Below are 56,173 nucleotides of genomic sequence, written 5' to 3' on the forward strand. Positions count from 1 at the left end.
ATTTCCGCCTCGCCGGTGCCCATACAGTGGCCGGGTGCATACAGCGTAGCGGCAGGGTGATACAGCCCGGGAACCGTGCCGCTGTTACCCCCCGCCCACATCGTCAGATAGCGTTCGATGACCCCGGCAACAGGGCCGCTCACGTCGTCGCCTTCAGGCCCGCCCGCCCAGCGCGCATCAAGCACTTCCGCCGTAGGATCCTCCAGCTCCAGTTGCTGCCGCGCACGGCTCAGGCTGTGGGCAAATTCGCGCATGTCCAGCCCCAACTGGGCCACAATGGCGGCTCGGTCCTGCAATAACCACTCCTGACGCACCGCACCATCGGCGCAGATACGATCCGCCCAGGTGCGTACCCACACGTTCTTCCCGGTTGGCGGGCCGAAAAAGCCTTCGCCCTGATGGCGAATCGAGGCCATCGTGCGCTGCGAGGCATAATATTCGCCGCCGGGTGCGTCGGTGCAGAGAATATCTTCCGTCAGCACGCTGCGCTGGGGAAAGCTGTACATCGCTTCCAGGGTGTGGCGCATAAACTGTGACAGGTCGGTGAGTTGTTTCTCAGGGGTAATAAACACCACCGGCGAGCCGTAAAAATCAGCGAGCTGACCGATATCTTTTTGCTCCCAGACGACATGCGTCAGCGTCAGAATAAACTGCTGGATGGAGTCGAACTGGGGGCTAAAACCAGGCAATCTGCTCATTTGCTCTCCTGAGGCTGAAACAGGGATACACCCTCTTTTTCGATAATGCCGCTGCGCGGGCGGCGGGTGGAGTGGCGGACAACCAACATGCCCGGGACCATAATTTGCTCTGGCTCAATGGTGTCACTCTCAATTTGCTTCATTAACAATTCTACCGCCGCGTCGACCATCTCCTGCACAGGCTGCGAAACGGACGTCAGCGCGTAAGAAGGCCAGCCCGACGGGCCTGTATCGTCATAGCCAACGATGGAGAGATCCTGCGGAATTTGCAGGCCGAATTCGTAGCGGGCGACGTCCATTACCGTCAGCGCCATGTGGTCATTGGCAACAAAAATGGCGTCCGGTACGGGCGTCTGCGAAAACAGGCTGTAGGCGGCACGCACGGTCTGACGGGTATCGTAATCCCCGTTAACCACCTTAACATCGTCAATGCCGTGTTCCTGCAAGGCGGCCAGATAGCCACGCTGGCGAGCGATGTTGACCGATGAATCCGCCACGCCGCCGACGTAGGCATAGCACTGGTGTTCCCCGGCCACAAAAAATTCGGCGATTTGCCGCGCGGCGGCTTCGTTATTGCTGTTCACGCTGGACGCCATCCCGCTGTCTTCGCTGCGGTTAAACAGCACCACCGGGATGCCCGCCGCCAGACACTCTTCCGAAAGATCCAACGACAGCGTGACCGACGCCAGCACGATGCCGTCCACGCGATATTGCATAATCTGATCGAAAATCCTGTCCACATTGCCGTCTTTATCAGCGACAAACAGCAGCAGGTGGTAGTTCAGGGTGTCCAGTTTTCGCGCCAGCGATTCGAGAACCTGCGGATAAAACGGGTTCTCGAAATAGGACACCACCACGCCGATAATGCGCGACCGGGCGGTATTAAGAGAGCGGGCAATCGCGTTGGGACGATAGCCAAGCTCCCGGGCAGCCTTGAGCACTTTTTCACGCGTCGCCGGGGAAATGCTTGCCCCGGGCGTGAAGCTCCGTGAGACCGCCGACTGCGATACCCCTGCCAGTTGTGCCACCTGCTGCGAAGTGACCGCCGCAAAACTCTTCCGCTTCATTACCCCAGTTCCTTATTTTTGACTCTCTCCACCGCCGTTGACTTCAGCTGACGACCTCATCAGACACGCCGTGAAGAGAGGGTGTTTTTTATACTTACACCATCTTTGCATGCGTATGCAACACACAAAATTAATTTTCTCACAATGCTACTCAGGTCACTTTACAAAATTGAAACCTTTTCGTAACTTCAGTTCTTGAATACGTATTCATCGAAATATTCATGCCGTCAACGATACCGGGCAAACGGAGAGGGAACCAGAGGGACAGAGCCGGTAAATGCCGTACTTGACTGGTTAAAACCATTACCTTTCAGAGGTTCACAACCATGTTTCGAGCACTGTTACGCCGACCTGAAGCCCGGCTCTTTTTCGTCATCAGTATTCTATTTTTCATCTGCATCCACAGCATTGACGCCTTTCTTGCGCCGATGATGCTGGAGCAGGGCATCGAACCGCAGGTGATGGGGATGATCATGGGGGCCAGCGGCCTGGCGACCCTGCTGATTCGCTTCCCGCTGGGGATCGTGTCCGACGTGGTCAAAAGTCGAAAAATATTCATTCAGATTAGCCTGTTACTGCCGATATTTACCTGGCCTTTAGCCTGGCTGGATCCCAATCCGGTCACCTTGTATCTGGCTAAAGCGGCAGATGGTGTCACCGCCGCGACCTGGGTTTTATATAACATTTTATTTATGCGCTACTTTGACCGCAGTGAAGCCCCGGCTGCCGTCGCATTACTGGCCCTGGCAGGTCCGGTAGGGGTGTTTATTGGCAACTGCATCGGCGGATTGTTAATTCACTATTTCGACAACAACATCGCCTTTTTCCTCTCCTGTATGTCCGGTCTGCTGGCGCTGCTGCTGACCACGCGCATCACCGATGTACACGACGCCGTGCGGGCACCCACCTTACAGGCCTGCGTTGTGGCGGCACGTAAACAACTCAGCGATCGTTCAGTGTGGATGATAGGTATTCTGGCGACCATTGTGATTCTGGTGCCGTTCGCCACCCGGGATACGCTCACGCCCATCTATGCAGAACAGCTTGGGGCGCGGGCAGGGATTTTGTCGTTGCTGAGTAATATTCATCTGGTCTTTTATGCGATAGCCGTCGCGCTGTGTAGTTCGGTGTTTTATAAACGCCTTGGGGTGGTGAAAACGGCGGTCCTCGGGATTATTTTGCAGGTGCTTTCGACCATCGGCATTCCGTTCACCAGCAATATGTATGTCATCTACGGCTTGCAGGCGATGGCCGGGTTCTCATTCGGTATGGCGTTTGCTGCCTTTATGTCGTTAAGCGTGGTGAATACCACCTCCGATGAACAGTCCACCCGAATGGGGTTGTTCCAGACGATTTACTCGCTGGGTATGTTTATTGGCCCGGTAATTATGGGCGTTATGCTGCAACATATTAATATGGCCTCTGGTTATATCGTTATCGCCGCACTGTCGGTGGTGGCGGTGATGATGACCCCGCTCTCTGCGCGCTGGGTTTATTCCCGACAAATAAAAAAAGCAGATGAGCCAGCCGCGAAAGGGCAATTAGCTGCCGCCCGCGATAGATAATTTTTTATAGGTAAATAACCCATCCTGGTTTATCGGGAGGGGATCTTTCATTCCAATTTTTCAAGGAGTACATCATGGCCTATGCCTTAAAAACCAGTAAGCCTGTTCAGGAACGTCAGGAAGCCCAGCGTCAAATAAGAGAAACGGTGGAACTTATCCTGGCGGATATCGAAAATCGCGGGAATAAAGCGATCCGCGAATTATCCATTAAATTCGATAACTATGATCGGCAGGATTATCGCCTCAGTGAAGCCGAAATTAATCAGTGCATACGACAATTGAGTCGTCAGGATATTGCAGATATCGAATTTGCGCAGGAGCAGGTGGTTAACTTCGCTCGCCAGCAGAAAGCCTGTTTACTGGATTTGGAAGTTGAAACCCGTCCAGGGGTGATCCTCGGTCATAAAAACATTCCGATTAACGCCGTCGGCTGCTATGTGCCGGGGGGGAAATATCCGCTGCTGGCCTCGGCGCACATGTCGATTATCACCGCCAACGTCGCAGGCTGTTCGCGGATTATCAGCTGCGCGCCACCGTTTAAGGGTGCCCCGGCCCCGGCGATTGTGGCGGCCCAAAAGATGGCGGGCGCGACGGAGATTTATGCGTTGGGCGGCATTCAGGCTATCGGGGCGATGGCGCTGGGCACTGACACGCTGGCCCCGGTGGATATGCTGGTGGGGCCAGGCAACGCCTTCGTGGCCGAAGCCAAACGCCAGTTGTTTGGCCGCGTCGGGATCGACCTGTTTGCAGGCCCGACCGAAACGTTGGTGATTGCCGATGAAAGTGTGGATGCGGAAATCTGCGCCACCGATCTGCTGGGCCAGGCAGAACACGGTGTTACCACGCCCGCTATCCTGCTGACCAACTCGGAAAAACTCGCCAGAGAGACGATGGCGGAAATTGATCGACTGCTGATGAAATTGCCTACCGCCGATATCGCCCGTCGCGCCTGGGAAGACTATGGGGAAGTCATCGTCTGCGAGAGTTACGACGAGATGCTGAAAGAGGCCGACCGCATCGCCTCCGAACATGTGCAGGTGATGACCGAACGTGACGACTGGTTCCTCGCCAACATGACCAACTACGGGGCGCTGTTCCTTGGCCCACGCACCAACGTGGCCTATGGCGATAAGGTGATTGGCACCAACCATACGCTGCCGACGCAGAAAGCCGCTCGCTACACCGGCGGTCTGTGGGTCGGCAAATTCATGAAGACCTGCACCTGGCAAAAGGTGTTAACCGATGAAGCGACCACGGAAATCGGCAGCTACTGCTCGCGTCTCTCCCTGTTGGAAGGTTTTGCCGGACACGCCGAGCAGGCCAATATCCGCGTGCGCCGCTACGGGCAGACGGACGTGCCTTACGCGACTCCGGCCCCGGTGAGAGCGAAGGTGTGAGCATGACGCTACCGCAAACGCCTTCATTCTCCCTGCATGGCAGACGGGCACTGGTCACCGGTGGCTCGAAAGGGCTCGGTTTTGCCAGCGCGGTAGCGTTGGCGCATGCCGGGGCAGAGGTGTGGATTGCCGCCCGAAATCGTGATGACCTGGCTGAAGCGGTCGAGTTGGCCGCAGGCGGCGGGTTGACGCTGCACCCGCTGGCGCTGGATATCACGGCATCAAAACAGGTGGCAGAAACCCTGAGCACCTTGCCGACGATGAATATCCTGGTCAACAGCGCCGGATTAGCGCGTCATCAGCCGTTCCTTGAGGTCAGCCAAGCGAATTTTGACGCGGTGATGGACCTCAACCTGCGGGCGACCTTTTTTATCAGCCAGCAGGTGGCCCGGCGCATGCGCGAGGCAAAGATGGCAGGCGCAATCATTCATATCTCATCGCAAATGGGCCACGTTGGGGGTCCGCAGCGCAGCGTCTACTGCGCGTCGAAATTCGCGCTCGAAGGGCTGACGCGCACCATGGCGCTGGAGTTGGGAGAGGCAGGGATCCGGGTTAACACTCTGTGCCCGACCTTTATCGAAACCGAACTGTCGCGAGCATCACTGGAAGATCCGGATTTTCGTCGCTATGTGATGAGCAACATTAAGCTGCCGCGGCTGGGCAACGTGGAGGATGTCATGGGGCCGGTGGTTTTTCTCGCCTCTGACGCGGCGGCGATGATCACCGGCAGTGCGCTGATGGTGGACGGAGGCTGGACGGCAACATGACCCGACTCCCATTGATAGATAACAGTCACACCCCGTTGGTGCTGATCGGCGGCACGTTGTGTACCGCCCGACTGTGGGGACCGTTGATTGAGCGCCTGAATGTTTCCGCAGTTATCTGCCTGACGTTAGCCAGCGCCGATTCGGCACAGGAATCATCCCGACAGCTATTACCTGTGTTGCCGCCACGTTTTTTGCTGGCCGGCTTTTCGTTAGGCGCAATCGTCGCGCTACAAATGGCCGCCGATGCGCCTGAGCGGCTGGCGGGCCTGACGCTTACCTCGGTTAACCCGTTGGCAGACCGCCCGGAAAATGCGGTGCCCCGGCGGGCGGCGGTACAGGCGGCGCGTGAGCAGGGGCATGGAGAGTGGCTCTCTGGCTCACTTTGGAACCACTACGTGGCCCCGACAAACCGTCACAACCGCGCGTTGCACGACACCCTGTGCCTGATGGCCGAAGAGACGGACAGTGAAACCTTTTCTCGCCAGACGGAAATCGCCATCAGCCGCCGCGATAACCGTGCCGCGTTACGCGGTCTACGTTGTCCGGTGCTGATCCTGAATGGTGAACACGATCCTATTTGTACCCCGGAACATCACCGATTGGCCGCCGAATGTGCGCCGAAGACAACCTGGGTCACCCTCAATTTAGCGGGGCATTTTTGTGTCCTTGAATCGCCGGATAACGCCGCGGCCCCGCTTCGACAGTGGATTATGGAGTCCTTGATATGCGAGTAAATAATGTCAAAAAGGCGCTCGCGGAAAAGCGCCCGGTCGTTAACGGCTGGCTGGCTATTCCGTCCAGCTACAGCGCCGAAATTATGGGGCATCAGGGCTACGATGCCGTCACCGTGGATTTGCAACACGGCATGATTGATTTCGCCAGTGCGCTAACCATGCTGCAGGCGCTGTCCGCTACGCCTGCGGTGCCGCTGGTGCGCGTCGCCGACAATACGCCGGCGCAGATCATGCGAGTGCTGGATGCCGGGGCCTATGGGGTTATCTGCCCGATGATCTCCACCCCGGAACAGGCCCGCCAATTTGTCTCTGCCTGTCGCTATTCCCCGGAGGGCATACGCTCGTTCGGCCCGGCGCGCGGCCTGCTGTATGGCGGGGCTGACTATCCGCAGCATGCCAATCGCGAAATCCTTACCCTGGCAATGATTGAAACCCGCGAAGGGCTGGCCAACATTGATGCCATTCTGGACACCGACGGGCTGGACGGGGTTTTTATTGGGCCGAACGATCTCTCTCTGACGTTGACGGGGGCCGCCAGCGCCGAATCTACCCATCCGGAGATGTTGGCGGCGATTGAGTGGGTGGTTAGCCGCTGTCGGGAGAAGAACAAGATCGCGGGTATTTTCTGCACCTCGGGTGCCGCCGCCGCCCAGCGTATCGCCGAAGGCTTTAACGTTGTGACGCCGGCTAACGACGTTATGCAATTGGGCCGTGCCTCGCGCGAAGCCATCGCGCTGGCCCGTGGCAATGCTATCCCCACTCCCGGCGCGTCCGGTTATTAACAGGAGCTGATATGAAATCCATTACCTTAACCTCTGCTCAGGCCCGGAGTCGCCTGGTCGCCCCGCAAGACATGGTTTCCTGCAATCTGGCGTTTATCGACTGTAAGCTGCCTGGCTCTCACCTCAAGCAGAACTATTCGTTTATTGGTCCAGGCGTGACGCAATCTTCCGCTCAGGTGGTGAATATTCCTGAACCCCACGGGTTTAACATCGGTGCGGCGGCGATGCCGAAGGGCGTGACCAATAATTTACACCTGCATTTTACCGCCGAGGTCTTTTTAATTCATGAGGGAAGCTGGCGTTTTCGCTGGGGGGCGAACGGCGAGCATGAAGCGGAATTCAGCGCCCCGGCTATTCTCAGCATCCCGACCTGGATTTTCCGCGGCTTTACCAACGTCAGCAAGGAAGATACCTGTGGCATGGTTTACACCGTGCTGGGCGGCAATAATACCGGGGGTATCATCTGGCACCCGTCCATTCTTGAAGCCGCCAGCGAGCATGGGCTTTATCTGAGCAAAGATAACATGCTGATCGACGTCAATGCGGGAGATGTTCTGCCTGAGCCCTCCGCGCTGCTGCCCCCGTTGGCCGCCGAGGAAATTGCCGCGTTGCGGGACTATTCCGTTGAAGAGATGCGCCAGCGGGCGGTGACGGGCGAAGCGCGCCAATGGTCGTCAGACGGGCTGCTGGATGCGGTTCTACCGGGGCATGGGGGGGAAATCGCCCCAGTGATTGGCTATGGTATCTCGCAGGATAAACACAGTGCGCCGCCGCTCACCCAGCCGCACGGTTTTTCCGTCGAGTGGCTGCGTTTGCAGGCTGAGCATCAGGTTGGGCGTCATCTTTGCCCTGACGTTCAGGTGATTATGGTGTTCAAAGGCACGCTGGAAGTCACCTGGAATCAGGCAGGGGAAGAGGTCAGCATTATTGCTCCGGAACGGTCGATAGTCTCTCTCCCAGCCAACAGCTGGCGGCGTTATCGCGCGATCGACGGCGGGACGGAATGTATACTCACCACCCAGGGCGATCAGCGCAAACGTCTGTACTGGGATGAGGAGATTCTCCAGCAGGTCAGGGCATGCAATCGCGGCCTTGATCCCGACGGGTATGTCAGCAAACTGGATATCCTGCCCGCGACCGCCCGCCGCGCGGGGGCAAAAATAGAAAGCCTGGTTGAAGAGGAGTAACCCGCAGGATGGAAACAGGCCGGAGCAATGGCTCCGGCAACCTGACCTGCAAACTGGCGCAGCCCAGTACAATACAGGTATAATCCCGGGAAATATTCAACCGGTTTATACACGACAATGACAAAACTCACCTTACAAGAGCAGATGCTCAAAGCGGGATTAGTCTCCAGCAAAAAAATGGCCAAAGTTCAACGAACGGCCAAAAAATCACGCGTTCAGGCGCGTGAGGCAAGAGAGGCGGTCGAAGAGAATAAAAAGGCCCAGCTTGAGCGCGACAAACTGCTCAGCGAGCAACAAAAACAAGCCGCGTTATCGAAAGAATATAAAGCCCAGGTAAAGCAGCTGATTGAAATGAATAAAATCACCATTGCCCGAGGCAATATTGATTTTAACTTCACCGATAATAATCTGATTAAAAAAGTAGTGGTCGATAAGCTGACCCAGGCGCAGCTGATCAGCGGTCGTCTCGCGATTGCGCGTCTGGTGGCCGAAGGCAGTGCCGATCCTGTTTATGCCATTATTCCGGCAAGCGTAGCCGATAAAATTGCCCAGCGCGATGCCAGCAGTATTGTGTTAAACAGCGCGCTGAGTCAGGAAGAGCAGGACGAAGACGATCCGTACGCAGACTTTAAAGTGCCTGATGATTTGATGTGGTAATGACGCGTTCAAAATGGACTGTCCTGGCGGGCTTCAATCAGCTCGCCGCTGACAGGGTGAACGAAATGCAGTTCGCTGGCGTGCAGCATCAGGCGTGAGGCCTGTTCACTGCCGGGCAGCCGTTTACCGCCGTACAGATCACAACCCAAAATAGGGTGGCCCAACAGCTGGCAGTGAATGCGTAGCTGATGCGTCCGCCCGGTCTCCGGGGTCAGTTCCACCCGCGTTAATGCCAGTTCCGTTCCGCTTTCTTGCGTTTGATAAAGACGCTCCACGACCCGATAGCGGGAGCGGGCGGGCTTACCGTGGATGGCGCAAATCGACATCAGTGGAAACAGGGCCGGATCTTTGGCAATCGCCGCCTCTATCACCCCTTCGTCGTCGGCCAGATGGCCACAAAGCAAGGCCTGGTAAATTTTGGTCACGCTGCGCTGGCTGAATTGCTGACAGAGGGCGGCGTTAATCGCTTTATTGCGTGCAATCACCATCAGCCCGGATGTACCAAAATCAAGGCGGTGAACCAGGGTGCAGCCGGGAAAAAGGTGTACCAGCCGGTGGTGTACCGAGTCGAGATTTTGCGGATTTTTCCCCGAAAGGCTGAGCAACCCGCTGGGTTTATTGATAATCAGCAGGTGTTCGTCCTGGCGGAGGATCTCAATCTCGTCGTGGCACGGCGGGGCAATAAAGGTATCGATAATCGTAGACATCAGGCTGCCCTGCTGGAAAGTGGCTGCGGATAATAACTAATTTTCAGCCAAGTGGCGACGATAAAGCGCCCGTGTTAAGACTATGCGGTAATGTCCCCTTTGACCAAATCTGAAATGTCACCCATCGTATTTTGGGGGGGATATTTCATGGCAAAAGAATAATTAGCATGAGTCACAAAGAGCTCGATCGGCTCCAGATTATTCGGGAGTCGGTCAGCCGCCACATCACTCAGGACCAGGCTGCGGAGCGAATAGGTATTTCAGTCCGGCAGGTCAAACATGGCTTGTTCCCCATTGATTACACAACGTGTTGTTAAAAATGTCCGCTTCTGGCTGTGAGTTGCCCCAGAGGAAATTAGGGCTGACGTGCGGTTAAATGGCAGTAGGTAACCGGAGAAAAAGTGCTTTTTCCTGTGTCATTGAGGGCTGGAATCCATGATGCAGGTAAAACTGTTTTGCCGCATCAGACAGGGCATGCACCATAATGGCCCGGACGCCAATATTCTCCGCAACCCGGCAAATACGTAGTACCGCATCATGCAGTAAATCCGCACCAAGGCCCTGGCCATGGTAACTCGAATCAACGGCCAGCCGGGCCAGAATTATGATGGGAAGGGGATCAAGCATATTTCGTCTGAGTCCACCGGGTGCAATAGCATGAGTAACACTGCCGGTGGCCAGAGAGTAAAAACCAATCACTTGTGAAGAATCGTCCCGGCATAGCACAAACGTTCTGGCGGCGCCGGTCGACTGGTTTTTTAACCCCTTGAGCCTGATCCATTCATCCAGTGCAGCTTCCCCGGAGTGAAACTCTGAAAGAATGTGAGTCGACTTTAGCGGTGCGGGAGCGGTTACTTTTCCCACTGCGGTTTTCTCGCCAGGAGCGTATCCAGTGCCGGATTCGCTGTAACGGGTGCATCCAGCATATCGATAAACTCGGCGTACTGTTCATCATTGAGATTAAACATCCGGCGATCAAGGATAACGTTTTCAGCAGCCTGGCAGGCTATGTCTAGTATAAAGTCGGTGCGTGATTTATGGAGAATACCGGCGGCGGTATCGATCAACGCGCGCTGGGCTTCTTTAACCCGAATGTTAAGCTGAACATCAGATTTCATGATGAGCCTCTGTATAGCAAATGATATACACAGCTTACACCGGCCGTATAGAGAATGCTATACACATTGGGAGCGACATTTTTGTGCCCGGACAGCATTGAAACAATAAACCTATGCCTTAGTCAGAAGTAAGGACATTTGTGTCTTGCAACAAAAAGGCCTTTTCTGCTTTGCGTTGACACGATAAAGCGCCCGGTGGCGCTGATGCTTGCCAGGTCTACGAACCGTAGGCCCGATTATCGCAGCGCCATCGGACATATAAGCGTTAATTTGCCAGTTATTTACTCAAATCACTCAACAACACCGCAATGCTTTGTCCGCCCTCGGTGTGCTCAAGGCCAATTTTGACGATGATGGTCAGCGGCACCGACAGCAACATGCCGACCGGGCCGAGTAGCCAGCCCCAGAATATTAACGATAAAAATACCACCAGGGTGGAGAGCCCCAGGCCCCGGCCCATGATCCGCGGTTCGAGAATATTGCCAAACACCATGTTGATCGCCAGATATCCGGCCAGCACGACCAGGGCATCGTAGACCGTGCCGAACACCAGCACTTGCAAAATTGGCGGGACGGCGGCCAGCACCGAGCCAATATTGGGAATGTAGTTGAGCGCAAATGCCAGCAGACCCCAGATAAAAGCAAAGCGTACATCGAGCGCGGCGAGCATCGCCCAGGCCACCAGCCCAGTCACCAGGCTGATGGCGGTTTTCAGCACCAGATAATGACTTACGCTGTCGAGAGCTTTCTGGATAGCCGCCATGCCTTCCGTCGGGCGGACCATCATCTGCTGGAGCTTGGCCGGGAGCTGCGGCACTTCAAACAGCATAAACACCACCGTTAACAGCAGCAGGAATATTGACGACATGGCGTTGGTGAGCTGCGTCAGCAGGCCAGTGACCAGGGTCATGGCGGCGTTAGGGTCGATGTATTTGACCAGTTCATTGACCGACACCTCAATGCCGAAACGCTGAAGCAACGGTTCGAGGCGTTCCAGCGGCACAATCAGCGACGAACGGTATTGCGGCAGGGTACGGGCCAGTTCGTTCAGCGAAGTCCCTATCGAGGCCAGCAGTAATACCGCCACCATAATGATAAAGCCGATCAGCAGCGTGACCGCCAGCCCGCGAGGTATCCGCCAGCGTACCAGCAGCTGCACCACCGGGTTTAGCACCACGGCGATAAACAGCGCCAGAATAAAGGGCACCACAATATCGGCTGCAAAACGAATGCCCGCGAGGATAACCACCAGCATCCCCAGCATGATGACTATCTTTAATCCATTAAGAGTGATGCCTGACTTTGCCATAACGTTCCCTGATAAAATGTTTAACAACATTATAATGTCGGAAGCGTTGAGAACATACTTATTCCCATTTATCCGTCTGGGTAAAGAATTGAAAAGGTTTTGAGTTTATTGTTCCGCTATGCCAGAATTAGGGCGTGTATAACTACTGAGGACAATTTTCATCCGCAAAGACGAGAAGCAACACCGCGGATAATTGTAATTTTATGGACATGTTGTTCAGAACCCGCACTACCACGCAATCTTTTGTTTTTCCTTCCTTTTACTTGCTATCCGGTGAGCAGCACTGGCGCTCTGCGCTATAGTCATCTCCTTCGTTTGAGCTAAATTTTAATCACTTTTTTACGGTTTGCGTCTGACGCGAACTGCAACGGATTATATTCTCAGGCAGGAGAAGAACCATGTTTTACTGGATATTATTAGCCTTAGCGATCGTCGCTGAAATTACAGGTACGCTGTCTATGAAATGGGCAAGCGTCAGCGATGGTAATACCGGTTATATTTTAATGCTGGGCATGATTGCCCTTTCTTATATTTTCCTTTCCTTTGCGGTGAAAAAAATCGCCCTTGGGGTGGCCTATGCACTGTGGGAAGGCGTAGGTATTTTGTTGATTACGCTGTTTAGCGTACTGATATTTGATGAAAGTTTGACCGTGATGAAAGCGGCGGGCCTGGCCACACTGGTCATGGGGATTGTGTTGATCAAATCAGGCACCCGCAAAGCAAAAAGCCCGCGTGCCGAGGTGAACCATGCCGCAGTTTGAATGGGTTCACGGGGCATGGCTGGCCGCTGCGATTGTACTGGAAATTGCCGCCAATATATTCCTTAAATTCTCCGACGGTTTTCGTCGCAAGATATATGGCATTTTATCGCTGGTGGCGGTGCTGGCTGCGTTTAGTGCGTTATCGCAGGCGGTAAAAGGGATCGATCTCTCCGTCGCCTACGCAATTTGGGGTGGGTTTGGCGTGGTGGCGACGCTTGCGGCAGGCTGGATCCTGTTCGGTCAACGCCTTAATTACAAAGGCTGGATTGGGCTAGTCTTTCTGGTCGCCGGTATGGTGATGATTAAACTCGCATGATGTGACGCTGCCCGCGTTTGCGGGCAGCGAAGTTACGTCAGCAGCGACAGTGCTGATTACTGGTTGGCCAGCGCTTCGAGTTTGTCACGAAAACCGGTAACGGAGATCGCCCGGTTATCTGCCCGCCAGCGGTCTTTCGCCGCCGGGGCAGAGCTTTGCACGCCAATCAACTGCCAGCCATCGTCGGTTTTGATCATCAACGGCGAACCGCTGTCGCCCGGTAACGTATCGCACTGATGTGACAACACGGTGGTTTGCGCCCAGCCGGTCACCAGACAATTATTATGGGTGTACAGCGTATCCAGATGATCGAGCGGATAGCCGGATTGCGTCACCTGACGATCGGCGGTTTTCAGCGCGGCGGTCAGCGCATCTTTATCACCGGCAAACAGCGGCAGCGGAGTAATGCCTGACGGTGGATAACGTAAAACGATCAGGCCAAAATCCCACGGCGCGGCAGACGAGGGCACAATCCAGCCTTCACCGTCTGGTTTCAGACGTTTACCCAACGAGGGCTCAACCCGGCCTTCAATGCCATGAATTTCATAACGCCAGACACCTTTCTGCGAGACAAAGCGTAGCGCGACCGGCTTATCCAGCTTGCCGCGCGGCGGCGTCAGCAGACAATGTCCGGCGGTTAACGCCAGATGCGGCGAAATTAAGGTTGCGGTACACAAATTCCCGCTGGCGGTTTCCAGTTGGCCGATTGCATCCCACGGGGATTGCGTCGGATTGGTGACTTTGACGCGGTCATCATGGTTAAAAAATAGCGTCTTGAGATCTTTGGCACTGATGCCCGTCTCGTCGCTGTCTTCGTCAGCGTGGGTCAGGGGAGAAAAAAGGCAAACGGCTCCCAGTAAAACCACTGTGGATCTGCGCATAACACTCTCTGAAGGGGTAATTATGATTATAAAAAGGTAAACCCAATGAGATTACTATAGACGGGATGAATGAAAAGGGGGAGTAAAATCAGCGTGCTACACTCAGGATAAAAACAACCGGGTGGCTACCAGCGCACAGATTATCAGCAATAAAAGGATGAGCTCAAAACGATAGCGACGCAACATCATTGCTCTCCGTAAAAAAACGGCGCTGAAGTAGCGCCGATTTAGTATACAAAACCTTACTACCGACTGCGAACTTATGCAGCTGGCTGAGCGGCTGGTTTAGCAGCAGGTTGGGTGGTTGCTTTTTTGTGATGCTTTTTAGCGGCCTGCGCTTTCTGAGCTACGGCTGGTTTGGTTGCGGCTTTTTTGTGGTGCTTTTTAGCGGCCTGAGCTTTCTGCTCAACGGCTGGTTTGGTTGCGGCTTTTTTATGGTGCTTTTTGGCAGCCTGAGCTTTCTGTTCGGTTGCGGCTTTTTTGTGTTTCTTGTGATGAGTTGTTTTAGCCGGTGCAGCGTGAGTGGTTGCAGCAGGCGCAGCAGCCGGTGCGGTAGCAGCGGTATCAGCAGCGAAAGCGGCAGAAGACAGACCCATAGCAGCGGCAACAACCAGAGCTAATACTTTTTTCATTCTGAAATCCTCGAATTTGGTTTCTATGTTCAACCCCACTGCGGGGCCGTTGAAATGACTATATGCTTGTCTTATCGAGGTTTCCGTGGGTGATTGGTATCGGCGTGTAACCATATGTACAACCCGTATTATTGTCAGTAAAGCGAGCCCTGAGTCAGGGTCAGCAGATAGCTCATGTGGGTATCGTCGTTATGTAGCTTGGCCGCGGTTTGCAAAAGGTAAAGGGTGTTAATCAGGCTATCGGCTTGTGCCGCCGTGAATCTCGTCTTATAAAAATCATATCCCTTGTCGACATACATTTTCTCCATCCCGGAAAGGCGAATACTTTCGCTGGCACAATAGCGGCAGGAACTGTGCATGTTACTTGCTAATAAAGAGTAAACCGACATCGGGTTGTGCTCATCAAACAGTAGCCGGTAAATAGTGTAATATTGCCCAATACTGATAGGTTGATTAGTCATAATATTCCCCCATAGACGTTTTAGATAAATACGGTTACTGACTCAACAAGTTCCTTGACGATTTTCCCGGTGGCTTTAAATCCGTCGATTAAGTTTTGTCGCTGTTTCTGCTCGCAGGATTGATCACAATTGCCATTATAAATATTGATAATATCATCCTGAGATTTCCGTAGGTTTTCCAGGGCGCTGTTCTGCGGGAGTTGAGCATAGGCGGCGTAATCAATATCCTCGCCACATTTCACCTGAGTATATTTTTCTACCGGGAGTGTTCGACTCACAGTGGAAATACTGCTGAGTAGATTCTGATAATCCCGTTCAAAGTTGAGCGTGTCGCTATAACTCCGGCTGCGTCCAGCGGAAGAACTGATAACCATCGAATGTACCGCAGTCATATTTTTGCGCCAGTTGATGTATCGCCCGACCCGCAGATAGTTGCTTTTCTCCATCGCCACAATAGTGCACTGAATATTGTCCGCATTTTCTAAAATGACCGCCCGGGTCTGGGAGGCTTTGCGCTCCTCATCCTGAATGTTTTTGATGGCGGTATACAGTGACCGCGCACTCTGTTCCAGACCCTCATTCGCGGTCAGTTGTCCGGCCTCGCCCTGGGCAACCACTTGTTTTAAGTTCTGAACGGCTTTGTCAAAATAGCGTTGTTGCTGCCCCGGCGTGAGCGTTTTAGCCTCTACAAGGGCCGAAACGTAATGCAACAACGCCTCGAGAATTAAGGCTTCATCTTTTACCCATTGCGTATGGTCGAAAGCGGGGAGATCCAAGGGTGAGTCTGTTATTCGACCCTCGGTACAGAGTTTTCCCGCTGTATTGCTTGCATCAAGATAGATAACCGAGGTTTTTTCCAGTGATTGACTGAAACATTCCGGAGCAGAAGCATAAATAAACAGACGATAACTATTGGCGATGATCTGCTCGGAGCGTTGAAGTTGCCGAGTGGAGTCAATCGCTTTTTCTCCGGCAGCAATAAGGCTGTCAGAATATTGGTTTTCGGTTTGCGCGGCACACCCCGTCAGTAACCACACTGACAGTAATCCGGCAGTGAAACCTTTATACATAATGCCCCCAGGCGCAATATGGTCAGGGAAATAATCATTAGTGAATGGAATTGCTACAGGAATAGATCAATGCGTGGGGGATGTAATGTCTTATTTCATCACCAAACATAATAAGAATGTGGTGAGATAAATTGATGAGTTCCAAACGGCGCTATCACAGCGCCGTTTGGGTTGAGCAGAGGGTACGCTTATTCTGATAAATAGCGCGCGGTTAAATGCTCGCGGAAATAGCGGCTGGTGAGATCTTCGCCGGTGGCGTTGATGATAAGCTCCGAGGTGCTGTAGCGGCTGCCGTGCTGCCAGACGTTTTGTGACAGCCAGCCGAACAGCGGGCTAAAATTACCCTCGTTCAGATTACGGTCGAGATCCGGCAGCGCCTTGCGGGCGGCCTGGAACAGCTGCGCGGCGTACATCGCCCCGAGGGTGTAAGACGGGAAGTAGCCAAAGCCGCCGTCCGTCCAGTGAATATCCTGCATACAGCCGTTGCGGTAGTTGCCTTCGGTCGACAGCCCCAGATACTGCTGCATTTTCTCATTCCACAATCCCGGTATGTCATCTACTTCGATATCGCCATCAATCAACGCCCGTTCAATTTCATAGCGCAACATCACGTGCGCCGGATAGCTGACTTCGTCGGCATCGACGCGAATGAAACCGCGCTCAACGGTCTGGCTCCAGGCGACAAAGTTATCGAGGGTGAAGGCCGGTTGAGCGCCAAAACGCTGCTCGATATGCGGCAGGATCTGTTTCAGGAACGCGGCGCTGCGGCCAAGCTGCATCTCAAAGAACAGGCTTTGCGACTCATGCACACCCATCGAACGGGCGTGGGCGATCGGCTGGCCTGCCCACTGGCGGGGCAGGTTTTGCTCATAGCGGGCGTGACCGGTTTCGTGGATCACGCCGAACAGGGCGCTGAGCAGATCGTTTTCATCATAACGGGTGGTGATGCGCACATCCTCCGGCACGCCGCCGCAGAACGGATGGGTGCTGACGTCGAGGCGGCCACCGTCGAAATCAAAACCGAGCATCGTCATCGCCTGTAACCCTAGTTCGCGCTGTGATTCAGTCGGGAACGGGCCCTGCGGGTTAATCAGTGTGCGGTTGGCCTGTTTGTCGACCACGGTTTGCAGCAGATCCGGTAGCCAGCTTTTCAGGTCGGCGAACAGCACGTCAAGTCGTTGGCTGGTCATGCCTGGCTCGTAGATATCCAGCAGGGCATCGTAGCGCGAACCGCCGCTGGCTTCGGCGCGAATTTTCGCTTCCTCGCGGCTCAGGCGTACCACTTCTTTCAGATTCGGGGCAAATCCCTGCCAGTCATTATTTTTGCGCTGGGTACGCCAGGCGTGCTCGCAGCGGTTGCCTGCCAGCGATTTGGCTTCCACCAGGCTTTCCGGCAGCAGCGCCGCCTGATGATACGCGCGGGCCATTTCACGCAGGTTGGCGCGTTCGTCATCGCTCAGATTTTCCTGCTGAGCGGCTTCCAGCCATGATGCGATCTTTTTATCGGTCAGAATTTGATGTTGAAGTACGCCGAGCTCGGCCAGGGCTTCGCCACGGGCCTGACTTCCACCGGGTGGCATCATCGCCGCCATGTCCCAGCCCGCGATGGCGGAGAGGTGTGAAAAACGGGATAAACGCTGGAAGGTGCGGGTGAGTTGTTGATAGTTGTTATTAATCATTTTCCTGAATCCAGTTGGGTGACGACGAAATGTGAAAGAGAGCAAAAATAGCGGGTGGAATACCGATTATCCACCAAGCTATTCACTATCACAGGTCACAGCGTGCGGTAAATGATGAATCCGTTCATCTGGATGGGTGTATCAATGCAGGCGTTTATGCAGGCAACTGCCAGTGATAAGCGCCAGCACAAGCATTGACGCAATAAAGCCGCCAACACCGTTCCATCCCCAGTTATGCCAGAACACGCCGCCCAGGGTGCCGGCAAAACTTGAACCCAGATAGTAGCTGAATAAATACAGCGATGAGGCCTGACCGCGTGCGCGACGGGCGCGGGGGCCAATCCAACTGCTGGCCACGGAATGGGCGGCGAAGAACCCGGCGGAAAACAGCAGCATACCGATGAAAATCAACCACAGGGAAGAGAACAGCGTCAGCAGTAACCCCCCCAGCATCACCCCGGTAAAGCCGACCATTACCGGGCCACGACCGTAGCGTTGGGTCATCGCCCCGGCCTTCGGGGAGCTCCAGGTGCCAGTGAGATAGGCGACGGAAAGCAGACCGACCACCGCCTGGCTCAGCGACCAGGGTGACATCATTAGGCGATAGCCGATGTAGTTAAACAACGTCACGAACGCGCCCATCAGCAGAAAACCCTCGGCGAACAGTAGCGGCAGGCCTTTATCGCGCCAGTGCAGACGGAAGTTGATGAACAGCGATTTTGGGCGCAGCGAGGCAGGTTTAAAGTGGCGGGAGTCCGGCAGGATGCGCCAGAACATCAGCGCCGCGGCGAGGGCAAAGCAACCAATCATGGCAATGGCCACACGCCAGCCGAAGAAGTCGGTCATCACCCCGGTGATCAGCCGCCCGCTCATGCCGCCAATTGAGTTCCCGCTGATATATAACCCCATCGAAAAGGCGACAAAGCTCGGGTGAATTTCCTCGCTGAGATAGGTCATCCCGACCGCGGCCACGCCACTCAGCGACAGGCCGATCAGCGCGCGCATAATCAGAATGCCGTGCCAACTGGTCATCATCGTCGACAATAGCGTACAGCAGGACGCCAGCAGCAGAGCGGTGACCATCACCTGTTTACGACCAATAGCGTCGGACAGCGGCCCGGTAAACAGTAAACCGACCGCTAATAAGGCGGTTGAAACCGACAGGGAAATACTGGCGCTGGCAGGCGACACGCCAAACTCATGCGACAACACGGGGAGAATCGGTTGAACGCAATAGAGCAGGGCGAAGGTCGCCAGCCCGGCAGAGAACAGCGCCAGGGTGACGCGGATAAACTGCGGCGTACCGCGTTGGATAAACTGGCCCGGCGCGGGAAGACGGATCTCACTGACGTCACTGGCCGGGGGACTGTCAGCGGTGGTAGTACGGCTCACGGAAGGTTCCTTGTTAAAAAATCAGTTAACGGCTCCAGAGTAGGAAATTGTAAATATTCTGTCTAATATATTAATAATCTCAAATGAGTCGTTAAACATATGAATATTGAACTGCGACACCTGCGCTACTTCGTGGCGGTGGCCGAAGAGCTGCATTTCGGGCGCGCGGCGGCCAGGCTGAACATCTCCCAGCCACCGCTCAGCCAGCAAATTCAAATCCTCGAACAGCAGATTGGCGCTCGCCTGTTTGCCCGGACCAACCGCAGCGTTAGCCTGACCGCCGCCGGGAAGCAGTTTCTGGCCGATAGCCGTCAAATCCTGATTCAGGTTGACGATGCTGCCGCCCGTGCGGCTCGCCTGCATCAGGGAGAAACCGGTGAGCTGCGGATAGGCTTTACGTCGTCGGCCCCCTTTATTAAGGCGGTGTCCGATACGCTGTCGCGTTTTCGGCGGCAGTATCCAGATGTGCATATTCAGACCCGGGAGAGCAACACTCGCGAGCAGATCGCGCCGTTGAGCGAAGGCGCGCTGGATTTAGGACTGATGCGCAAAACGCAACTGCCGGATACCCTCGAATGGCAAGTTATCCTCCGCGAACCGCTGCTGGCAATGGTGCATCGCGATCATCCTCTGGCACAGCGGGAGTCGGTCACCCTGGCTGAGCTGGTGCTTGAGCCGCTGGTGTTCTTCGATCCGCACGTCGGCACCGGACTGTATGACGATATCCTTGGGCTGCTCAGACGCTTTGGTACTCCGGCCATCACCCAGGAAGTCGGCGAGGCGATGACCATTATCGGGTTGGTCTCCGCCGGGCTGGGCGTGTCGATCCTACCGGCCTCATTTAAGCGGGTGCAGCTCAATGAGATGCGCTGGTTGTCGATAAGTGATGAAGACGCGGTGTCGGAGATGTGGCTGGTATGGTCCCGGCATCATGAGCAAAGCCAGGCGGCGTTGCGTTTTCGCGAGCAGCTATTGGCGGCGGCAATGGTCGACTTTTTTGCCGAAAATACGCGAAAAAATGTGCGGTAAATCACAAGCCTAAGTAAAAATTTGACGCATTACGTAGAAGTGATTCACCATAGCAAAAGTTTATTTCGAAGCGCGAAAATAAGGGAGTCTTCGGTGGTAGCAGAAAGTCAGCCAGGGCATATCGATCAGATTAAGCAGACCAACGCAGGGGCGGTGTATCGCCTGATTGATCAGCTCGGCCCGGTGTCACGCATCGACCTTTCTCGCCTTGCGCAACTCGCGCCCGCCAGTATCACCAAAATCGTGCGTGAAATGCTGGAAGCCCATCTGGTACAGGAAACTGAAATTCAGGATCCGGGCAGTCGTGGACGTCCGGCGGTGGGGCTGATGGTCGAAACCGAAGCCTGGCACTATCTGTCGCTGCGCATCAGCCGGGGCGAAATTAATCTCGCCCTGCGCGATTTGAGCAGCAAATTGGTGGTTGAAGAAGAGCAGACCTTAGCCCTGGTGGATGATAAGCCGTTCCTCGACCGGGTCATCGAGCACATCGATCGTTTCTTTATCCGCCACCAGCAAAAGCTGGAGCGTTTAACCTCCATTGCCATCACCCTCCCGGGCATAATTGATACTGAAAACGGTATCATCCACCGTATGCCGTTTTACGATGACGTGAAAGACGTGGCGCTCGGCGAAGCGCTGGAATCGCGCACCGGGGTGCCGGTTTATCTGCAACACGATATCAGCGCCTGGACCATGGCTGAGGCCTTGTTTGGCGCGTCACGCGGCGCGCGGGATGTGATCCAGGTGGTTATCGATCATAACGTTGGCGCAGGAGTGATAACCGACGGGCGTTTACTGCACGCGGGCAGCAGCAGCCTGGTGGAAATCGGTCACACGCAGGTCGATCCTTACGGCAAGCGCTGCTATTGCGGGAATCACGGCTGTCTGGAAACGATCGCAAGCGTTGAGAGCGTGCTGGAACTGGCGCAGGTGCGCATGAAGCAGTCCATGAGTTCGATGCTGCACCAACAACCGCTCACGGTGGAATGGCTGTGCCAGGCGGCATTGCAGGGCGATTTATTAGCCAAAGATATCATTAGCGGGGTAGGGACTCACGTGGGTCGCATTTTGGCGATCATGGTCAATTTATTTAATCCGCAAAAAATTCTTATCGGTTCGCCCTTTAATCAGGCGGCGGATATCCTTTTTCCGGCCATCAGCGCCTGTATTCGTCAGCAGTCGCTGCCCGCCTACAGCAAGCATATCAGCGTAGAAGGCACGCAGTTCCTTAACCGTGGCACCATGACCGGCGCGGCGTTAGTCAAGGATGCCCTCTATAACGGGCAACTGTTAATCAAGCTGTTGCAAGGGTAACAAATACGGATTGTTAAGCCAAAAATTGCGCTAACTCAAGCCGCCTTTTCAGGCGTTCACGTAAACTCTCCACACTTTTGAATTATCACCCTGATTTATATATTCACCGTCAAAGCTGTGGAGTGAAACATGCTTAAGCGTTTCTTTATTACAGGTACGGATACCTCTGTTGGCAAGACGGTGGTATCACGCGCCCTGTTGCAGGCGCTCGCCGCCAGCGGCAAAAGTGTGGCAGGCTACAAGCCCGTCGCCAAAGGCAGCAAGGAAACGCCTGATGGACTGCGCAATAAAGACGCGCTGGTTCTGCAAAGTGTTACCACCCCTGAACTTCCTTATAGTGCCATCAACCCTATCGCCCTGAGCGAAGAGGAAAGTAGCGTGGCGCACAGTGGTCTGATTAACTATTCGTTATTGTCCAAAGGTCTGGCTGAACTCAGCGCCTGTGTCGATCATGTGGTTATCGAAGGGACTGGCGGCTGGCGCAGCCTGATGAACGATCTGCGTCCGCTCTCGGAGTGGGTGGTGCAGGAACAATTGCCGGTGGTGATGGTGGTCGGGATTCAGGAAGGCTGTATCAATCACGCCTTGCTGACCGCCCAGGCGATTGCCAACGACGGTCTGCCGTTGGTGGGATGGGTGGCTAACCGCATCAACCCGGGCCTGGCCCATTACGCCGAAATCATCGACGTGTTGAGCAAAAAGCTGCCCGCGCCGCTGGTGGGTGAGCTCCCGTATCTGCCCCGCGCCGAGCAGCGTGACCTCAGTCAGTATATCGATTTAACCATGTTCGGCGACGTGCTGGCGGTAGACCGAGTCCTGGCGTAAGGTCCGCGATAACACCGAAGCGACCACGCAGGAAATCAATAAGCCGGGCAGGAGCGTATACTGTCCGGTCATTTCGCAAATCATCAGGGTCGACATAATCGGCGCATGGGTCGTCGCCGCTAACAAGGTCGCCATCCCCGTCAGCCCCATCAGCACCGCCATCTCGTCGCCGTCCGGCAGCCATATTCCCCAAAATCGGGCGAACAGCATTCCCACCGCCAGGCCGACAAACAGCGTCGGTGTAAATACTCCGCCCGGCGCGCCCGATCCGCTGCTCGCCAGCACCGCCAGTAATTTACACATGAACACCCCACCAATCACCGCAAACAGCGGCGGCGTCAGCAGATAGTTTTGCACCACGCTGTAGCCATTGCCCCACACCGCGGGGGTCAGCAGCGACAGCAGGCCAACGATTAATCCACCCAGCGCCAGCTGCCAGGGCGGGGAGAGTTTGAGGCGCAGAAAAAGCGAATGCGTGGCACCCATCAGCCAGACAAACAGCGGCCCGCACAGCCCGGCCAGCAAACCCGTGGCCAGCATCAGACCGTAGCCGCTGGCGCTGTGCGGGGCCTCGACGTGGACGATATACAGTAACGCCGGGCCACCGCTCATTAAATTGGTCATCAGCAGGGCGACCACTGCCGCCACCACCACCGGCGCAAGCGAGGCCAGCATTAACGTCCCAAACAGGATTTCGGCGATAAACAAGCTACCCGCCAGCGGGGCGTGATAGGCGCTGGCCATTCCGGCGGCGGCTCCGCAGGCAATCCACAGTTTCCATTCCGCTTTGGGGGTGAAACGTTTGGCGAAGAACGACGCGGCGAGGGCGGCGAGCAGGATCATCGCCCCTTCGCGGCCAATGGCACTCCCGCTGACCACCACCAGCAACGACGCCAACGATTTGACCAGGCTCGAACCGTAGTCAAACTGACCGTCGCCCGTTTCCAGAGCCTCCATATAATCGGTCGGGGCCTGGGGCCGCTGGCGGGTATAACGCTGCCAGCCCCACAGCAGAAGACCCGCCGCCAGCCCGCCCAGTGCAGGCGTCAGCAGGCGTCGCCATCCGGGCAGTTGGCTCGCCGCATTGACCAGGCTGCCGCTGTCATTGCTCAGCAAAATGCTTTCGAGCAGGAACATGGCGTGACGAAACACCGCCACGGCCAGAGCGGCAAGAATACCGACAATCGTCGCAATCAGCAGGCGGCGAAACATCGCCTGAATGTCCGGATATGAATGGAGACGGTGCATGGTTTTTCACGGTTTTCAGAGTGATACCGTATTGTGCGAGGAAATCGGGGCGTTGGCAAAAAACAATCACAAAAATCCCCCTCGGGCGAGGGGGCGTGGTGATTAATCCGCCGGATGAATATTCAGTGCGCGGCGGGTACGGCCTGAACTCAGGTAGTCGGCGATATAGTCCTGGGAAATTTCACCGTTGTAACGGCCTTCCTCATCGACGATCGGCATCCAGCTGGTATTGCTCTCATACAGTTTCGACAGCACCACACGCAGGTTGTCTTCAGCCTTGCCTGTCACGCGGAATGGGTGCAGCAGGTCAGCACAGCTGCCGGAAGCATGGCGCGCTTCGCGACGCTTCACAAAGCCGAGCGGTTTCCCGTCGTTATCCACCACGGTAATGGCGCGGATATCGTGATCGTCCATGGTCGCGAAGGCCTCCGGCAGGGCGGTATCACGTTTGACGGTGATCGTCGGCTGCTGGTCGGTCACGTCCCCGGCAGAGACCAGCAGCAAGCGTTTCAGCGTGCGGTCCTGCCCGACAAACGAACCGACAAATTCATTCGCCGGTTTCGCCAGCAGTTCGTCCGGGCTGGCGCACTGCACAATGCGTCCCTGTCGGAACACGGCAATACGGTCCCCGAGCTTTAGTGCTTCATCGATATCGTGGCTCACCAGCATCACGGTTTTCTTCAGCTGGCGCTGCATTTCCAGGAATTGATTCTGGATAACCTCACGGTTAATCGGGTCGACCGCACCGAAGGGTTCATCCATCAGCAGTACCGGAGGATCCGCCGCCAGCGCGCGGATCACCCCGATGCGCTGCTGCTGACCGCCGGACATCTCTTTCGGATAACGATTAAGGAATTTTTTTGGATCCATCGCCACCATGTCCATCAGCTCTTCGGCGCGGGTTTTGTAACGGGCTTTATCCCAGCCGAGCATCCGTGGCACCACGGTAATGTTTTCCTCAATGGTCATATTGGGGAATAGGCCAATCTGCTGGATAACGTAGCCGATATTGCGACGCAGACTGACGGTGTCCATCTCGCTGGTGTCCTGGCCGTTAATCAGGATTTTCCCACTGCTGGACGGGATCAGGCGGTTAATCATTTTCAGGGTGGTGGTTTTCCCACAGCCTGATGGCCCCAGCAGGACGCACATTTCGCCTTCCGGCACGTTGAGATTCACGTTATCGACCGCCTTAAAGCTCTGGCCGTTCTTTTGTGTAAATTCTTTGGTCAGATTTTCTAACTTTATCATTATCGAATCCCCTTTGGTGTCAGGACAATCTGCAGTCGGTGCAGCAACCAGTCGAGCACAATAGCCAGCAGGCAAATCATCAGCGCCCCGGCAATTAACATACGAATATCACTCCCGCCGATACCGTTGAGCAGCAGCAGGCCCAGGCCGCCCGCGCCGATCACTGCGGCAATGGCCATCACGCCGATATTCATCACTACGGCGGTACGGATCCCACCAAAAATAACCGGCAGCGCCATCGGAATTTCCACCCAGCGCAGACGCTGCCAGAAGGTCATGCCAATTCCGCGTCCGGCTTCACGCAGCCCCGGCGGCAGGCTGTCGAGCGCGGTGTGGGTGTTGCGCACAATCGGCAGCAGGGAGTAGAGAAACACCGCGGTAATAGCGGGCAGGGCACCAATACCCTGACCGATCAGCGAAAACAGCGGGATCATCAGGCCGAACAGCGCGATGGAAGGGATGGTCAACAAAATGGTGGTCAGTCCGAGGACAGGCGTTGCCAGCCATTTGTGCCGCACAATCAAAATACCCATTGGCACGCCGATAATAATCGCTAGCCCGACGGCGAGCAGCACCAACCAAAGATGCTGCCAGGTCAGGGTTGCCAGATAACTCCAGTTATCCATCATGTAGTGAATCGTTTCCATGGCTCCCCCTTAAACCATGCCTTTGCTGCGCAGGAAGTCCTGCGCAACCTGCTGCGGCGACTGGTGATCGATATCTACGCGCTTATTCAGCTCGGTAATCACCTCGTTATTGAGCAACCCGGAAAGCGTATTCAGCGCCTCGTCCAGACCCGGATTGGCCTCCAGCGTGTCCTTACGCACCACCGGCGTGACGGCGTAGCTTGGGAAGAAGCCTTTATCATCTTTCAACACTTTCAGGTCGAAGCCTTTCACCCGACCATCGGTGGTGTAAATCAGCCCGGCATCAACAAAACCGTCACGCACGGCGTTGTACACCAGACCCGGGTCCATCTGGCGAATTTGCGGTCGGTCGAGTGGCATCTGATAGGTCTGCTGCAACGGCTTCATGCCGTCGCTGCGTCCGGAAAACTCCAGATCCAGCCCCAGCAGCCAGTTATTTTTCGGGTCGGTCTGACGGATGTGTTCGATTTTTTCCACCAGTTCGGACAGGGTATTGATGTTCTCTGCCTCGGCGCGTTTACGCTGCATCGCGAAGGCATAGGTGTTATTCATCTCCGCGGGTTTGAGCCACACCAGACCGTGCTTCGCGTCGAGACGTTTTACCGTTTCGTAAGATTCCTCGGGCGACATGCGCTTGTTGATATGGTTGAAGATGATGAGTGAGGTGCCGGTGTACTCCCAGGTCATATCAATTTGCTTATTGATCATCGCGTTTCGCGAAATCACCGTCGCAATATTGGTTTGGGGCTGCACCTGGAATCCTTTCTTGCGCAGATACTGCACGGTCATGGCGGACAAAATATGCTGCTCGGTAAAACTCTTGGTTGCCAGAATCAGCGGGGCGGCATGTGCCTGACCGGCAACCAGAGCCAGCGCCGCGGCGGCGACAAACAGACGGGTAAATCGTCTCATGTAATGCTCCTTGTTGTTGTTATTCGGCAGTATGCGGACTGAGTAAGCGTCCCAGCCCGGCGAGCAGCGTGTCGAGGATCAGGGCAAACAGGGCGGTGGCTACCGCGCCGAGGATCAGCGTCGGGAAGTCGTTAAGATAAATACCCGGGAAAATCAGCTCGCCGTAACTGCTGGCACCAATTAAAAAAGCCAGCGGGGCGGTACCGACGTTGATGGCTGTGGCGATGCGGATCCCTGACATCATCACCGGCCAGGCGTTAGGGAGCTCCACCTGAATCAAACGCTGCCATTTGGTCATGCCGATCCCTTTCGCCGCCTCCAGCAGTGAACCCGGCACCGAGCACAGTCCGGCGTAGGTGTTACGCACAATGGGCAGCAGGGAGGCGAGGAACAGCGCCACAATCGCCGGTTTATCACCGATGCCCACCACCACCATGGCCAGCGCCAACACGGCCAGCGGCGGGAGGGTGTTGCCGATGTTGAAAATTTGCATCACGTATTCGGCGACACCGCGGGCAGCCGGACGGCTGAGCAGAATGCCGCTGGGAATGCCGACCAGCAGGGCGAAGAACATTGAGGAAAACACCAGAATCAGGTGCTGTTGTCCGAGATAGACTAAATCGACCTGTCGAGCACGAAGCGTGTCCAGACCGATTTCCCACGTGAGTAATGCCAGGACCGCGATAATCGCGCCAATGAATAACAGCGCGCGGGTCAGTAAAGAGGTGTGCATTGCAGTGTATCTCCCTGTTTGCATGCTTATTGCTGTCGTGATTAGCTGTTGTTATGCCATGTTCCGGCAGGGTCTCAGACCTATAGCAAGGGGTTGGGAAGGATTCCAGAAACAGGGGCAAAAAAATGGGGGCGTCAGGAAATGTAAATAAGGTGTTACGCCTTATAACGTAACGGCTGGACAGGCAGGGGCAAGAATTGTCTTAAATTGATAAAGTTAAAGTGACGGTGTCACAAATATAAAGTTTGCAGGTGCCTGAAATCAGAGTTAATTCACCCGCCGGGCGACGGGTGATCAGGGATTAACGATAAAGTTTTTTCTCTGCTACCGGGAACACTAATTCGGTTTGCCAGAATGCCAGCGTCTGCTGCGCTAATTCACCCAGTGAGCGGTAGAACGGATGTTCAGCGTGAGCAATAAACTCCTCGAGGAAACGGCCCGACCACGGCAACAGATGCCAACCGAGCAGCTCCTGCCAGGCATTGTCGTGGTTGTTCTCTTTGAGCCACGCCGCGAGCATCAGCAGGGTGCCAAAGTGGTCTTCCGGCTCATTTTGCCCGGCATCAAAAGCGATGCCGTTTTCCCGCATCCACTCGCGCAGGGCCAGGGTAGAGTCACCGAACAGCACGTTTTCACGGTCTAGCCACACTGACCCCCACGGTGGAGCGGGCAGCGCGTACGGGCCAACGAACAGGCGCTGGTAGGCCTCACCGAGTGACTCTTGAGACTCGGCCTGGAAGCTTTCGACTAATTCTTCTTTGAACGGAATAGATTCAGGCCATTGCTGCGCCCAGCTGCCGTCCCGGAAGGCGGCAACCAGCGGGGCGATGTTGTCGCTCTGCGGGTCATAGTAGAACAGCCCGCCGAGAATGCGGCCAGTGATGGCGATGGCTTCAACGAATCGCGGTTGATTCATAATAGTTTCCTTGCTGCGGCGCGAATTAACACGCCCGTTATTTTCTATTTTCCGCCCGGTAGCGCGACGCTTACCGGGCCTACGGTGAATTTGTCGCTACACCTTCTCGATTTGAACCAGATTGGTGTGCTGTGGATTACCTTTCGCCAGCGGAGACGGGCGATGGCTGGTGAGGGTGTTAATGCACGACCCATGATCAATGCGGTCACCGCTCATACTGGCATCGTGCCACGCTCCCTGGCCCATCGCGCTGACGCCTGGCATGATGCGCGGCGTGACTTTCGCCTCAATGCGCAACTCGCCGCGATCGTTGTAGACCCTGACCATATCGCCATTTTTGATACCCCGCTTCGCGGCATCCATCGGGTTGAGCCACACTTCCTGACGACAGGCGGCTTTCAGCACATCGACGTTGCCGTAGCTGGAGTGGGTGCGCGCTTTATAGTGGAAACCGAACAGCTGGAGCGGGAACTCGCTGCGCTGTGGCGCATCCCAACCGTCAAAGGTCGAGGCATATATCGGCAGCGGGCTGATGGTGTCGTCTGGTTGCAGCTCCCAACTGCTGGCAATGTCTGCCAGCTTCGTCGAGTAAATCTCAATTTTACCCGACGGCGTTTTCAGCGGATGAGCCTGCGGATCGTTGCGGAAATCCTTATAGGCGACGAAATGGCCGTTCGGATCCTTGCGTTTGTATAATCCCATCGCTTTCACCGCCTCATACGACGGAAGCTGCGGGTCTTTGGCGACCATTTTAGCGTACAGGTACTGCAGCCATTCCGCCTGGGTGCGGCCTTCGGTAAATTTCTGCTGCACGTCAGCACCGAGGCGTTTTGCCACTTCGCTTAAAATCCAGTAAATCGGTTTGCGCTCGAACTTCGGACTCGTGGCGGGTTGAATGAAAATCAGATATCCCATATTCCCGGCGTAATCGTTCGGAATAATGTCTTCCTGTTCGACGGTCATCAGGTCCGGCAGCAGCAAATCAGCGTATTTCGCTGAGGCGGTCATAAAGTTTTCAATGACCACAATCATCTCGCACTTCGTATCATCCTGCAGGATGTCGTGGGTGCGGTTGATCTGCGAATGCTGGTTGATAATCGTGTTGCCCGCATAGTTCCAGATAAATTTGATCGGCACGTCGAGCTTGTCTTTCCCGCGCACGCCGTCGCGGGTGGCGGTCATTTCCGCGCCGCGCTCGATGGCATCGGTCCAGGTGAAACAGGAGATGGCGGTTTTTACCGGATTTTCCAGCACCGGCATACGTTCGATGGTGATGGTGTAGGTTGATTCACGCGCGCCGCTGTTACCACCGTTCACGCCGACGTTGCCGGTCAGGATCGGCAACATGGCAATCGCGCGGGCGGTGAGTTCGCCGTTCGCCTGGCGCTGTGGGCCCCAGCCCTGGCAAATATATGCCGGTTTCGCAGTTCCTATCTCACGCGCCAGCTTGATGATTTTATCTGCCGGGATGCCGGTGATGCGCGATGCCCACGCCGGGGTTTTTGCGGTGGCATCGTCTCCCTGGCCGAGAATATAGGCTTTGTAATGCCCGTTGGCCGGGGCACCTTCCGGCAGCGTTTTCTCGTCGTAACCGACACAGTATTTGTCGAGGAACGGCTGGTCGACAAGGTTTTCGTCAATCAGCACCCAAGCGATACCGGCGACCAGTGCGGCGTCCGTGCCTGGACGAATCGGCACCCATTCATCTTCGCGTCCGGCGGCGGTGTCGGTGTAACGCGGGTCAATGACGACCATCCGCGCGTTGGAGCGTTCGCGTGCCTGTTCCAGATAATACGTAATTCCGCCACCGCTCATGCGCGTTTCAGCCGGATTGTTGCCAAACATCACCACCAGTTTGCTGTTCTCGATATCCGAGGTACTGTTGCCGTCATTAGAGCCGTAGGTGTAGGGCATGGCGCAGGCAATTTGTGCGGTGCTGTAGGTACCGTATTGGTTGAGCGAGCCGCCATAACAGTTCATCAGACGTGCGACTAACGAGGCCGAAGGTGAGGAGCGGGTTATATTGCCGCCGACAATGCCGGAGGTATAGTTAATGTACACCGCTTCATTACCGTACTCTTTGACCACGTGTTTCAGGCTGTCGGTCAGTATGTCCAGCGCTTCGGGCCAACTGATGCGTTCGAACTTGCCTTCCCCGCGTTTACCCACCCGTTTCATCGGGTAGTTCAGGCGTTCCGGGTGGTTAATACGCCGACGGATAGAGCGGCCGCGCAAGCAGGCGCGAACCTGGTGATCGCCATAGATATCATCGCCAGTATTGTCGGTTTCAACCCAATACACTTCATTATCGCGCACGTGAAGACGCAGCGCGCAGCGGCTCCCGCAGTTAACGGAACATGCGCCCCAGACCACTTTATCGTCCGGTTTCGTCGCCTGCTGTACGGCAGCGGCTGCGCTTTTGAGGGTGAAAGGCAGAGACATACCGCTCGCGGCAAGGGCAAGGGAACCAATGGCAGAGGATTTGATTAGAGCCCGGCGGCTGATCCCACTCGGGTGGTCGTGCTGTTCATGTTCAGACATCGCTCACTCCATCTTTTTAGTTATGTAGCCGGACGCGGTGACCCTGGCTTTTGATGGAAGGATGTTACTTATTTCGACCCAGGGAGATATTATCTCCGGTCAAGCCAGAGATAATATCTTTCGTGTGAAGGCGTTTTACTGCTGATCGTTGCCGTTGCGGGTGTAGAGAATTTTAAAGGTGTCGTTGGCGCAGTGCCCGACGACCTGAGCATCCGGTCTGTCGGCCTGATCGTTCGGCACGATATCCAGCGTAAAACCGGATTCCGGCACGCCGTTGTTAACGATCTTCTGCTGGATGTCGTCCTTCACGCGCTCGCAGGACTCCGGAGTCGCCGCAAACGCAGGCATCGCGCCCGCCAGCATCAGTGCACATAGCCATTGCGTCTTTTTCATCTGCATCTCCTTATCGCTTTGGATTGCTATCGTGAGATAAAAGCATAGCACTCATAGTGTAAATCGCTGTATTTGCTAATATGATTGAGAAAATTCTACCGTGAAGGACAGTCTGTGAAGAAACTGCTGTTTGTGATGCCGCTGATAAGCGTGCTCACCGCTTGTGATAACGCCTCAGTGCCGGCTGCCTTTACGCCGGAAATGGCGAGCTTTTCCAACGAGTTCGATTTTGATCCGCTGCGCGGCCCGGTTAAAGATTTCAGCCAAACGCTGATGAATGAAAAGGGCGAAGTGACCAAACGCGTCAGCGCCCGACTCTCGCAGGAAGGCTGTTTTGATTTGCTGGAATTGCACGATGTGGAAAACAACTCCGGTGCGACGCTGGTGCTCGATGCCAATTATTACGTTGATGGCACCACTGAGCAAAAACGTATTCTGCTGCAGGGCAAGTGCCAGTTGGCGGGGATACCTGCCGCTGGAGTGACATGGGATACCGACGATAACGGATTTGTGATAGCGTCCCATGGTAAAGATTTCAGCGTCGATTATCGCTACGACAGCGAAGGCTATCCGTTGGGGAAAACCTCAACCAGTGGCAACGAAACGCTGAAAATTATCGCATCCCCACCAAAAGATCCGCGAAAAAAACTCGATTACACGGCGGTCAGCCTGCTGAATGACAAAAACATCGGCAATGTGGCACAACGCTGTGACTACGACCGACACGACAACCCGCTGAGCTGCACTTTACAGATCGTGGATGACAGTGCAAAGCCGCCTGTCACCCGGCATTACACCATCAAAAATACCATCGAATATTACTGAGCCGTAGGCTTCAGTAAGCTATGGCCTTTGCGTTCCGGCAGATATTGATGCTGGAACAGGCACATCCGAATGGTATTGCGGTATTCACCGTTGATGAAAAACTCATGGATGAGTTCGCCTTCCACCTGAAAACCGAGTTTGCGATAGATATGAATCGCTTTCTCGTTTTCCTTATCGACAATCAGATACAGCTTGTACAGGTTCAACACGTTAAACCCGTAGTCCATTGCCAGCATCGCGGCTTTGGTGGCCAGACCTTTGCCTTGATAATCCGGGGAGATGATGATTTGGAATTCGGCGCGGCGGTGAACATGGTTAATTTCCACTAATTCCACCAGGCCTGCTTTTTCGCCGTCGCACTCGATAACAAAGCGGCGCTCGCTCTGATCGTGAATATGCTTATCGTAAAGGTCAGAGAGTTCAACGAACGCTTCGTACGGCTCTTCGAACCAGTAACGCATCACGCTGGCGTTGTTATCCAGCTGATGAACAAAGCGTAGATCCTCGCGTTCCAGCGGGCGCAGCTTAACGGTATAAGCATTGGGCATGTGATTTCCTTATTGGTGTATGCAGGTGTTGCGGGGAAGCAGGGTGCCAGACGGCACCCGGGGGTTACGGAATGAGAGGCCGGCCAGTTTTTCTATCGAGACAGCGCAGGGTATTAGGTTCCCAGTACGCGTTCAGATTGGCACTTTGCTCACATTTGTCGCGGCTATCAAAGGCGACGTCGGTCTTATCCCACTCTTTTTCAGCGCGGGTATTCACTTTCTGACGAAGGGAACGGGTATCGTTCCACTGCTCCTTGTCCATCGCCGCATTTTGTCTGCTCTGCGCGCCGTCACCAGACTCAATGATGAGCTTGCTGGTGTCCGCAGAGGCAGTCGCGGTGTACACGATGGCACCCAGCGTCAGCATTGCCGTCAGGCACAGGCGTTTGCTCAGGGTCACTTTCATGGCTGTTTCCTTTAGGGTGAAAAAACGGTAAACCCACGCGCGCAGTTTACCACCAACTCCCCGGCAGGGAATAGCCATGCGTCAATACCGGTTCAACAGGCACCGCTGAGGGTGGTTTTATAAATGCGAACCGCCTCGTTCACATCATTGGTTTTAACGGAGTTGCTTTTCATTCCGTTGATATAGATGTCGTAGCCGTCGTCGCTCAAACGAAACACAATGGTGTTGCCGCGAAAGCGAATGACCTTATCTTTCACGCCAATACCCTGTCGGCGTAATACCATCTTCGCCATTCTGTCGATACTCATGATACTGCACCTCAATGGCCACGTAACTGTCACAAAGAAAGCGATTCTCACTGGATTAAGATTAATTTATCCTTAAGAACTTTGCTGACAACCGCCAGAAATAATCGTTCATGTTGAAAACCAGTTTGTTGTTTTTTGCCACTGCGCTTTGCGAAATCATCGGCTGCTACTTACCGTGGCTGTGGCTGAAACGTGGGGCAACGGTGTGGCTGTTGTTACCCGCCGGACTTTCTCTGGCTTTGTTCGTCTGGCTGTTAACGCTACATCCGGCCGCGAGCGGGCGAGTGTATGCCGCGTATGGCGGGGTGTACGTCGCTACCGCACTGCTGTGGCTACGCTATGTCGATGGCGTGCGACTCAGCGTCTATGACTGGGCGGGAGCCGCCGTAGCGCTGTGCGGGATGTTGATCATCGTGGCGGGCTGGGGGCGGGGCTGACCGTCATTTCATCTCCGAGATCCTCACACGGTCGTTGTGGGGGATTCTACTGAATGTTTCTAAAGTGTGATCCTAAAGCTTTTTCCTGTTAACACTTCTTGTATGGTAGTAGCCGAATTGACTCATTTGGAGTGTTTATGGCTATTGATGTGGTGGAAAAAGCAGCGCTAACAAAGCCTGCGAGAATAAAAACGATTCAGACGGTGACGCTGGCACTGCTGTTTATCGCCGGGATCGTCAACTTCTTAGACCGTTCGTCGCTGAGCGTTGCGGGCGAGGCGATTCGCGGTGAGCTGGGATTATCGGCTACCGAGTTTGGCGTGCTGCTGTCGGCGTTCTCGCTTTCCTATGGTTTTTCGCAACTGCCTGCGGGGATCCTGCTGGACCGTTTTGGACCACGGCTGGTACTGGGGGCAGGGCTGATATTTTGGTCCGCGATGCAAGCGCTAACCGGAATGGTGAACTCCTTCAGTCATTTTATCTGGTTGCGTATCGGGCTGGGTATCGGCGAAGCGCCGTTTATGCCTGCGGGCGTAAAGTCGATCAGCGACTGGTACGTGCAGAAGGAGCGCGGCACGGCGCTGGGGATTTTTAACTCTTCCACGGTGATTGGCCAGGCCATCGCGCCGCCTGCACTGGTGGTGATGCAACTGGCCTGGGGCTGGCGAACCATGTTTGTGGTGATTGGTCTGGCGGGGATTATCGTCGGTATTTGTTGGTATGCGTGGTATCGCAACCGCGCCCAGTTCAGCCTGAACGATACCGAGCGTGAATATCTTTCGGCACCGGTCACCGCGAAACCCAAACTGGCATTCAGCGAATGGTTAGCGCTGTTTAAACGCCGCACCACTTGGGGAATGATCCTCGGGTTCTCCGGGGTGAACTACACCGGCTGGCTGTATATCGCCTGGCTGCCGGGCTATTTGCAGGCCGAGCAGGGTTTCAGCCTGGCAAAAACCGGCTGGGTGGCGGCAATCCCATTCCTCGCGGCAGCGGTGGGCATGTGGACGAACGGACTGGTGGTCGATGCCCTGGCTCGGCGCGGCTTCGATCTGGCTAAAACGCGCAAAACGGCGATTGTGCTGGGCTTGATCCTCTCGGCGCTCGGCACGCTGCTGGTGGTGCAATCTTCCACCCCGACGCAGGCGGTAGCATTTATTTCGATGGCGCTGTTCTGCGTCCATTTCGCCGGAACCTCCGCGTGGGGGCTGGTGCAGGTGATGGTGGCTGAAACCAAAGTGGCCTCGGTAGCGGCTATTCAGAACTTCGGCAGCTTTGTGTTCGCCTCCTTTGCGCCGATTGTCACCGGTTGGGTCGTCGACACCACGCACTCGTTTAATCTGGCGCTGGTGATCGCCGCCTGCGTCACCTTTACCGGGGCACTGTGCTACTTCTTCATCGTCAAAGACCGCATCGAATAACGCTTTCATACCTCTCTTGACTGCCCGGTCAGCCTCGCGCTGCCGGGCAAACTCCCATGTTACCACTTTGATAAATTCTGTGATCGGCTGGGCTTTTTTCGATCAATATACTTGTATGGTAGTTAGGTGTGGGCGTAGATTTGCCCCATCAACGATGAGACGTAAGGACTGAAAATGAAGATTGTTGCCGCAGACGTATTTGTCACTTGCCCGGGGCGTAACTTTGTCACCCTGAAAATTACCACTGAAGATGGTCTAACCGGCCTTGGCGATGCCACGCTGAACGGGCGCGAGCTGTCGGTGGCATCGTATTTGAAAGATCATCTCTGCCCACAGCTGATTGGACGAGATGCGCACCGTATCGAAGACATCTGGCAGTTCTTCTATAAAGGCGCGTACTGGCGTCGCGGCCCGGTCACCATGTCGGCGATTTCAGCGATCGATATGGCGCTGTGGGATATCAAAGCCAAAGCCGCCAATATGCCGCTGTATCAGCTGCTCGGCGGCGCGTCCCGGGAAGGGGTGATGGTCTATTGCCACACCACCGGGCACACCATCGACGAAGTGCTGGACGACTACGCCCGCCACAAAGAGATGGGTTTTAAAGCCATTCGCGTCCAGTGCGGCGTACCGGGAATGAAAACCACCTACGGCATGGCGAAGGGCAAAGGTCAGGCCTATGAGCCTGCTACCAAAGGCCAGTGGCCGGAAGAACAGCTCTGGTCGACGGAAAAATACCTCGATTTCACCCCAACCCTGTTTGAAAAAGTACGTGACAAATTTGGCTTCAACGAACACCTCCTGCATGACATGCACCATCGTCTGACCCCAATAGAAGCCGCGCGTTTTGGCAAAAGCATTGAAGATTACCGCCTGTTCTGGATGGAAGATCCGACCCCGGCGGAAAACCAGGAGTGCTTCCGTCTGATTCGCCAACACACCGTTACCCCGATTGCGGTGGGTGAAGTGTTCAACAGCATCTGGGACTGTAAGCAGCTGATTGAAGAACAGCTCATCGACTACATCCGCACCACCATTACCCACGCGGGCGGGATCACCGGGATGCGGCGCATTGCTGATTTTGCCTCGCTGTATCAGGTGCGTACCGGTTCGCACGGGCCATCAGACTTGTCACCAGTGTGCATGGCAGCGGCGCTGCATTTCGATCTGTGGGTGCCGAATTTTGGCGTTCAGGAATACATGGGCTATTCGGAACAAATGCTGGACGTGTTCCCGCATAACTGGACCTTTGATAACGGCTATATGCATCCAGGTGACAAGCCAGGCCTCGGCATTGAGTTCGATGAAAAGCTGGCCGCCAAATATCCGTACGATCCGGCGTATCTCCCGGTGGCGCGCCTGGAAGATGGCACGCTGTGGAACTGGTAAGGAGTCTTTCGATGAAAAGCATAGTGATTCGCCAGCCTAATGAGCTGGTGATAGAAGACCGCGACATCCCGCAGCCCGCCGTGGGCGAAGTGCGGGTGAAGGTCAAACTGGCTGGGATCTGCGGTTCGGACAGCCATATTTATCGTGGGCACAACCCGTTCGCCAAATACCCGCGCGTTATCGGCCATGAGTTTTTCGGCGTGATTGACGCAGTTGGGGAAGGGGTGAGCGATGCCCGCCTCGGCGAGCGCGTCAGCGTCGACCCGGTGATCAGCTGCGGCGAGTGCTATCCGTGTTCTATCGGCAAACCGAACGTCTGCACCTCGCTGGTAGTACTGGGCGTACATCGCGATGGCGGATTCAGTGAATACGCGGTAGTGCCTGCGGGCAATGCCTGGACCATCCCGGACAGCATCGAAGACAAGCACGCGGTGATGGTTGAACCATTCACCATCGCGGCGAATGTCACCGGGCAGGCGCAACCGATCGAGCAGGACGTGGCGCTGATTTACGGTGCCGGGCCGATGGGCCTGGTGACCGTCCAGGCGCTGAAGGGCGTTTATAAGGTCAAACAGGTGATTGTCGTCGACCGCATTGCCGAACGACTGGCGATGGCCGAACGCTGCGGCGCTGACTGGACCTTTGATAACAGCAGCCAGTCATTGCAGACCGCACTGGAAGAAAAAGGCATCAGGCCGACGCTGATTGTCGATGCCGCCTGTCATCCGTCGATATTGCAGGAGGCCGTCAATCTGGCATCACCCGCCGGGCGCATCGTGCTAATGGGCTTCTCCAGCGATCCGTCGCAGGTGGCGCAGCAGGGGATCACCGGTAAAGAGCTGACTGTCTACTCCTCACGCCTGAACGCCAATAAATTCCCGGTGGTGATCGACTGGCTGAAAAAGGGGCTGATTGACCCGGATAAGCTCATCACCCACGTGATGGATTACCGGCACGTCAGCGATGCCATCGAACGTTTTGAGAAAGACCAAAAGCACTGCTGCAAGGTCCTGTTGACCTTCGCAGTTTAGAAAAATAAAAGCGCGAGTGAGTGGTCCGCACCTTACATTCAGAGATAACGACTATGACGCAACATCAACCTGTACGAAGCACCAAAGATCTGGTCCGCGCCGCCGTATCCGGCTGGTTAGGTACGGCGCTGGAGTTTATGGATTTCCAGCTCTATTCCCTTGGCGCGGCGCTGGTATTCCATGAGATTTTCTTCCCCGAGCAGTCGGCGGCGATGGCGCTGATCCTGGCGATGGGTACCTACGGCGCGGGCTATATCGCGCGTATCGTCGGGGCGTTTATCTTCGGCAAAATGGGTGACCGGATTGGCCGTAAAAAGGTGCTGTTTATCACCATCACCATGATGGGGATTTGCACCACTCTGATAGGTGTCCTGCCAACCTACGCCCAGATTGGGATCTTTGCGCCGGTGCTGCTGGTCACCCTGCGTATCGTGCAGGGGCTGGGCGCGGGGGCAGAAATCTCTGGGGCCGGAACGATGCTGGCAGAATATGCACCCAAAGGGAAACGCGGCATTATCTCCTCGCTGGTTGCCATGGGCACCAACTGCGGCACGCTTAGCGCCACGGCTATTTGGGCGGTAATGTTCTTCTTGCTCGACCGGGAATCACTCGTAGCCTGGGGCTGGCGCGTGCCGTTCCTGGCAAGCGTAGTGGTGATGATTTTCGCCATCTGGCTGCGTCTGAATCTTAAAGAGAGCCCGGTGTTTGAAAAGGTCAGCGAGAGCGGGGCGGTTGCCAGTGCGGCAGTCGCCGACGAGACATCGCTGGGGGCAATGTTCCGCAGTAAAACGTTCTGGCTGGCGACCGGGCTGCGCTTTGGTCAGGCCGGTAACTCAGGGCTGATTCAGACGTTCCTCGCTGGTTATCTGGTGCAGACGCTCCTGTTCGATAAGGCTATCCCGACCGATGCGTTGATGATCAGTTCCGTGATCGGTTTTATCACCATCCCGCTGCTGGGCTGGCTGTCAGACAAATTTGGTCGCCGTTTGCCGTACATTATCCTCAATATCTCGGCCATCATCCTCGCGTATCCGATGCTGGCGATCATTGTCGATAAAAGCTACAGCGCCAGTACCATCATGCTGAGCCTGATAGTCATCCATAACGTGGCAGTACTCGGGCTGTTTGCCCTGGAAAACATCACCATGGCGGAAATGTTCGGCTCGCGAAATCGCTTTACCCGCATGGCGATTGCCAAAGAAGCGGGCGGCCTGGTGGCGGTGGGCTTTGGTCCCTTGCTGGCAGGCATCTTCTGCAACGTAACCGGCAGCTGGTGGCCGATGGTGGCGATGGTTATCTGCTATTCGGTGATTGGCCTGGTGTCGGCGATATTAATGCCAGAAGTCTGCGACCGCGACCTGAGTTTGCCGCAGGATGCCGCCGAACGCGCAGCGGCTACCGCTGATTCACGGCTGGGGCAATATAGCTAAAGGCAACCGTGTGGCAGCCAGAGTCTGATAAGGCTGTCACACAACTTTCATTTCATGTCATACCACTTGCACAGAAATTAATGCAAATCAAAGTTCGGGGCGCTCACCGGGCTATTCTAGTATGGCAATGAGCGTCCTCAACAGTGAGTCATAAAATGCAAAACACGCTTTTAACCGCTAAGGCGACCGTACCCGCTTACGACCGCACCAAACTCGTTTCCCGCATTGTGCATCTTGGCTTTGGCGCGTTTCACCGCGCACACCAGGCTGTCTACACCGATATCCTGGCACAGGAGCACAACAGCGACTGGGGCTACACCGAAGTGAATCTGATTGGCGGTGAGCAGCAAATTGCTGATCTCAAACGCCAGGATAACCTGTATACCGTGGCGGAAATGTCTGCCGATGCCTGGACCGCACGCGTGGTCGGGGTGGTCAAAGACGCGCTGCACGCGCAGGTTGATGGCCTGGAGACCGTGCTGGCGAAAATGTGCGAGCCGCAGGTGGCGATTGTATCGCTGACCATTACCGAGAAAGGCTACTGCCACTCACCGGCCACCGGGGAACTCAACCTCGGAAACTCGCTGATCGCTGCCGACCTGCAAAACCCGCATCAGCCGACCTCCGCGCCTGGCGTGGTGGTGGAAGTCCTGGCGCGTCGTAAAGCGGCGGGCCTCCCGGCATTCAGCGTAATGTCCTGCGATAACATGCCGGAAAACGGCCACGTGCTGGGTAACGTGGTGCGGGCCTATGCCCGGGCGCTGGACAGCGACCTGGCTGAGTGGATTGAGCAGAACGTCACTTTCCCGTCCACCATGGTTGACCGTATCGTCCCCGCCGTCACCCCGGAAACGCTGGATAAAATCGAAGCCATCACCGGCGTGCGCGATCCAGCGGGCGTGGCTTGTGAACCGTTCCGTCAGTGGGTTATCGAAGATAACTTTGTCGCCGGTCGTCCGCAGTGGGATAAAGCCGGAGCCGAACTGGTGTCCGACGTTATTCCGTTTGAAGAAATGAAGTTGCGTATGCTCAACGGCAGCCACTCGTTCCTTGCCTATCTCGGCTATCTGGCGGGTTATCAGCACATCAATGAGTGTATGGCAGACGACAACTACCGTCGTGCTGCCCATGCGCTGATGCTGAAAGAGCAGGCCCCGACCCTGAAAGTACAGGGCGTAGATCTCGGACGCTACGCCGACCTGCTGATCGAGCGCTACAGCAACCCGGCGCTGCGTCACCGAACCTGGCAAATCGCGATGGACGGCAGCCAGAAGTTGCCTCAGCGTATGCTGGACTCCGTGCGCTGGCATCTGGCGAAAAACAGCGACTTCTCGCTGCTGGCGCTGGGCGTGGCAGGCTGGATGCGTTACGTTGATGGCATCGACGAGCAGGGCAATGCGATTGAAGTGTGCGATCCGCTGCTGAGCACTCTTCAGGCCGTGGTGCAGAACAGCGCCCAGGGCGAAGCGCGGGTTAACGCGCTGCTGGGGATCGAGGCGATTTTCGGCAACGAACTGCCGCAGGAAAGTCGGTTTGTGACCCAGGTAACGCATGCCTATTTGTCACTGCTGGAGAAAGGGACCAAAGCCACCGTGGCGGCCTTCGCAGCAAAACTGTAATAAAAAATGCCGCCTCATACGGGGCGGCATCTTCATCTCTCTTTTGCCTGTGGCGCGGTGCTTGCCAGTCCTGGGTTATCGACAAAACCAACTTAATTAGTCTTCGCTAAACCAGTCGCGGTTTTCCTGGCGAATGAGCAGCACCGATTCACTGATTTCCTGCAGATGAACGGTCATCGCTTTATCCACGGCGTCGACGTCACGTTTTTCCAGCGCGCTAAAAATATCCTGATGCTGACGCAACAGCATCTCCGGGGAGGAGATGTGATCGAGGCTCATGTAGCGCACCCGGTCAATGGCCGCTTTGATGTTTTCAATCGTTTCCCACGCCAGTTGGCAATCGGCGATTTGCGACAATAACTGGTGGAATTCATCGTCGAGTTGAAAGAAGTCGGCCAACTGCTGGCGGTCGATGGCAATGCGTTGCTGATGCAGATTCTGCTCCAGCTGGTAACACTGGGCATCGGTAATCATCGCAGCGGCCCGGCGCACCACCGCACATTCAATTGCCTGGCGCACGAAGCAGCCGTTACGCACCTGTGACAGGGAAATCTTATTCACATAGCTGCCGCGCTGCGGTCGGATCTGAATCAGTCCATTTTCAGCGAGCTTAATAAAGGCTTCCCGTACCGGCTGGCGCGACACGTCAAACCGAACCGAAACCTCTTTCTCGGACAGCGGCGTCCCCGGGGCTATCAGGCAATGCACGATATCCCGGCGCAAAATACGGTAAATTTGCTGGTTCACGGGCTGGGTCGGATTGAGTTGCGATTCTGCGGCCATGGCTCTTTCTTCATTGCGGGGTAAGTGCGTTATTTTACGCGGATTTTAGCGCTACGCCCAGCCCGGCCTGCTGACCGGGCGGGTTTATTATCACGAGCCCTGGCGGTGAACGCTCAGCCCGGCGTAGGTCTGGCTGACTGGCATCATCTCAAGGGTATTGATGTTGACGTGTTTTGGCAGCGTCGCCACCCACCAAACCGCTTCGGTCACGTCTTCCGCCGACAGCGCATTGGCATTTTCATAGGCTTTTTCAGCTTTCGCATCGTCGCCTTTGAAGCGCACGTTGGAAAACTCAGTCCCGCCCACCAGGCCTGGCTCGATATCGGTCACGCGAACGGCGGTGCCGTGCAAATCGGTACGCAGGTTGAGGCTGAACTGGCGCACGAAGGCTTTGGTTGCGCCGTAGACGTTGCCGCCCGCATAAGGCCACTTTCCGGCGGTTGAGCCGATGTTGATGATATGACCACGATTACGTTCCACCATGCCCGGCAGCACCGCACGGGTCATGTAGATCAGGCCTTTATTGTTGGTGTCGATCATCGTTTCCCAGTCATCGACGTTGGCTTGATGCGCCGGTTCCATTCCCAGCGCCAGCCCGGCGTTATTAACCAGAATATCAATATTGCGCCAGTCGGCAGGGAGGTGGGCGATCATCTCTTCAATGGCGGCGCGGTTACGCACGTCGAGCTGCGCGGTCAGCAGGTTGTCGCCGAGCTCTTCTTTCAGCTCCTGCAGGCGTTCGTGACGACGGCCAGTGGCGATAACTTTATGGCCATTGGCGATAAAACGGCGGGTGATGCTTTCCCCGAACCCGGCGGTCGCGCCGGTAACAAGTACGATCATTCTTGCTGTTCCTCAATGCTTTAACTGTCTTACTACCATAGCACGCACGGTTATTCTGCGGTAACGGAAGTTACTGCCCGTTATCACCGCATTTCGCCCGTTCGGCGTGCGCGGTAGCGGTGCAAATGCGCCATCGCTGTGCAATAAAAAATGACCGAATCTGCCTGCGCGACCTAATAAAGATGTTCATATATGCAATGCAACCGTTTGCCGAAATAAGCAATCGGTTGCGGGGTGAATATTATTCATTTTGTTGCGCAAGAGCATGAATAATATTTAACGCATTGAAATACAACGTTAATGTTAAATTTAAAAGCTGGCACTCTCTTTGCAATCTACTCTGACAATACACCTGCAAATAGTTGCCCGGCACGCAGCGGGGAAAGAGATTAAAAAGAGGTCAGAGATGGTGGAATATCACTGTGCGGTGCGCGGAAGCTTTTTTGATATCGCTGCTGTGGCAGAAAGCCCGCAAGACATTGCCCGACAGGCGCGCTTCCTTGAGGACGGTCTGTTGTTTATCGCCGACGGACGGGTGACGGCGTTAATGCGCTGGGAAGAAGGGCAGCCGCTGCTGACGCAACCCGACGGGTGGGTCGATTTACGCGGCAAGTTAATCGTGCCGGGCTTCGTCGATACCCATCTGCATTATCCGCAAACCGAAATGATCGGCGCGTTTGGCGAGCAACTGCTTGAATGGCTGACCACCTACACTTTCCCGGTGGAAAGTCAGTATGGCAACGCCGGGCACGCGGCGCAGATGTCGACGTTCTTCCTGAACCAGCTACTCTCAAACGGCACCACCACCGCGCTGGTGTTTGGCACCGTGCATCCGGAATCCGTTGACGCGCTGTTCGCCGCTGCCGCACAGCAAAATATGCGTCTGATTGCCGGGAAGGTGATGATGGATCGTAATGCGCCGGACTACCTGACCGAAACCGCCGAGCAGAGCTACCAGCAGACCCGGGAGCTGATCCTGCGCTGGCATAACCGTCAGCGGCTGGGCTATGCCATCACACCGCGCTTTGCGCCGACATCGTCTCCCGCCTTACTGGAAGCGGTGCAGCGCCTGCGAGAAGAATTTCCTGACACCTGGCTACACACCCATCTCAGCGAAAATACACAGGAAATCGAATGGGTCAAAAGCCTGTGGCCGGAGCACGAAAACTATCTCGATGTGTATCACCATTACGGTCTGACCGGGAAACGCAGCGTGTTCGCGCACGCCATTCATTTGCAGGAGGCCGAGTGGGATTGTCTGCATCACAGCGATTCGGCGGTGGCGTTTTGCCCGACCTCCAATCTGTTCCTTGGCAGTGGTCTGTTCCGGCTGCAAACCTGCTGGCAGAAGCAGGTCAAAATGGGCATCGGCACCGATGTTGGGGCAGGCACCACCTTCAGCATGTTACGCACCCTCGGCGAAGCCTACAAAATCGGCCAGTTGCAAAGTTACCGTCTGTGCGCCAGTGAAGCGTTCTATCACGCCACCCTGGGCGGCGCGCGGGCGCTGTGTCTGGATGAAAAAATTGGCAACTTCGCGGTCGGTAAAGAAGCCGATTTCGTGGTGCTCGACCCGGCGGTGACCCCGCTGCAACAGCTGCGCAGCGCCCGCTGCAACGATATCTACGAACGCCTGTTTATGCTGATGACCCTTGGTGACGACCGGAATATCGACCAGACGTGGATCAACGGCGCATGCGCCTGGCGACGCGATGCCCTGGAGGTGGCGGCATGACTCAGTTCTTACTCAATCAGCAGACAATGACGATCGACAACATTGATCCTAACCTGACGGTGCTGAACTGGTTGCGTACCGACCGAATGCGCTGTGGCACCAAAGAGGGTTGCGCCTCCGGTGACTGCGGGGCTTGTACCGTGGTGATCGGCAGCGTCGAGGAGGGCAAAATGCGCTACCAAAGCGCCAACGCCTGTTTACTGTTAGTCGGTCAGTTGGCCGGGAAACAGTTGCTGACGGTGGAAGATCTGGCTGACGGCGGTGAACTGCATCCGCTGCAACACACGCTGGCCTGTGGACACGCCTCGCAGTGCGGATTCTGTACGCCCGGCATCGTAATGTCGGCCTTCGCGATGCACAAAAGCGGCGTGGCAGCAGACACTACGTCCGTCACGCATCATCTCGGCGGCAATCTGTGCCGCTGCACCGGTTATCGACCGATTATCGAAACGGCAAAACAGATCCTCAACATGCCCTGTAGCGATAAATTCACGGCGTCAGAAGCCCAAACGATGAAACAGCTTCTGGCCCTGGGCGTGACGTCTGACGACGCTCTGCTAAGGCCGGACTCACTGGAGACACTGGCAGACACGTATTTACGCTACCCGCAGGCACGCCTGCTGGCGGGCGGCACCGATCTCAATCTGCTAGTCACCCAGGCCCATCATTCTCATAACCGGCTGATTTCACTGGCGCGGGTGACGGAGCTTCACGGGGTAACACGCGAGGGCAATCAGTTGATTATCGGGGCCATGACCAGCCTGGACACGCTCCAGCAGCAGCTGAAAATGGTGATCCCGGCCTTCAGCGAGATGCTTCATCGTTTTGCGTCCCAGCAAGTTCGTAACCAGGGCACGATCGGGGGCAATATCGCCCACGCCTCGCCAGTCGGTGACTGTGCCCCGGCGTTGCTGGCGCTGGATGCTCGCCTGCGATTGCGCTGTGGCAAGCAAACCCGGGAAGTGGCGCTGGCTGAATTCTTCACCGGCTATCGACAGACAGTGCTTAACCCAGGGGAGTTTATCTCGCATATTGTGCTTGATGACGTGACGTTGTCACATAATCTTCGTCTGTGGAAAGTCTCTAAACGGCGGGAGGACGATATTTCAGCGGTCTTTGCGGCGATTAATCTGCAAGTGATACACGGCGTGATTTCCTACGCGCGTATTGCCTTCGGCGGTATGGCGGCCACGCCTGCCAGAGCGTTCAGCCTCGAGGCGGGGCTACTGGGCAAACCTATCGATAACGCGACCCTGAAAGCCGCCTGTGCGGCGCTGGCGCAGGAATTCTTCCCGCTCAGCGACGTTCGTGCCAGTGCGGAATACCGTTTGCAGGTGGCGCAGAATCTCCTCAAACGCTATTTCCTGCACATGACATCTGACCACGCCGTGGAGGTCACAGACTATGTCCGCTAAACCGCCCCTGTTTTCCGAAGCGGCGCTGAAAGCGCAGTTCTTACAGCAGTTGCAGGGTCGGGCGGGTCACTCCCGGCCCCACGACAGCGCTGAGCGCCACGTCAGCGGCGCGGCGGAATATATCGACGATAAAACTCCGCTGGCCGGGATGCTACATCTGTGTCCGGTCCTGAGCGATTGCGCCCATGGACGCATTCTCCATATCGATACCGCTGCCTGCTTCAACGTACCCGGCGTGGTGCGCGTCCTGAGTTGGCATGACGTGCCCGGTGAGCTGGATATCGGCCCGTTGGCACCCGGCGATCCGCTATTTGCCAAAGAGATCGTCGAGTATCACGGGCAGGTGGTGCTGATGATTGCCGCCGAGTCTCCCGCCGCCGCGCGCGCCGGAGCCTTAGCCGCAAAAATTGAGATTGCGCCGCTGGAGGCGGTGCTCGATGTCGAGCGGGCGCTGGCCAAAGGCCATTTCGTTGAACAACCGCACGTCCAGCAGCGCGGCGACGCCGATGCGGCGCTTGCCTCCGCGCCTCAGCGTTTGCAGGGTCAGTTTCACATTGGCGGTCAGGAGCATTTTTATCTCGAAGGTCAGGTGGCGATGGCGCTGCCGGGGGAGGACGGCGCGATGCAGATTTGGTCTTCAACCCAGCATCCGACCGAAGTGCAAAAATTGGTGGCCTCGGTGCTGGGCGTGATGCAAAGCAAGGTCACCGTCGATGTACGTCGCATGGGCGGCGGCTTCGGCGGGAAAGAAACCCAGGCGGCGGGCATCGCCTGCCATGCCGCGCTGGTGGCTCGCCTCACCGGACGCCCGGCGAAGCTACGGCTTTCGCGCCGGGACGATATGCGGGTAACCGGTAAACGCCACCCGTTTTTTGTGCGCTACGACGTGGGTTTCACCGACGAAGGTGTTCTCCACGGCATCGTCATCGATTTGGCAGCGAACTGCGGCTATTCACTGGATTTATCCGGCTCTATCTGTGACCGGGCAATGTTCCACGCCGATAACGCCTATTACCTCGGCGATGCCCGGGTGACGGGTTATCGCTGCCGGACGAACCTGGCCTCAAACACCGCGTTTAGGGGGTTCGGTGGGCCGCAGGGCATGGTGGCGATTGAACAAATTATGGATGCTATCGCCCGCCATCTCGGACGCGATCCGCTCCGGGTGCGTCAGCTAAATTTCTATGGCGGCCCGGGGCGGGACGTGACCCATTATCACCAGCCGGTAAAACAGAATTTGGCACAGGAGGTGACCGGACAACTGGCCGAATCCGCATGCTATCGCCAGCGGCGGACGGATATCGCAGCCTTTAATGCGCGAAGCCCGGTGCTGAAACGTGGCCTGGCGCTGACACCAGTGAAGTTCGGCATCTCCTTCACGTCCAGTTTTCTCAATCAGGCCGGGGCGCTGATCCTGATTTACACCGATGGCACGGTGCAGCTTAATCACGGCGGCACAGAAATGGGCCAGGGGCTGAACACCAAAGTGGCGCAGATTGTCGCCGACGTGCTGCAGATCCCGCTCGATACCATTCAGGTGACGGCGACCAGCACCGGTAAAGTGCCGAATACCTCGCCCACGGCGGCCTCGTCCGGCGCTGATCTTAACGGCAAAGCGGCGGAGATTGCCGCCCAGACGCTGCGCCAGCGCCTGGTTGAGATGCTGTGTACGCTGCATGAGTGCGAGGCTGAGAAGGTGCGCTTCTCAAATGGCGTGGTGCAGGTTAAAGACAACTATTTCAGCTTTGCCCAGGTGGCAAATCTGGCGTGGCTGAATCAGGTTCCGCTGTCGGCAACCGGATTTTATAAAGTGCCGGGGATTCACTACGACCGCCAGAGCGGGCGGGGCGAACCGTTCTACTACTTCGCGTGGGGCGCGGCCTGTTCTGAAGTCATCGTCGATACGCTGACCGGTGAATACCGCCTGCTGCGTACTGATATTCTGCACGACGTTGGGCACTCACTGAACCCGGCACTGGATATCGGCCAGATTGAGGGCGGCTTCATGCAGGGCGTGGGATGGCTGACCACCGAAGAGTTGAAGTGGGACGACAACGGGCGACTGCTGACCGATGGCCCAATGAGTTACAAAATTCCGGCGATTACCGATATGCCGGAGGTGCTTAACGTCTCGTTGCTGGAGGCGCACGGCAATAGCGCGGAGACGGTCTATCGATCGAAAGCGGTCGGCGAACCACCGTTTATGCTCGGGATTTCAGTGTGGTGCGCGTTGCAGGACGCGGTCGCGGCGGTGGGGGATTATCGCCAGCATCCTCATTTGGACGCGCCAGCCACACCGGAGCGCGTACTGGCCGGGGTCAGCCAACGGGAGGCGTGGGATGCAAAAAGCGGATGAATGGCTCGATGTGCTGCTGCGCCTGCGTGACCGGCGGGTTCCGGCGATTATCCTGACGCTATTGCAGGATAAAGGCTCGGTGCCGCGCGGGGCGGGCACTAAAATGGTGGTGAGTCTGGATGAAAACTGGCTGACCATCGGCGGTGGCAATCTGGAATTTCAGTGCATGGCGATTGCCCGGGAGATGCTGATCGGCGGACAGGAAACGCCGCGCCATGAAACCTTCGCTCTTGGGGCGCGCACCGGGCAGTGCTGTGGCGGGATGACTCAGGTGCTGTTTGAACCCTGGGGCTTGCCGCAGCCGGAAATCTATCTGTTTGGTGCCGGGCATGTGGGTCAGGCGCTGGTAGCTATTCTCGCCACGTTGCCGTGCCGGGTGAACTGGGTGGATGAACGTGAGGCGCAATTTGGCGTCATCCCGGCGGGCGTGCGCTGCATTCATACTGACGACCCGTGCGACGTGGCCCGTCATGCCCCGGAGAACAGTTTGTTCGTGGTGATGACCCATCATCACCCGTTGGATCTGGCCCTGGCAGAAACGGTGTTAAAGCGCGGGGACTATCTCTATTTGGGGGTGATTGGTTCCCGGACTAAGCGCCAACGCTTTGATTATCTGCTGGAGGGCAAAGGAATCGACCGAGAAAAACGCGAGACGATGCGCTGCCCGATTGGCCTGCCAGACGTCAAAGGCAAGCTGCCCGCAGAAATCGCCGTGGCGGTGGCTGGGGAAATCATTGCGGTTTATCAAGGGGTTGCCTACTCTAAGGAGAGTCCCGCTTTCAGGAGTAAAAAATGAGCAATGAGAATCCATTTCTAACCGTCAGCCTGCTGCCGTATCAGGCCCCGCGTTTTGACCTGATTGAGGATCGCCATTACCGGCCTGCGTTTGACGAAGGTCTGCGCATTAAGCGGGAAGAAGTGGCCGCCATCGCCGGGAATACGCAGCCTGCGACCTTTGATAACGTCTTTGTGGCGCTGGAAAAAAGCGGCGAACTGCTGGAGCGCGTCACTTCGGTGTTTTACGCCATGACTAACGCGCATACCAACGACACGCTTCAGCAACTCGATGAACAGTTTTCCGCTGAGCTGGCCGGACTGGCGAACGATATCTACCTTAATGACGCGCTGTTCGCGCGCGTGGAGCAGGTCTGGCAGCAGCGAGGCTCGCTGAATCTCGATGCGGAATCGCTGCGCCTGGTGGAGGTGGTTTATCAGCGTTTTATTCTGTCGGGGGCGAAACTGGCTGCGGGGCAAAAAGAAAAACTTCGCGCCCTCAATACCGAAGTGGCTACGCTCAGCACGCAGTTCCATCAGCGTTTACTGGCCGCCGCGAAAAGCGGGGGACTGGTGCTAAATGAACGTCACCGACTCAACGGCCTGAGCGACGAAGAGATCTCCGCAGCAGCCAGCGCGGCCAGCGATAAGGGGCTAACCGACCGCTGGCTGCTGCCGCTGCTGAACTGCACCCAGCAGCCCGCGTTGGCTCAGCTTCGCGACAGGCAGACGCGTGAAAATCTGTTCAGCGCAGGCTGGCTGCGCAATGAGAAAGGTGACCAGAACGATACCCGGGAACTGATTTTACGCCTCGTCAGCGTGCGCGCCCGGCAGGCAAATCTGCTCGGCTACCGCGACTACGCCAGCTGGAGCATGGCCGATCAAATGGCGAAAACCCCGGAAGCAGCATTCAGTTTTATGCGTAAAATTGCGCCTGCTGCCCGGGCTCGCGCCGAACGTGAACGGGCGGATATTCAGCAGGTTATCGACCAACAGCAGGGCGGTTTCCAGGCCCAGGCCTGGGACTGGGCTTACTATGCCGAGCAGGTGCGGCTGGCACGCTATCGCCTTGACGAATCGCAGATAAAACCCTATCTGGAACTGAATAACGTCCTGACTGAAGGCGTGTTCTGGACTGCGTCGCAGCTGTTCGGTATTCGCTTCGTCGAACGTTTTGATATTCCTGTTTATCACCCTGACGTGCGCGTCTGGGAAATTTTCGACACCAACGGGGAAGGGCTGGCGTTATTCTACGGTGATTTCTTCGCCCGCGACTCGAAAGGCGGCGGGGCGTGGATGGATAATTTTGTGCAGCAGTCGACGCTGCTTGAACAGCGGCCGGTAATCTATAACGTCTGCAATTATCAGAAACCCACGGCGGGCAATCCGGCACTATTGACCTGGGATGATGTGGTTACCTTGTTCCACGAGTTTGGTCATACGCTGCACGGGTTGTTTGCCAGCCAGCGCTACCCCGGTCTGTCCGGCACCCGCACCCCGCGTGATTTTGTCGAGTTCCCGTCACAGATCAACGAACACTGGGCGCGTCATCCGCAGGTGTTTGCCCGTTTTGCCCGGCACTACCGCAGCGGCGACCCGATGCCCGAGGCGCTGCGTGACAGCATGATGCGTGCCGCGACCTTCAACAAAGGCTATGACATGACCGAACTGGTCTGCTCCGCGCTGCTGGATATGAACTGGCATAGCGTGACCACGGAGACGTTGCCCACGGATGTGAACGCCTTCGAAAACGAGGTTATCGGTACGGAAAAACTCAGTCTTGCCGCCGTGCCGCCACGCTATCGTAGCAGCTATTTCGCGCACATTTTCGGCGGCGGCTATGCCGCAGGGTATTACGCCTATATCTGGACGCAGATGCTGGCCGACGATGGCTATCAGTGGTTCGTTGAGCACGGCGGCCTCAGCCGGGAAAATGGTCAGCGGTTCCGCGACGCGATTTTATCCCGTGGCAACAGCAGCGATTTAGAGGCGCTGTACCGCGACTGGCGCGGCCACGACCCGCGACCGGAGCCGATGCTTAAAAATCGTGGGTTGAGTGAGTAATCCTTCATCAGCAAAAAGGTGGAAAGCAATGTGTACCAATCTGTTCGATAATGCCCGGCGCTATGCCGACGAAAAAAATTAATCATCAAAGACCCTTCGGGGTCTTTTTCACTTTCACATTTCATTCGAAATAGGTGGACACATTGATTGTTATAATTAAGGTTTTTCAATCTCCAAAAATAAATGATTTTTAAAATCAATATATTTGTCTGCGAAACAGATTTATCACACATTTACAACATCCCGCAGGCTGTCAATAAATAATATTTTCAAATCAATAGGATAAAACAGTGTTATTCACTGCGTGTTTCCACTGTTCATTGTGAAGTTAATTAAATAAGATGCACCCGGAATTATATTTTAATAAAAACCCGGACATAAAAAATGATGAAAAAGTTAATGATGATAGCCTCAGTTGTTGCCGCATGTGGTTTGTTTTCTGTACCTGCTTCCGCCATTAGTGAAGCCTATCGAGCACAGTTGGAGAAATCAGGTTGCACACAGATTAGTGAAGCTGACGGAACGTGTGATCCAACACATGTAAAAAAACATGCCCACAACACCCACGATGACAAAGCAACGCCGCAGAATGCCTCTCGTGACCTCCATGACCATCTTGTCGGTAAGACCCTGAGTCAGGCCATCGGACACATGCACAACAGTCACTGGAACCCACTGAATGAAGAGGAAACCCGCTGGGGAAAATCTGGCATGATCGCTGAACTTGATCTGACTCCGGCTGGAAAAATACGGGATGTATGGGTGCATTAACAGAGGGCAGTTAACCCTTATCCACCGCTTCGTTTAAGCTTCATTGAAGTCAGGCATGATAATCTCTTTATATGTTACATCCGGGTATGGAATCGCCTGAGTTGCTGACTAATCAAAACACAGATCTATCCATGCAAGCATTTACCGCCACACCGTTGGCGGTTTTTTTTATCTTTTTTTCCGCTCGCATCGCAATGGCACCAACAAAAAGCCCCTTGCGCTAAAAGCAGCAAGGGGCCGTTACGGGTCGGGTGTGTCAGTGTTCATCAGTCATCCCATTTATGGCTGAAATACGCAGCAAGAAAACCGCTGAAGACGATAGTTCCTAAGACTGCGATAAAGACATGCATATTTCCCAGCATGATTAACCTCCGTTGATATTAAAGACGTGCGATAAAAGCCTCACTTACCTTTTTATTTAGCCGCGATGAAGACAGCATACCGGATGAAATCTAAACGAATCGTTAATTATGTGAACTATTTAGTCGGTTGCGTAAATTTTTTACGATAAGTTTGCGGGCTCACGGCGAAACGCTGTTGAAAATGGTGACGCAACGCTCCGGTAGTACCGAACCCATTGTTTTCCGCAATCTGTTCGATGCTCAGCCGACTGTCGGTCAAGGCCTGCTGCACGCGTTGCAGCCGTTCATTCAATAGCCAGCGGGCAGGGGTGACGCCTGTTGATTCCTGAAATCGGCGCAGCAGAGTGCGCGGACTCATACCGACGCGCAGAGCCAGTGATTCCAGGGTATGCGGTTCGGCAAGATGGCCGTACAGCCAGTCAAACAGCTGGCCCAGCCGTTCGCTTTCACGGCTGCGGGCCACCGGTCGGGTCAGTTGCTGCGTCTGGCTCCCGTCCCGATGCGGCTGAACCACCAGCCGACGCGCCACGCTGTTCGCAGCTTCAAGCCCGAAATCACTGCGTACCACGTGCAAACACAAATCAATCCCGGCGGCGCTGCCTGCCGAGGTCATCAGCCTGGCATCCCCGATATACAGCACATCTTCGACCACTTTAATCGTCGGGAATCGCTGCTGGAGTTCATCGGTATAGCGCCAGTGGGTGGTGGCATCACGACCGTCCAGCACTCCGCTGGCGGCGAGGACAAATACGCCGGAGCAAATCGATATCAACCGACAGCCGCGTTGATGTGCCCGACGCAATGCCGTACAGAGCGCTTCCGGCACCGGCGTGGCGACCCCGCGCCAGCCGGGCACCACGATGGTGTCCGCCTGTTCCAGAAGTTCATATCCCCCATCGGCAACGATACGGATCCCGCCGGTCGCCCGCAGTTCACCTTCATCCACCGCAGCCACCGCAAAGCGATACCAGTTCTCGCCCAGCTCGGGCCGCGGCAGACCAAAAATCTCCACCGCAACGCCAAATTCAAAGGTGCATAGCCCGTCATAGGCGAGGGCGACGACTAACGGACGGGAAGGGGTTGTCATTATCCTGGCGATTTCTGTCATATCGGGGGGCGGAACGTTCACATAATTTTTGATGAGATAAGAGGTAACACGACACCCGCCAACACAACAAGAAGGAAATACCATGAGCACTGTTTCTGAATTCCAGGTCGCTGAACCGCAGGAGGCTATCGCCCATTTTCAACGCCGTCTGAGCGTGGAAACCGACTGTGCCGATGTGCATGCCGCTATTGAAAGCGATACCGTCGATTTTGTGCTGCTGCACGTGGTGGGTTCCCCACAGACGTTTGCCCGCCGCCATCTGCCCACCGCGCTGCACTTGCCCTCGGTACAAATCACGGCTGAACGCATGGCTCACTGGCCGCCGGAGACGCTGTTCGTCGTTTACTGTGCCGGACCCCACTGTAACGGGGCTGACCGGGCCGCGCTCAAACTCGCTCAGCTTGGCCGCCCGGTCAAAATCATGATTGGTGGGATAACCGGCTGGGAGGATGAAGGCCTGCCTTTTGCCGCAACATGAATTTATTTCACGGCTAATGAATTTATCTCGTTTGCCTGCGCTTCTTCCGCATGGCAAGTTGAAGACATATAGCCATCCAGAAGTCTATAAGTTGTTTTCCCTAATTATCACGTCAGGCAATCAGTTGCCTGACGACGAGGAGAGACCATGTCACAGCCTACCGCCCCGTTCCGCGCCGATATCGTCGGCAGTTTTTTACGCCCTGACAGCATTAAACATGCTCGCCAGCAGTTCGCCGAAGGTGCCATCGATGCCACGACGCTGCGTGCGGTTGAAGATGAAGCCATTCTGCGTGTCGTTCAACATCAGTGCGATTGCGGCTTGAACGTTGTCACAGACGGTGAGTTCCGTCGCGCCTGGTGGCATTTTGATTTCTTTGACGGTTTGCAGGGCGTGGAGCGCTACGATTCCGATCAGGGAATTCAGTTTAACGGCGTGCAAACCAAGGCGCACGGCGTGCGGGTGACGGGCAAACTGGGCTTTGGAAATCACCCGATGCTGGATGATTTCCGTTATCTGAAAAGTATCAGCGGTGATGCTGTGCCAAAAATGACCATTCCCAGCCCGAGCGTGCTGCATTTCCGCGGTGGGCGCAAAGATATCGATGCCACGGTTTACCCGGATTTAACGGAATATTTTGACGATCTGGCGACCACCTGGCGCGACGCTATCCGCGCATTTTATGATGCGGGCTGCCGTTATTTACAGCTTGATGACACCGTGTGGGCGTACCTCTGTTCCGACGAGCAGCGCCAGCAGGTACGTGAGCGCGGCGACTGTCCGGATGAGCTGGCGAAAATCTACGCCCGGGTGCTGAATAAAGCGCTGGAAGGCAAACCGGCAGATTTAACCATCGGGCTGCATGTCTGTCGGGGTAACTTCCGCTCGACGTGGATCTCGTCAGGCGGTTACGAGCCGGTGGCCGAAGTGCTGTTTGGCAGCGTCAACGTCGATGCGTTCTTCCTCGAATATGATAACGACCGCTCCGGTGATTTCCAGCCGCTGCGCTTCGTACGCCCAGGGCATCAGCAGGTGGTGTTGGGCCTGATCACCACCAAAAACGGCGAACTGGAAAATCCGCAGGGCGTTAAAGCCCGCCTGGCTGAAGCGGCGCAGTTTGTGGCGAAAGAGCAAATATGCCTCAGCCCGCAGTGCGGTTTTGCCTCCACCGAAGAGGGCAACAGCCTCAGCGAATCCCAGCAGTGGCAAAAAGTTCGCCTGGTGACGGAGATTGCCGCCCAGGTCTGGTAATGTCCGCTTCCCCCAGGGCAACGCTGCACTCTTTTAAAGCAGCGCTGCCCTGAATCTGACGTTCCATCCTGCAACAAAAGTTGTATTTTTTCAGTCTACCCGCCTGTTTTGATCGCAGTTTTCCACTCTGGCATCTTTCTTGCCTTACTCCTGACGACTACACCACGTTCTTAAACCTAGTTGCCGTCTCTATTCAGGAGTGAATCATGCGCCGTCGAACTTTACTTAAAGCTTTTGCTCTCTCTGCCTCTGTGGTTGCCATGGGGTTCAGCGTCAGCGTGTATGCCGCTGACACCATTAAAGTGGGGATCATGCATTCGCTCTCCGGGACCATGGCAATTTCCGAAACGCCGCTAAAAGATGTCGCCCTGATGACCATCGATGAGATCAACGCCAAAGGCGGCGTGCTCGGCAAAAAACTTGAGCCGGTGGTGGTCGACCCAGCGTCTAACTGGCCGCTGTTTGCGGAAAAGGCCCGACAGCTTCTGACCCAGGACAAAGTTGCGGTGGTGTTTGGCTGCTGGACGTCGGTATCGCGTAAATCGGTGCTACCAGTGTTTGAGGAACTGAACGGTCTGCTGTTCTATCCGGTGCAGTATGAAGGCGAAGAGATGTCGCCCAACGTTTTCTACACTGGGGCGGCACCTAATCAACAGGCGATCCCGGCGGTGGAATATCTGATGAGCGAAGATGGCGGCAGCGCCAAACGCTTCTTCCTGCTCGGTACCGATTATGTCTATCCGCGCACCACCAACAAAATTCTGCGGGCTTATCTGCATTCCAAAGGCGTACAGGATAAAGACATCGAAGAGGTTTATACCCCGTTTGGCTACAGCGATTATCAAACGATCGTCGCCAACATTAAGAAATTCTCCGCCGGGGGCAAAACCGCGGTGGTGTCGACCATTAACGGTGACTCCAACGTGCCGTTCTACAAAGAGCTGGCGAATCAGGGCGTGAAAGCGACCGATGTCCCGGTGGTGGCGTTCTCGGTAGGTGAAGAGGAACTGCGCGGGATTGATACCAAACCGCTGGTCGGCAATCTCGCGGCGTGGAACTACTTTGAATCGGTCGATAACCCGACCAACAAAGCCTTTGTCGCCGATTACCGCGCCTACGCCAAAGCCCACAAGCTGCCGAACGCCGATACCGTGGTCACCAACGATCCGATGGAAGCGACCTACGTCGGGATTCATATGTGGGCGCAGGCGGTTGAAAAAGCGGGCACCACCGACGTGGATAAGGTGCGTGCGGCCATGGCCAGTCAATCCTTCAAAGCGCCGTCAGGCTTCACGCTGACCATGGATGCCACCAACCATCATCTGCATAAACCGGTGATGATCGGTGAAATCGAAGGTAACGGTCAGTTCAACGTGGTGTGGCAGACCGATAAACCGGTTCGCGCGCAGCCGTGGAGTCCGTTCATTCCGGGTAATGACCAGAAACCCGATCAGCCAATGAAAATGGCCAGCAACTGACATCATAAGGAGCTCAGCATGACATTCGCTCGCTGGCTGCTGATCGTAGCCTGGCTATTGCCCTGTATTGCCCGCGCAGGGGATGCCGATGATTTTGTCGCGGCTAACCGTAACCAGCAGTCAACCCTGCTGACGCAGTGGGCCGCCGATCCTCAGCCCCAGCGCCTGCCGCTATTACAGGCGCTGGCCGCGGAAAGCGTACGCCGCGACGAGGCGAATCATGCGTTCAGCATCGGGAGTGGCCAGCCGCAGCCCCTCGGCGAGGCGGTTACGCCCACGGGGGAATTGACACCGGTGCGGCTAACCAACCGACTGCGTAACTTAGTGGCCGGGGCGCTGGCGACGCACCAGC

The 56,173-nt window shown here is 55.7% G+C and carries 57 protein-coding genes and 1 pseudogene (2 of these 58 running past the window's edge); 30 read left to right on the forward strand and 28 right to left on the reverse strand.

What is annotated here, in order from left to right; translation table 11 throughout:
• Positions 1-698, reverse strand: the 5' portion of a protein-coding gene (locus SIK69_RS18215) for a nuclear transport factor 2 family protein (RefSeq protein WP_319630451.1). It extends 277 nt beyond the left edge of the window; only the first 698 of its 975 coding nucleotides appear in the window; it begins with the start codon at positions 696-698; its stop codon lies off the left edge, out of view.
• Complete coding sequence (locus tag SIK69_RS18220) at positions 695-1,765, reverse strand: LacI family DNA-binding transcriptional regulator (RefSeq protein WP_319786716.1); 1,071 nt, start codon at positions 1,763-1,765, stop codon at positions 695-697. The genes SIK69_RS18215 and SIK69_RS18220 overlap by 4 nt, the downstream gene beginning before the upstream one ends.
• A 326-nt stretch (positions 1,766-2,091) precedes the next feature.
• Between SIK69_RS18220 and SIK69_RS18225 the strand changes: the two genes are divergently transcribed.
• The 7 genes from SIK69_RS18225 to SIK69_RS18255 all read left to right on the forward strand — a co-directional run bounded on the left by SIK69_RS18225 (position 2,092) and on the right by SIK69_RS18255 (position 8,854).
• Positions 2,092-3,330 (forward strand): MFS transporter, encoded by a 1,239-nt coding sequence (locus SIK69_RS18225; protein WP_319786717.1) that lies wholly within the window; start codon positions 2,092-2,094, stop codon positions 3,328-3,330.
• 74 nt (positions 3,331-3,404) lie between these two features.
• Positions 3,405-4,727 carry a histidinol dehydrogenase gene (hisD, locus tag SIK69_RS18230; RefSeq protein WP_319786718.1) on the forward strand — a complete coding sequence of 441 codons (1,323 nt, stop codon included), beginning with the start codon at positions 3,405-3,407 and terminating at the stop codon, positions 4,725-4,727.
• A gap of 2 nt (positions 4,728-4,729) precedes the next feature.
• Positions 4,730-5,494, forward strand: a complete 765-nt coding sequence (locus tag SIK69_RS18235) for an SDR family NAD(P)-dependent oxidoreductase (RefSeq protein WP_319786719.1) — start codon at positions 4,730-4,732, stop codon at positions 5,492-5,494.
• Entirely contained in the window at positions 5,491-6,228 is a 738-nt protein-coding gene (locus SIK69_RS18240; RefSeq protein ID WP_319786720.1) for an alpha/beta fold hydrolase, read from the forward strand. Before SIK69_RS18235 ends, SIK69_RS18240 begins: the two co-directional genes overlap by 4 nt.
• Positions 6,219-7,010: an HpcH/HpaI aldolase family protein gene (locus SIK69_RS18245; RefSeq protein ID WP_319786721.1), complete on the forward strand. Its 792-nt coding sequence runs from the start codon at positions 6,219-6,221 to the stop codon at positions 7,008-7,010. Before SIK69_RS18240 ends, SIK69_RS18245 begins: the two co-directional genes overlap by 10 nt.
• Positions 7,011-7,021: 11 nt before the next feature.
• A complete protein-coding gene (locus SIK69_RS18250; RefSeq protein ID WP_319786722.1) occupies positions 7,022-8,197 on the forward strand; it encodes a cupin domain-containing protein in 1,176 nt (391 codons plus the stop codon).
• A gap of 117 nt (positions 8,198-8,314) precedes the next feature.
• Positions 8,315-8,854, forward strand: a complete 540-nt coding sequence (locus SIK69_RS18255) for a DUF2058 domain-containing protein (RefSeq protein WP_319630443.1) — start codon at positions 8,315-8,317, stop codon at positions 8,852-8,854.
• Between the two features lie 8 nt (positions 8,855-8,862).
• Here the strand turns inward: SIK69_RS18255 and SIK69_RS18260 are convergent, their stop codons facing one another.
• The 4 genes from SIK69_RS18260 to SIK69_RS18275 all read right to left on the reverse strand — a co-directional run bounded on the left by SIK69_RS18260 (position 8,863) and on the right by SIK69_RS18275 (position 11,988).
• Positions 8,863-9,561, reverse strand: a complete 699-nt coding sequence (locus tag SIK69_RS18260) for an RluA family pseudouridine synthase (protein WP_319786723.1) — start codon at positions 9,559-9,561, stop codon at positions 8,863-8,865.
• A 372-nt stretch (positions 9,562-9,933) separates the two neighbouring features.
• Positions 9,934-10,425 carry a GNAT family N-acetyltransferase gene (locus SIK69_RS18265; RefSeq protein ID WP_319786725.1) on the reverse strand — a complete coding sequence of 164 codons (492 nt, stop codon included), beginning with the start codon at positions 10,423-10,425 and terminating at the stop codon, positions 9,934-9,936.
• Positions 10,413-10,679, reverse strand: coding sequence for a type II toxin-antitoxin system TacA family antitoxin (locus SIK69_RS18270; RefSeq protein WP_319786726.1), 267 nt, complete (start codon positions 10,677-10,679; stop codon positions 10,413-10,415). The genes SIK69_RS18265 and SIK69_RS18270 overlap by 13 nt, the downstream gene beginning before the upstream one ends.
• Before the next feature lie 277 nt (positions 10,680-10,956).
• The gene (locus SIK69_RS18275; protein WP_319630437.1) at positions 10,957-11,988 is read right to left on the reverse strand and encodes an AI-2E family transporter; all 1,032 of its coding nucleotides are present in this window, start codon (positions 11,986-11,988) and stop codon (positions 10,957-10,959) included.
• Positions 11,989-12,137: 149 nt separating this feature from the next.
• On the opposite strand from SIK69_RS18275, the pseudogene SIK69_RS23010 reads away from it, so the two are divergent.
• The 3 genes and pseudogenes from SIK69_RS23010 to mdtI all read left to right on the forward strand — a co-directional run.
• Positions 12,138-12,290: pseudogene (locus tag SIK69_RS23010) on the forward strand (protein YdgV); the annotation flags it as partial.
• 96 nt (positions 12,291-12,386) lie between these two features.
• Positions 12,387-12,749 (forward strand): multidrug/spermidine efflux SMR transporter subunit MdtJ, encoded by a 363-nt coding sequence (mdtJ, locus tag SIK69_RS18280; RefSeq protein WP_319786727.1) that lies wholly within the window; start codon positions 12,387-12,389, stop codon positions 12,747-12,749.
• Positions 12,736-13,065: a multidrug/spermidine efflux SMR transporter subunit MdtI gene (gene mdtI / locus SIK69_RS18285; protein WP_319786728.1), complete on the forward strand. Its 330-nt coding sequence runs from the start codon at positions 12,736-12,738 to the stop codon at positions 13,063-13,065. Before mdtJ ends, mdtI begins: the two co-directional genes overlap by 14 nt.
• Before the next feature lie 56 nt (positions 13,066-13,121).
• On the opposite strand, the gene SIK69_RS18290 is transcribed toward mdtI, so the two are convergent.
• From SIK69_RS18290 to ynfM, 7 genes are all read right to left on the reverse strand, one after another.
• Positions 13,122-13,946: a trypsin-like serine peptidase gene (locus SIK69_RS18290; protein ID WP_319630433.1), complete on the reverse strand. Its 825-nt coding sequence runs from the start codon at positions 13,944-13,946 to the stop codon at positions 13,122-13,124.
• Positions 13,947-14,048: 102 nt separating this feature from the next.
• A complete protein-coding gene (ydgU, locus tag SIK69_RS23015) occupies positions 14,049-14,135 on the reverse strand; it encodes a small membrane protein YdgU (protein WP_510466310.1) in 87 nt (28 codons plus the stop codon).
• 71 nt (positions 14,136-14,206) lie between these two features.
• Positions 14,207-14,578, reverse strand: a complete 372-nt coding sequence (asr, locus tag SIK69_RS18295) for an acid resistance repetitive basic protein Asr (RefSeq protein WP_319630432.1) — start codon at positions 14,576-14,578, stop codon at positions 14,207-14,209.
• 134 nt (positions 14,579-14,712) lie between these two features.
• Positions 14,713-15,039: a hypothetical protein gene (locus SIK69_RS18300; protein WP_319630431.1), complete on the reverse strand. Its 327-nt coding sequence runs from the start codon at positions 15,037-15,039 to the stop codon at positions 14,713-14,715.
• Positions 15,040-15,059: 20 nt separating this feature from the next.
• Entirely contained in the window at positions 15,060-16,109 is a 1,050-nt protein-coding gene (locus SIK69_RS18305; protein ID WP_319786729.1) for a hypothetical protein, read from the reverse strand.
• Between the two features lie 188 nt (positions 16,110-16,297).
• Positions 16,298-17,788, reverse strand: a complete 1,491-nt coding sequence (locus tag SIK69_RS18310) for a carboxypeptidase M32 (protein ID WP_319786730.1) — start codon at positions 17,786-17,788, stop codon at positions 16,298-16,300.
• 141 nt (positions 17,789-17,929) lie between these two features.
• A complete protein-coding gene (gene ynfM, locus SIK69_RS18315; protein ID WP_319630428.1) occupies positions 17,930-19,180 on the reverse strand; it encodes a multidrug efflux MFS transporter YnfM/SxtP(Kp) in 1,251 nt (416 codons plus the stop codon).
• A gap of 99 nt (positions 19,181-19,279) precedes the next feature.
• Between ynfM and ynfL the strand changes: the two genes are divergently transcribed.
• The 3 genes from ynfL (at position 19,280) to bioD (ending at position 22,348) form a co-directional block, all read left to right on the forward strand.
• The gene (ynfL, locus tag SIK69_RS18320; RefSeq protein WP_319786731.1) at positions 19,280-20,209 is read left to right on the forward strand and encodes a multidrug efflux transcriptional activator YnfL/SxtR(Kp); all 930 of its coding nucleotides are present in this window, start codon (positions 19,280-19,282) and stop codon (positions 20,207-20,209) included.
• 93 nt (positions 20,210-20,302) lie between these two features.
• Complete coding sequence (gene mlc, locus SIK69_RS18325; RefSeq protein ID WP_319630426.1) at positions 20,303-21,523, forward strand: sugar metabolism global transcriptional regulator Mlc; 1,221 nt, start codon at positions 20,303-20,305, stop codon at positions 21,521-21,523.
• A gap of 129 nt (positions 21,524-21,652) precedes the next feature.
• The gene (bioD, locus tag SIK69_RS18330; RefSeq protein ID WP_319630425.1) at positions 21,653-22,348 is read left to right on the forward strand and encodes a dethiobiotin synthase; all 696 of its coding nucleotides are present in this window, start codon (positions 21,653-21,655) and stop codon (positions 22,346-22,348) included.
• On the opposite strand, the gene clcB is transcribed toward bioD, so the two are convergent.
• The 8 genes from clcB to SIK69_RS18370 form a co-directional block, all read right to left on the reverse strand.
• A complete protein-coding gene (gene clcB, locus SIK69_RS18335; protein ID WP_319786732.1) occupies positions 22,301-23,596 on the reverse strand; it encodes a voltage-gated ClC-type chloride channel ClcB in 1,296 nt (431 codons plus the stop codon). The two genes, bioD and clcB, sit on opposite strands and share 48 nt — an antisense overlap.
• A gap of 102 nt (positions 23,597-23,698) precedes the next feature.
• Positions 23,699-24,847 carry an osmoprotectant ABC transporter ATP-binding protein OsmV gene (osmV, locus tag SIK69_RS18340; RefSeq protein WP_319630423.1) on the reverse strand — a complete coding sequence of 383 codons (1,149 nt, stop codon included), beginning with the start codon at positions 24,845-24,847 and terminating at the stop codon, positions 23,699-23,701.
• Positions 24,847-25,494, reverse strand: a complete 648-nt coding sequence (gene osmW / locus SIK69_RS18345; RefSeq protein WP_319630422.1) for an osmoprotectant ABC transporter permease OsmW — start codon at positions 25,492-25,494, stop codon at positions 24,847-24,849. Before osmW ends, osmV begins: the two co-directional genes overlap by 1 nt.
• Before the next feature lie 9 nt (positions 25,495-25,503).
• Positions 25,504-26,406, reverse strand: a complete 903-nt coding sequence (osmX, locus tag SIK69_RS18350; RefSeq protein WP_319630421.1) for an osmoprotectant ABC transporter substrate-binding protein OsmX — start codon at positions 26,404-26,406, stop codon at positions 25,504-25,506.
• 19 nt (positions 26,407-26,425) lie between these two features.
• Positions 26,426-27,139, reverse strand: coding sequence for an osmoprotectant ABC transporter permease OsmY (gene osmY, locus SIK69_RS18355; protein WP_319786733.1), 714 nt, complete (start codon positions 27,137-27,139; stop codon positions 26,426-26,428).
• Between the two features lie 301 nt (positions 27,140-27,440).
• On the reverse strand, positions 27,441-28,055 hold the full coding sequence (dmsD, locus tag SIK69_RS18360; protein ID WP_319630419.1) for a Tat proofreading chaperone DmsD: 615 nt from the start codon (positions 28,053-28,055) through the stop codon (positions 27,441-27,443).
• A 96-nt stretch (positions 28,056-28,151) separates the two neighbouring features.
• Positions 28,152-30,596 (reverse strand): selenate/tellurate reductase subunit YnfE, encoded by a 2,445-nt coding sequence (gene ynfE, locus SIK69_RS18365; protein ID WP_319786734.1) that lies wholly within the window; start codon positions 30,594-30,596, stop codon positions 28,152-28,154.
• Between the two features lie 135 nt (positions 30,597-30,731).
• Complete coding sequence (locus SIK69_RS18370; protein WP_319786735.1) at positions 30,732-30,989, reverse strand: DUF1161 domain-containing protein; 258 nt, start codon at positions 30,987-30,989, stop codon at positions 30,732-30,734.
• A gap of 114 nt (positions 30,990-31,103) precedes the next feature.
• Here SIK69_RS18370 and SIK69_RS18375 point away from each other — a divergent pair, with 114 nt between their 5' ends.
• Positions 31,104-31,814, forward strand: a complete 711-nt coding sequence (locus tag SIK69_RS18375) for a YnfC family lipoprotein (protein ID WP_319630416.1) — start codon at positions 31,104-31,106, stop codon at positions 31,812-31,814.
• Here SIK69_RS18375 and speG read toward each other — a convergent pair.
• The 3 genes from speG to SIK69_RS18390 form a co-directional block, all read right to left on the reverse strand.
• On the reverse strand, positions 31,808-32,362 hold the full coding sequence (gene speG, locus SIK69_RS18380) for a spermidine N1-acetyltransferase (protein ID WP_319630415.1): 555 nt from the start codon (positions 32,360-32,362) through the stop codon (positions 31,808-31,810). The genes SIK69_RS18375 and speG overlap by 7 nt on opposite strands.
• Before the next feature lie 64 nt (positions 32,363-32,426).
• Positions 32,427-32,768, reverse strand: coding sequence for a DUF1283 family protein (locus SIK69_RS18385; protein ID WP_319786736.1), 342 nt, complete (start codon positions 32,766-32,768; stop codon positions 32,427-32,429).
• 92 nt (positions 32,769-32,860) lie between these two features.
• On the reverse strand, positions 32,861-33,076 hold the full coding sequence (locus SIK69_RS18390) for a hypothetical protein (RefSeq protein WP_319786737.1): 216 nt from the start codon (positions 33,074-33,076) through the stop codon (positions 32,861-32,863).
• A gap of 110 nt (positions 33,077-33,186) precedes the next feature.
• Here SIK69_RS18390 and SIK69_RS18395 point away from each other — a divergent pair, with 110 nt between their 5' ends.
• The 6 genes from SIK69_RS18395 to SIK69_RS18420 all read left to right on the forward strand — a co-directional run bounded on the left by SIK69_RS18395 (position 33,187) and on the right by SIK69_RS18420 (position 40,403).
• Positions 33,187-33,513, forward strand: a complete 327-nt coding sequence (locus SIK69_RS18395) for a YnfA family protein (RefSeq protein ID WP_319786738.1) — start codon at positions 33,187-33,189, stop codon at positions 33,511-33,513.
• 137 nt (positions 33,514-33,650) lie between these two features.
• The gene (locus tag SIK69_RS18400) at positions 33,651-34,934 is read left to right on the forward strand and encodes an MFS transporter (RefSeq protein WP_319786739.1); all 1,284 of its coding nucleotides are present in this window, start codon (positions 33,651-33,653) and stop codon (positions 34,932-34,934) included.
• A gap of 174 nt (positions 34,935-35,108) precedes the next feature.
• Positions 35,109-36,323 carry a starvation-sensing protein RspA gene (gene rspA / locus SIK69_RS18405; protein WP_319786740.1) on the forward strand — a complete coding sequence of 405 codons (1,215 nt, stop codon included), beginning with the start codon at positions 35,109-35,111 and terminating at the stop codon, positions 36,321-36,323.
• An 11-nt stretch (positions 36,324-36,334) separates the two neighbouring features.
• Complete coding sequence (locus SIK69_RS18410; protein ID WP_319786741.1) at positions 36,335-37,354, forward strand: Zn-dependent oxidoreductase; 1,020 nt, start codon at positions 36,335-36,337, stop codon at positions 37,352-37,354.
• 53 nt (positions 37,355-37,407) lie between these two features.
• Positions 37,408-38,784 carry an MFS transporter gene (locus SIK69_RS18415; protein ID WP_319630408.1) on the forward strand — a complete coding sequence of 459 codons (1,377 nt, stop codon included), beginning with the start codon at positions 37,408-37,410 and terminating at the stop codon, positions 38,782-38,784.
• Positions 38,785-38,939: 155 nt separating this feature from the next.
• Positions 38,940-40,403, forward strand: a complete 1,464-nt coding sequence (locus tag SIK69_RS18420; protein WP_319786742.1) for a mannitol dehydrogenase family protein — start codon at positions 38,940-38,942, stop codon at positions 40,401-40,403.
• Positions 40,404-40,499: 96 nt separating this feature from the next.
• Here SIK69_RS18420 and SIK69_RS18425 read toward each other — a convergent pair whose 3' ends face one another.
• Both SIK69_RS18425 and ydfG read right to left on the reverse strand, forming a co-directional pair.
• Positions 40,500-41,186 carry a GntR family transcriptional regulator gene (locus SIK69_RS18425; protein WP_319630406.1) on the reverse strand — a complete coding sequence of 229 codons (687 nt, stop codon included), beginning with the start codon at positions 41,184-41,186 and terminating at the stop codon, positions 40,500-40,502.
• A gap of 90 nt (positions 41,187-41,276) precedes the next feature.
• A complete protein-coding gene (gene ydfG / locus SIK69_RS18430) occupies positions 41,277-42,029 on the reverse strand; it encodes a bifunctional NADP-dependent 3-hydroxy acid dehydrogenase/3-hydroxypropionate dehydrogenase YdfG (protein WP_319786743.1) in 753 nt (250 codons plus the stop codon).
• A gap of 406 nt (positions 42,030-42,435) precedes the next feature.
• Here ydfG and guaD point away from each other — a divergent pair, with 406 nt between their 5' ends.
• The 6 genes from guaD (at position 42,436) to SIK69_RS18460 (ending at position 51,144) form a co-directional block, all read left to right on the forward strand.
• Positions 42,436-43,764, forward strand: coding sequence for a guanine deaminase (guaD, locus tag SIK69_RS18435; RefSeq protein WP_319786744.1), 1,329 nt, complete (start codon positions 42,436-42,438; stop codon positions 43,762-43,764).
• Positions 43,761-45,179, forward strand: coding sequence for a xanthine dehydrogenase small subunit (gene xdhA, locus SIK69_RS18440; protein WP_319786745.1), 1,419 nt, complete (start codon positions 43,761-43,763; stop codon positions 45,177-45,179). Before guaD ends, xdhA begins: the two co-directional genes overlap by 4 nt.
• Positions 45,169-47,535 (forward strand): xanthine dehydrogenase molybdopterin binding subunit, encoded by a 2,367-nt coding sequence (gene xdhB, locus SIK69_RS18445; protein WP_319786746.1) that lies wholly within the window; start codon positions 45,169-45,171, stop codon positions 47,533-47,535. The genes xdhA and xdhB overlap by 11 nt, the downstream gene beginning before the upstream one ends.
• Positions 47,519-48,331 carry a xanthine dehydrogenase accessory protein XdhC gene (gene xdhC, locus SIK69_RS18450; protein ID WP_319786747.1) on the forward strand — a complete coding sequence of 271 codons (813 nt, stop codon included), beginning with the start codon at positions 47,519-47,521 and terminating at the stop codon, positions 48,329-48,331. The genes xdhB and xdhC overlap by 17 nt, the downstream gene beginning before the upstream one ends.
• Positions 48,328-50,373 (forward strand): peptidyl-dipeptidase Dcp, encoded by a 2,046-nt coding sequence (gene dcp / locus SIK69_RS18455; protein ID WP_319786748.1) that lies wholly within the window; start codon positions 48,328-48,330, stop codon positions 50,371-50,373. Before xdhC ends, dcp begins: the two co-directional genes overlap by 4 nt.
• A 384-nt stretch (positions 50,374-50,757) precedes the next feature.
• Entirely contained in the window at positions 50,758-51,144 is a 387-nt protein-coding gene (locus SIK69_RS18460; protein ID WP_319786749.1) for a hypothetical protein, read from the forward strand.
• 266 nt (positions 51,145-51,410) lie between these two features.
• Here the strand turns inward: SIK69_RS18460 and mgtS are convergent, their stop codons facing one another.
• Both mgtS and ftrA read right to left on the reverse strand, forming a co-directional pair.
• Entirely contained in the window at positions 51,411-51,506 is a 96-nt protein-coding gene (gene mgtS, locus SIK69_RS18465; RefSeq protein ID WP_319630398.1) for a protein MgtS, read from the reverse strand.
• A gap of 115 nt (positions 51,507-51,621) precedes the next feature.
• Positions 51,622-52,614 carry a transcriptional regulator FtrA gene (gene ftrA, locus SIK69_RS18470; RefSeq protein ID WP_319786750.1) on the reverse strand — a complete coding sequence of 331 codons (993 nt, stop codon included), beginning with the start codon at positions 52,612-52,614 and terminating at the stop codon, positions 51,622-51,624.
• Positions 52,615-52,696: 82 nt separating this feature from the next.
• On the opposite strand from ftrA, the gene SIK69_RS18475 reads away from it, so the two are divergent.
• The 4 genes from SIK69_RS18475 to urtB all read left to right on the forward strand — a co-directional run.
• Positions 52,697-53,092, forward strand: a complete 396-nt coding sequence (locus SIK69_RS18475; protein ID WP_319786751.1) for a rhodanese-like domain-containing protein — start codon at positions 52,697-52,699, stop codon at positions 53,090-53,092.
• 147 nt (positions 53,093-53,239) lie between these two features.
• A complete protein-coding gene (locus SIK69_RS18480) occupies positions 53,240-54,343 on the forward strand; it encodes a cobalamin-independent methionine synthase II family protein (protein ID WP_319786752.1) in 1,104 nt (367 codons plus the stop codon).
• 206 nt (positions 54,344-54,549) lie between these two features.
• On the forward strand, positions 54,550-55,821 hold the full coding sequence (gene urtA, locus SIK69_RS18485; protein ID WP_319630394.1) for an urea ABC transporter substrate-binding protein: 1,272 nt from the start codon (positions 54,550-54,552) through the stop codon (positions 55,819-55,821).
• A gap of 18 nt (positions 55,822-55,839) precedes the next feature.
• Positions 55,840-56,173 carry the 5' portion of an urea ABC transporter permease subunit UrtB gene (gene urtB, locus SIK69_RS18490; RefSeq protein WP_319786753.1) on the forward strand. The gene runs 1,232 nt beyond the window's last position, so 334 of the gene's 1,566 nt are visible here — the first part of the coding sequence; it begins with the start codon at positions 55,840-55,842; the stop codon falls past the right edge of the window.

The organism is Scandinavium lactucae, from assembly GCF_033843265.1.
In the GTDB taxonomy this organism is placed as follows: Bacteria; Pseudomonadota; Gammaproteobacteria; order Enterobacterales; family Enterobacteriaceae; genus Scandinavium; species Scandinavium lactucae.

Excerpts from the sequence above, each read along its gene's own strand:
- SIK69_RS18220 (WP_319786716.1), bottom strand. The coding sequence starts at position 1,765 with ATGAAGCGGAAGAGTTTTGCGGCGGTCACTTCGCAGCAGGTGGCACAA.
- SIK69_RS18225 (WP_319786717.1), top strand. The coding sequence starts at position 2,092 with ATGTTTCGAGCACTGTTACGCCGACCTGAAGCCCGGCTCTTTTTCGTC.
- hisD (WP_319786718.1), top strand. The coding sequence starts at position 3,405 with ATGGCCTATGCCTTAAAAACCAGTAAGCCTGTTCAGGAACGTCAGGAA.
- SIK69_RS18235 (WP_319786719.1), top strand. The coding sequence starts at position 4,730 with ATGACGCTACCGCAAACGCCTTCATTCTCCCTGCATGGCAGACGGGCA.
- SIK69_RS18240 (WP_319786720.1), top strand. The coding sequence starts at position 5,491 with ATGACCCGACTCCCATTGATAGATAACAGTCACACCCCGTTGGTGCTG.
- SIK69_RS18245 (WP_319786721.1), top strand. The coding sequence starts at position 6,219 with ATGCGAGTAAATAATGTCAAAAAGGCGCTCGCGGAAAAGCGCCCGGTC.
- SIK69_RS18250 (WP_319786722.1), top strand. The coding sequence starts at position 7,022 with ATGAAATCCATTACCTTAACCTCTGCTCAGGCCCGGAGTCGCCTGGTC.
- SIK69_RS18255 (WP_319630443.1), top strand. The coding sequence starts at position 8,315 with ATGACAAAACTCACCTTACAAGAGCAGATGCTCAAAGCGGGATTAGTC.
- SIK69_RS18260 (WP_319786723.1), bottom strand. The coding sequence starts at position 9,561 with ATGTCTACGATTATCGATACCTTTATTGCCCCGCCGTGCCACGACGAG.
- SIK69_RS18270 (WP_319786726.1), bottom strand. The coding sequence starts at position 10,679 with ATGAAATCTGATGTTCAGCTTAACATTCGGGTTAAAGAAGCCCAGCGC.
- SIK69_RS18275 (WP_319630437.1), bottom strand. The coding sequence starts at position 11,988 with ATGGCAAAGTCAGGCATCACTCTTAATGGATTAAAGATAGTCATCATG.
- mdtJ (WP_319786727.1), top strand. The coding sequence starts at position 12,387 with ATGTTTTACTGGATATTATTAGCCTTAGCGATCGTCGCTGAAATTACA.
- mdtI (WP_319786728.1), top strand. The coding sequence starts at position 12,736 with ATGCCGCAGTTTGAATGGGTTCACGGGGCATGGCTGGCCGCTGCGATT.
- SIK69_RS18290 (WP_319630433.1), bottom strand. The coding sequence starts at position 13,946 with ATGCGCAGATCCACAGTGGTTTTACTGGGAGCCGTTTGCCTTTTTTCT.
- ydgU (WP_510466310.1), bottom strand. The coding sequence starts at position 14,135 with ATGATGTTGCGTCGCTATCGTTTTGAGCTCATCCTTTTATTGCTGATA.
- asr (WP_319630432.1), bottom strand. The coding sequence starts at position 14,578 with ATGAAAAAAGTATTAGCTCTGGTTGTTGCCGCTGCTATGGGTCTGTCT.
- SIK69_RS18300 (WP_319630431.1), bottom strand. The coding sequence starts at position 15,039 with ATGACTAATCAACCTATCAGTATTGGGCAATATTACACTATTTACCGG.
- SIK69_RS18305 (WP_319786729.1), bottom strand. The coding sequence starts at position 16,109 with ATGTATAAAGGTTTCACTGCCGGATTACTGTCAGTGTGGTTACTGACG.
- SIK69_RS18310 (WP_319786730.1), bottom strand. The coding sequence starts at position 17,788 with ATGATTAATAACAACTATCAACAACTCACCCGCACCTTCCAGCGTTTA.
- ynfL (WP_319786731.1), top strand. The coding sequence starts at position 19,280 with ATGAATATTGAACTGCGACACCTGCGCTACTTCGTGGCGGTGGCCGAA.
- bioD (WP_319630425.1), top strand. The coding sequence starts at position 21,653 with ATGCTTAAGCGTTTCTTTATTACAGGTACGGATACCTCTGTTGGCAAG.
- clcB (WP_319786732.1), bottom strand. The coding sequence starts at position 23,596 with ATGCACCGTCTCCATTCATATCCGGACATTCAGGCGATGTTTCGCCGC.
- osmV (WP_319630423.1), bottom strand. The coding sequence starts at position 24,847 with ATGATAAAGTTAGAAAATCTGACCAAAGAATTTACACAAAAGAACGGC.
- osmW (WP_319630422.1), bottom strand. The coding sequence starts at position 25,494 with ATGGAAACGATTCACTACATGATGGATAACTGGAGTTATCTGGCAACC.
- osmX (WP_319630421.1), bottom strand. The coding sequence starts at position 26,406 with ATGAGACGATTTACCCGTCTGTTTGTCGCCGCCGCGGCGCTGGCTCTG.
- osmY (WP_319786733.1), bottom strand. The coding sequence starts at position 27,139 with ATGCACACCTCTTTACTGACCCGCGCGCTGTTATTCATTGGCGCGATT.
- dmsD (WP_319630419.1), bottom strand. The coding sequence starts at position 28,055 with ATGAATCAACCGCGATTCGTTGAAGCCATCGCCATCACTGGCCGCATT.
- ynfE (WP_319786734.1), bottom strand. The coding sequence starts at position 30,596 with ATGTCTGAACATGAACAGCACGACCACCCGAGTGGGATCAGCCGCCGG.
- SIK69_RS18370 (WP_319786735.1), bottom strand. The coding sequence starts at position 30,989 with ATGAAAAAGACGCAATGGCTATGTGCACTGATGCTGGCGGGCGCGATG.
- speG (WP_319630415.1), bottom strand. The coding sequence starts at position 32,362 with ATGCCCAATGCTTATACCGTTAAGCTGCGCCCGCTGGAACGCGAGGAT.
- SIK69_RS18385 (WP_319786736.1), bottom strand. The coding sequence starts at position 32,768 with ATGAAAGTGACCCTGAGCAAACGCCTGTGCCTGACGGCAATGCTGACG.
- SIK69_RS18390 (WP_319786737.1), bottom strand. The coding sequence starts at position 33,076 with ATGAGTATCGACAGAATGGCGAAGATGGTATTACGCCGACAGGGTATT.
- SIK69_RS18395 (WP_319786738.1), top strand. The coding sequence starts at position 33,187 with ATGTTGAAAACCAGTTTGTTGTTTTTTGCCACTGCGCTTTGCGAAATC.
- SIK69_RS18400 (WP_319786739.1), top strand. The coding sequence starts at position 33,651 with ATGGCTATTGATGTGGTGGAAAAAGCAGCGCTAACAAAGCCTGCGAGA.
- rspA (WP_319786740.1), top strand. The coding sequence starts at position 35,109 with ATGAAGATTGTTGCCGCAGACGTATTTGTCACTTGCCCGGGGCGTAAC.
- SIK69_RS18410 (WP_319786741.1), top strand. The coding sequence starts at position 36,335 with ATGAAAAGCATAGTGATTCGCCAGCCTAATGAGCTGGTGATAGAAGAC.
- SIK69_RS18415 (WP_319630408.1), top strand. The coding sequence starts at position 37,408 with ATGACGCAACATCAACCTGTACGAAGCACCAAAGATCTGGTCCGCGCC.
- SIK69_RS18420 (WP_319786742.1), top strand. The coding sequence starts at position 38,940 with ATGCAAAACACGCTTTTAACCGCTAAGGCGACCGTACCCGCTTACGAC.
- SIK69_RS18425 (WP_319630406.1), bottom strand. The coding sequence starts at position 41,186 with ATGGCCGCAGAATCGCAACTCAATCCGACCCAGCCCGTGAACCAGCAA.
- ydfG (WP_319786743.1), bottom strand. The coding sequence starts at position 42,029 with ATGATCGTACTTGTTACCGGCGCGACCGCCGGGTTCGGGGAAAGCATC.
- guaD (WP_319786744.1), top strand. The coding sequence starts at position 42,436 with ATGGTGGAATATCACTGTGCGGTGCGCGGAAGCTTTTTTGATATCGCT.
- xdhA (WP_319786745.1), top strand. The coding sequence starts at position 43,761 with ATGACTCAGTTCTTACTCAATCAGCAGACAATGACGATCGACAACATT.
- xdhB (WP_319786746.1), top strand. The coding sequence starts at position 45,169 with ATGTCCGCTAAACCGCCCCTGTTTTCCGAAGCGGCGCTGAAAGCGCAG.
- xdhC (WP_319786747.1), top strand. The coding sequence starts at position 47,519 with ATGCAAAAAGCGGATGAATGGCTCGATGTGCTGCTGCGCCTGCGTGAC.
- dcp (WP_319786748.1), top strand. The coding sequence starts at position 48,328 with ATGAGCAATGAGAATCCATTTCTAACCGTCAGCCTGCTGCCGTATCAG.
- SIK69_RS18460 (WP_319786749.1), top strand. The coding sequence starts at position 50,758 with ATGATGAAAAAGTTAATGATGATAGCCTCAGTTGTTGCCGCATGTGGT.
- mgtS (WP_319630398.1), bottom strand. The coding sequence starts at position 51,506 with ATGCTGGGAAATATGCATGTCTTTATCGCAGTCTTAGGAACTATCGTC.
- ftrA (WP_319786750.1), bottom strand. The coding sequence starts at position 52,614 with ATGACAGAAATCGCCAGGATAATGACAACCCCTTCCCGTCCGTTAGTC.
- SIK69_RS18475 (WP_319786751.1), top strand. The coding sequence starts at position 52,697 with ATGAGCACTGTTTCTGAATTCCAGGTCGCTGAACCGCAGGAGGCTATC.
- SIK69_RS18480 (WP_319786752.1), top strand. The coding sequence starts at position 53,240 with ATGTCACAGCCTACCGCCCCGTTCCGCGCCGATATCGTCGGCAGTTTT.
- urtA (WP_319630394.1), top strand. The coding sequence starts at position 54,550 with ATGCGCCGTCGAACTTTACTTAAAGCTTTTGCTCTCTCTGCCTCTGTG.